Source organism: Actinomadura hibisca NBRC 15177, from assembly GCF_001552635.1.
Lineage (GTDB): Bacteria > Actinomycetota > Actinomycetes > Streptosporangiales > Streptosporangiaceae > Spirillospora > Spirillospora hibisca.
The window spans coordinates 111,557-166,992 of the sequence record NZ_BCRO01000018.1; the positions used below are offsets into that span (position 1 = coordinate 111,557).

General features: G+C 73.9%; 56 protein-coding genes (1 of these 56 cut by a window edge). 27 read left to right on the forward strand and 29 right to left on the reverse strand.

What is annotated here, in order from left to right; all coding sequences use genetic code 11:
• The 6 genes from AH6_RS08615 to AH6_RS08640 all read left to right on the forward strand — a co-directional run.
• Positions 1-679 carry the 3' portion of an acyl-CoA dehydrogenase family protein gene (locus AH6_RS08615; protein WP_067476444.1) on the forward strand. 509 nt of this gene lie to the left of the window's left edge, so the window shows 679 of its 1,188 coding nt (coding positions 510-1,188); its start codon lies beyond the left edge, outside the window; its stop codon occupies positions 677-679.
• Positions 680-726: 47 nt separating this feature from the next.
• Complete coding sequence (locus tag AH6_RS08620) at positions 727-1,506, forward strand: SDR family oxidoreductase (protein ID WP_067476446.1); 780 nt, start codon at positions 727-729, stop codon at positions 1,504-1,506.
• A 2-nt stretch (positions 1,507-1,508) separates the two neighbouring features.
• Positions 1,509-2,126 (forward strand): TetR/AcrR family transcriptional regulator, encoded by a 618-nt coding sequence (locus AH6_RS08625; RefSeq protein ID WP_067476449.1) that lies wholly within the window; start codon positions 1,509-1,511, stop codon positions 2,124-2,126.
• A 24-nt stretch (positions 2,127-2,150) separates the two neighbouring features.
• Positions 2,151-3,305: an acetyl-CoA C-acetyltransferase gene (locus tag AH6_RS08630; protein WP_067476451.1), complete on the forward strand. Its 1,155-nt coding sequence runs from the start codon at positions 2,151-2,153 to the stop codon at positions 3,303-3,305.
• An 87-nt stretch (positions 3,306-3,392) separates the two neighbouring features.
• Entirely contained in the window at positions 3,393-4,559 is a 1,167-nt protein-coding gene (locus tag AH6_RS08635; RefSeq protein WP_067476452.1) for a CoA transferase, read from the forward strand.
• Positions 4,556-5,380 (forward strand): HTD2 family dehydratase, encoded by an 825-nt coding sequence (locus AH6_RS08640; RefSeq protein ID WP_067476454.1) that lies wholly within the window; start codon positions 4,556-4,558, stop codon positions 5,378-5,380. The genes AH6_RS08635 and AH6_RS08640 overlap by 4 nt, the downstream gene beginning before the upstream one ends.
• Here AH6_RS08640 and AH6_RS08645 read toward each other — a convergent pair.
• Positions 5,334-5,750, reverse strand: coding sequence for a hypothetical protein (locus AH6_RS08645; RefSeq protein ID WP_067476456.1), 417 nt, complete (start codon positions 5,748-5,750; stop codon positions 5,334-5,336). The genes AH6_RS08640 and AH6_RS08645 overlap by 47 nt on opposite strands.
• A 40-nt stretch (positions 5,751-5,790) precedes the next feature.
• Positions 5,791-6,942 (reverse strand): acyl-CoA dehydrogenase family protein, encoded by a 1,152-nt coding sequence (locus tag AH6_RS08650; protein ID WP_174555083.1) that lies wholly within the window; start codon positions 6,940-6,942, stop codon positions 5,791-5,793.
• A gap of 80 nt (positions 6,943-7,022) precedes the next feature.
• Here AH6_RS08650 and AH6_RS08655 point away from each other — a divergent pair, with 80 nt between their 5' ends.
• From AH6_RS08655 to AH6_RS08690, 8 genes are all read left to right on the forward strand, one after another.
• Positions 7,023-7,727, forward strand: coding sequence for a GntR family transcriptional regulator (locus AH6_RS08655; RefSeq protein ID WP_067476457.1), 705 nt, complete (start codon positions 7,023-7,025; stop codon positions 7,725-7,727).
• A 67-nt stretch (positions 7,728-7,794) separates the two neighbouring features.
• Positions 7,795-8,559, forward strand: coding sequence for an enoyl-CoA hydratase/isomerase family protein (locus AH6_RS08660; RefSeq protein ID WP_067476459.1), 765 nt, complete (start codon positions 7,795-7,797; stop codon positions 8,557-8,559).
• Between the two features lie 33 nt (positions 8,560-8,592).
• Positions 8,593-9,768, forward strand: coding sequence for an acyl-CoA dehydrogenase family protein (locus AH6_RS08665; RefSeq protein ID WP_067476461.1), 1,176 nt, complete (start codon positions 8,593-8,595; stop codon positions 9,766-9,768).
• 47 nt (positions 9,769-9,815) lie between these two features.
• On the forward strand, positions 9,816-10,703 hold the full coding sequence (locus AH6_RS08670; protein WP_083982449.1) for a helix-turn-helix transcriptional regulator: 888 nt from the start codon (positions 9,816-9,818) through the stop codon (positions 10,701-10,703).
• A gap of 91 nt (positions 10,704-10,794) precedes the next feature.
• Entirely contained in the window at positions 10,795-11,550 is a 756-nt protein-coding gene (locus AH6_RS08675) for an SDR family NAD(P)-dependent oxidoreductase (RefSeq protein ID WP_067476464.1), read from the forward strand.
• A gap of 18 nt (positions 11,551-11,568) precedes the next feature.
• On the forward strand, positions 11,569-12,579 hold the full coding sequence (locus tag AH6_RS08680; RefSeq protein WP_067476466.1) for an aldo/keto reductase: 1,011 nt from the start codon (positions 11,569-11,571) through the stop codon (positions 12,577-12,579).
• Entirely contained in the window at positions 12,579-13,529 is a 951-nt protein-coding gene (locus AH6_RS08685; protein ID WP_067476469.1) for a quinone oxidoreductase family protein, read from the forward strand. Before AH6_RS08680 ends, AH6_RS08685 begins: the two co-directional genes overlap by 1 nt.
• A gap of 166 nt (positions 13,530-13,695) precedes the next feature.
• Positions 13,696-14,514, forward strand: coding sequence for an SAM-dependent methyltransferase (locus AH6_RS08690; protein WP_083982451.1), 819 nt, complete (start codon positions 13,696-13,698; stop codon positions 14,512-14,514).
• Here the strand turns inward: AH6_RS08690 and AH6_RS08695 are convergent.
• From AH6_RS08695 to AH6_RS08710, 4 genes are read right to left on the reverse strand one after another with little or no spacing between them, the layout of a single operon-like run.
• Positions 14,484-15,563: an NAD(P)H-dependent flavin oxidoreductase gene (locus AH6_RS08695; RefSeq protein ID WP_281180205.1), complete on the reverse strand. Its 1,080-nt coding sequence runs from the start codon at positions 15,561-15,563 to the stop codon at positions 14,484-14,486. The two genes, AH6_RS08690 and AH6_RS08695, sit on opposite strands and share 31 nt — an antisense overlap.
• Positions 15,560-16,306: a CoA-transferase subunit beta gene (locus tag AH6_RS08700; protein ID WP_067476470.1), complete on the reverse strand. Its 747-nt coding sequence runs from the start codon at positions 16,304-16,306 to the stop codon at positions 15,560-15,562. The genes AH6_RS08695 and AH6_RS08700 overlap by 4 nt, the downstream gene beginning before the upstream one ends.
• On the reverse strand, positions 16,303-17,151 hold the full coding sequence (locus tag AH6_RS08705; protein WP_218005757.1) for a CoA transferase subunit A: 849 nt from the start codon (positions 17,149-17,151) through the stop codon (positions 16,303-16,305). The genes AH6_RS08700 and AH6_RS08705 overlap by 4 nt, the downstream gene beginning before the upstream one ends.
• Positions 17,152-17,180: 29 nt before the next feature.
• Positions 17,181-17,930: an enoyl-CoA hydratase family protein gene (locus AH6_RS08710; protein WP_067476477.1), complete on the reverse strand. Its 750-nt coding sequence runs from the start codon at positions 17,928-17,930 to the stop codon at positions 17,181-17,183.
• Between the two features lie 66 nt (positions 17,931-17,996).
• On the opposite strand from AH6_RS08710, the gene AH6_RS08715 reads away from it, so the two are divergent.
• Positions 17,997-18,770, forward strand: coding sequence for an SDR family oxidoreductase (locus AH6_RS08715; protein WP_083982453.1), 774 nt, complete (start codon positions 17,997-17,999; stop codon positions 18,768-18,770).
• Positions 18,767-19,675, forward strand: a complete 909-nt coding sequence (locus AH6_RS08720; RefSeq protein WP_067476480.1) for an SDR family oxidoreductase — start codon at positions 18,767-18,769, stop codon at positions 19,673-19,675. The genes AH6_RS08715 and AH6_RS08720 overlap by 4 nt, the downstream gene beginning before the upstream one ends.
• A 52-nt stretch (positions 19,676-19,727) precedes the next feature.
• Here the strand turns inward: AH6_RS08720 and AH6_RS08725 are convergent, their stop codons facing one another.
• The 3 genes from AH6_RS08725 to AH6_RS08735 are packed head-to-tail and all read right to left on the reverse strand — an operon-like array spanning position 19,728 to position 23,337.
• Positions 19,728-21,539 (reverse strand): choline/carnitine O-acyltransferase, encoded by a 1,812-nt coding sequence (locus AH6_RS08725; protein WP_067476483.1) that lies wholly within the window; start codon positions 21,537-21,539, stop codon positions 19,728-19,730.
• A complete protein-coding gene (locus tag AH6_RS43565) occupies positions 21,536-22,396 on the reverse strand; it encodes a class I SAM-dependent methyltransferase (protein ID WP_067476490.1) in 861 nt (286 codons plus the stop codon). The genes AH6_RS08725 and AH6_RS43565 overlap by 4 nt, the downstream gene beginning before the upstream one ends.
• A gap of 56 nt (positions 22,397-22,452) precedes the next feature.
• On the reverse strand, positions 22,453-23,337 hold the full coding sequence (locus AH6_RS08735; protein ID WP_067476493.1) for a HalD/BesD family halogenase: 885 nt from the start codon (positions 23,335-23,337) through the stop codon (positions 22,453-22,455).
• A gap of 575 nt (positions 23,338-23,912) precedes the next feature.
• Here AH6_RS08735 and AH6_RS08740 point away from each other — a divergent pair.
• Positions 23,913-24,548, forward strand: a complete 636-nt coding sequence (locus AH6_RS08740) for a hypothetical protein (RefSeq protein ID WP_083982457.1) — start codon at positions 23,913-23,915, stop codon at positions 24,546-24,548.
• Positions 24,545-26,080: an NADH-quinone oxidoreductase subunit NuoF family protein gene (locus AH6_RS08745; protein ID WP_245679236.1), complete on the forward strand. Its 1,536-nt coding sequence runs from the start codon at positions 24,545-24,547 to the stop codon at positions 26,078-26,080. Before AH6_RS08740 ends, AH6_RS08745 begins: the two co-directional genes overlap by 4 nt.
• Here the strand turns inward: AH6_RS08745 and AH6_RS45255 are convergent.
• A complete protein-coding gene (locus AH6_RS45255) occupies positions 26,065-27,579 on the reverse strand; it encodes a serine/threonine-protein kinase (protein WP_067476496.1) in 1,515 nt (504 codons plus the stop codon). The genes AH6_RS08745 and AH6_RS45255 overlap by 16 nt on opposite strands.
• A 279-nt stretch (positions 27,580-27,858) precedes the next feature.
• Here AH6_RS45255 and hrpA point away from each other — a divergent pair, with 279 nt between their 5' ends.
• The gene (gene hrpA, locus AH6_RS08755; RefSeq protein WP_067476499.1) at positions 27,859-31,821 is read left to right on the forward strand and encodes an ATP-dependent RNA helicase HrpA; all 3,963 of its coding nucleotides are present in this window, start codon (positions 27,859-27,861) and stop codon (positions 31,819-31,821) included.
• A gap of 30 nt (positions 31,822-31,851) precedes the next feature.
• On the opposite strand, the gene AH6_RS08760 is transcribed toward hrpA, so the two are convergent.
• Both AH6_RS08760 and AH6_RS08765 read right to left on the reverse strand, forming a co-directional pair.
• Positions 31,852-33,441: an ABC transporter permease gene (locus tag AH6_RS08760; protein ID WP_067476501.1), complete on the reverse strand. Its 1,590-nt coding sequence runs from the start codon at positions 33,439-33,441 to the stop codon at positions 31,852-31,854.
• Positions 33,438-34,349, reverse strand: coding sequence for an ABC transporter ATP-binding protein (locus AH6_RS08765; RefSeq protein ID WP_067476661.1), 912 nt, complete (start codon positions 34,347-34,349; stop codon positions 33,438-33,440). Before AH6_RS08765 ends, AH6_RS08760 begins: the two co-directional genes overlap by 4 nt.
• 107 nt (positions 34,350-34,456) lie before the next feature.
• Between AH6_RS08765 and AH6_RS08770 the strand changes: the two genes are divergently transcribed.
• Both AH6_RS08770 and AH6_RS45775 read left to right on the forward strand, forming a co-directional pair.
• Entirely contained in the window at positions 34,457-35,005 is a 549-nt protein-coding gene (locus AH6_RS08770; protein WP_218005754.1) for a GbsR/MarR family transcriptional regulator, read from the forward strand.
• 139 nt (positions 35,006-35,144) lie between these two features.
• A complete protein-coding gene (locus AH6_RS45775) occupies positions 35,145-36,854 on the forward strand; it encodes a chromosome segregation ATPase (protein WP_245679240.1) in 1,710 nt (569 codons plus the stop codon).
• A 24-nt stretch (positions 36,855-36,878) separates the two neighbouring features.
• Here AH6_RS45775 and AH6_RS08780 read toward each other — a convergent pair whose 3' ends face one another.
• From AH6_RS08780 to AH6_RS08790, 3 genes are all read right to left on the reverse strand, one after another.
• Positions 36,879-37,094 (reverse strand): hypothetical protein, encoded by a 216-nt coding sequence (locus AH6_RS08780; protein WP_157431350.1) that lies wholly within the window; start codon positions 37,092-37,094, stop codon positions 36,879-36,881.
• 140 nt (positions 37,095-37,234) lie between these two features.
• The gene (locus tag AH6_RS08785) at positions 37,235-37,939 is read right to left on the reverse strand and encodes a hypothetical protein (protein ID WP_067476507.1); all 705 of its coding nucleotides are present in this window, start codon (positions 37,937-37,939) and stop codon (positions 37,235-37,237) included.
• 138 nt (positions 37,940-38,077) lie between these two features.
• Positions 38,078-38,599 (reverse strand): hypothetical protein, encoded by a 522-nt coding sequence (locus tag AH6_RS08790; RefSeq protein WP_067476509.1) that lies wholly within the window; start codon positions 38,597-38,599, stop codon positions 38,078-38,080.
• Positions 38,600-38,807: 208 nt separating this feature from the next.
• Here AH6_RS08790 and AH6_RS08795 point away from each other — a divergent pair, with 208 nt between their 5' ends.
• Complete coding sequence (locus AH6_RS08795) at positions 38,808-39,608, forward strand: ABC transporter ATP-binding protein (RefSeq protein WP_067476510.1); 801 nt, start codon at positions 38,808-38,810, stop codon at positions 39,606-39,608.
• A gap of 17 nt (positions 39,609-39,625) precedes the next feature.
• On the opposite strand, the gene AH6_RS08800 is transcribed toward AH6_RS08795, so the two are convergent.
• The 6 genes from AH6_RS08800 to AH6_RS08825 are packed head-to-tail and all read right to left on the reverse strand — an operon-like array spanning position 39,626 to position 45,527.
• On the reverse strand, positions 39,626-40,948 hold the full coding sequence (locus AH6_RS08800; protein WP_067476518.1) for an AAA domain-containing protein: 1,323 nt from the start codon (positions 40,946-40,948) through the stop codon (positions 39,626-39,628).
• Positions 40,945-42,417: a hypothetical protein gene (locus AH6_RS08805; RefSeq protein WP_067476520.1), complete on the reverse strand. Its 1,473-nt coding sequence runs from the start codon at positions 42,415-42,417 to the stop codon at positions 40,945-40,947. Before AH6_RS08805 ends, AH6_RS08800 begins: the two co-directional genes overlap by 4 nt.
• Positions 42,414-43,556 (reverse strand): hypothetical protein, encoded by a 1,143-nt coding sequence (locus AH6_RS08810; RefSeq protein ID WP_067476522.1) that lies wholly within the window; start codon positions 43,554-43,556, stop codon positions 42,414-42,416. Before AH6_RS08810 ends, AH6_RS08805 begins: the two co-directional genes overlap by 4 nt.
• Positions 43,553-44,452, reverse strand: a complete 900-nt coding sequence (locus tag AH6_RS08815; RefSeq protein WP_067476525.1) for a hypothetical protein — start codon at positions 44,450-44,452, stop codon at positions 43,553-43,555. Before AH6_RS08815 ends, AH6_RS08810 begins: the two co-directional genes overlap by 4 nt.
• 48 nt (positions 44,453-44,500) lie before the next feature.
• Positions 44,501-45,103, reverse strand: a complete 603-nt coding sequence (locus tag AH6_RS08820; protein WP_067476527.1) for a class I SAM-dependent methyltransferase — start codon at positions 45,101-45,103, stop codon at positions 44,501-44,503.
• 34 nt (positions 45,104-45,137) lie between these two features.
• Positions 45,138-45,527, reverse strand: coding sequence for a VOC family protein (locus tag AH6_RS08825; RefSeq protein WP_067476529.1), 390 nt, complete (start codon positions 45,525-45,527; stop codon positions 45,138-45,140).
• Positions 45,528-45,687: 160 nt separating this feature from the next.
• Between AH6_RS08825 and AH6_RS08830 the strand changes: the two genes are divergently transcribed.
• The gene (locus tag AH6_RS08830) at positions 45,688-46,380 is read left to right on the forward strand and encodes a histidine phosphatase family protein (protein WP_067476531.1); all 693 of its coding nucleotides are present in this window, start codon (positions 45,688-45,690) and stop codon (positions 46,378-46,380) included.
• A 4-nt stretch (positions 46,381-46,384) separates the two neighbouring features.
• Here the strand turns inward: AH6_RS08830 and AH6_RS08835 are convergent, their stop codons facing one another.
• The 4 genes from AH6_RS08835 to AH6_RS08850 form a co-directional block, all read right to left on the reverse strand.
• The gene (locus tag AH6_RS08835; protein ID WP_281180207.1) at positions 46,385-47,323 is read right to left on the reverse strand and encodes an NAD(P)-dependent oxidoreductase; all 939 of its coding nucleotides are present in this window, start codon (positions 47,321-47,323) and stop codon (positions 46,385-46,387) included.
• Positions 47,320-47,910: a TetR/AcrR family transcriptional regulator gene (locus AH6_RS08840; protein WP_067476536.1), complete on the reverse strand. Its 591-nt coding sequence runs from the start codon at positions 47,908-47,910 to the stop codon at positions 47,320-47,322. Before AH6_RS08840 ends, AH6_RS08835 begins: the two co-directional genes overlap by 4 nt.
• 42 nt (positions 47,911-47,952) lie before the next feature.
• Positions 47,953-49,023, reverse strand: coding sequence for a phosphotransferase enzyme family protein (locus AH6_RS08845; protein ID WP_067476539.1), 1,071 nt, complete (start codon positions 49,021-49,023; stop codon positions 47,953-47,955).
• A 98-nt stretch (positions 49,024-49,121) separates the two neighbouring features.
• A complete protein-coding gene (locus AH6_RS08850) occupies positions 49,122-49,523 on the reverse strand; it encodes a nitroreductase family deazaflavin-dependent oxidoreductase (protein ID WP_067476541.1) in 402 nt (133 codons plus the stop codon).
• Between the two features lie 74 nt (positions 49,524-49,597).
• Here AH6_RS08850 and paaI point away from each other — a divergent pair, with 74 nt between their 5' ends.
• Positions 49,598-50,059, forward strand: a complete 462-nt coding sequence (gene paaI, locus AH6_RS08855) for a hydroxyphenylacetyl-CoA thioesterase PaaI (protein ID WP_067476544.1) — start codon at positions 49,598-49,600, stop codon at positions 50,057-50,059.
• On the opposite strand, the gene AH6_RS08860 is transcribed toward paaI, so the two are convergent.
• Positions 50,019-50,885, reverse strand: coding sequence for a Sco1979 family transcriptional regulator (locus tag AH6_RS08860; protein ID WP_067476547.1), 867 nt, complete (start codon positions 50,883-50,885; stop codon positions 50,019-50,021). The two genes, paaI and AH6_RS08860, sit on opposite strands and share 41 nt — an antisense overlap.
• 336 nt (positions 50,886-51,221) lie before the next feature.
• Between AH6_RS08860 and AH6_RS08865 the strand changes: the two genes are divergently transcribed.
• Positions 51,222-51,536, forward strand: coding sequence for a hypothetical protein (locus AH6_RS08865; protein ID WP_067476550.1), 315 nt, complete (start codon positions 51,222-51,224; stop codon positions 51,534-51,536).
• A 123-nt stretch (positions 51,537-51,659) separates the two neighbouring features.
• Positions 51,660-52,256 carry a DUF4291 domain-containing protein gene (locus tag AH6_RS08870; RefSeq protein ID WP_067476553.1) on the forward strand — a complete coding sequence of 199 codons (597 nt, stop codon included), beginning with the start codon at positions 51,660-51,662 and terminating at the stop codon, positions 52,254-52,256.
• A gap of 28 nt (positions 52,257-52,284) precedes the next feature.
• Here AH6_RS08870 and AH6_RS08875 read toward each other — a convergent pair whose 3' ends face one another.
• Positions 52,285-52,791 (reverse strand): hypothetical protein, encoded by a 507-nt coding sequence (locus AH6_RS08875; RefSeq protein ID WP_157431351.1) that lies wholly within the window; start codon positions 52,789-52,791, stop codon positions 52,285-52,287.
• A gap of 194 nt (positions 52,792-52,985) precedes the next feature.
• On the opposite strand from AH6_RS08875, the gene AH6_RS08880 reads away from it, so the two are divergent.
• Positions 52,986-53,288 (forward strand): hypothetical protein, encoded by a 303-nt coding sequence (locus AH6_RS08880; RefSeq protein ID WP_067476559.1) that lies wholly within the window; start codon positions 52,986-52,988, stop codon positions 53,286-53,288.
• A gap of 209 nt (positions 53,289-53,497) precedes the next feature.
• Here the strand turns inward: AH6_RS08880 and AH6_RS45780 are convergent, their stop codons facing one another.
• Together AH6_RS45780 and AH6_RS08890 are read right to left on the reverse strand one after the other, a co-directional pair.
• Positions 53,498-54,151: a nucleoside triphosphate pyrophosphohydrolase gene (locus tag AH6_RS45780; RefSeq protein ID WP_245679237.1), complete on the reverse strand. Its 654-nt coding sequence runs from the start codon at positions 54,149-54,151 to the stop codon at positions 53,498-53,500.
• 329 nt (positions 54,152-54,480) lie between these two features.
• The gene (locus AH6_RS08890) at positions 54,481-55,362 is read right to left on the reverse strand and encodes a hypothetical protein (RefSeq protein ID WP_067476562.1); all 882 of its coding nucleotides are present in this window, start codon (positions 55,360-55,362) and stop codon (positions 54,481-54,483) included.
• Positions 55,363-55,436 lie beyond the last annotated feature (74 nt).

The window sequence follows — 55,436 nt, forward strand, 5'->3', positions numbered from 1 at the left end:
GGCCGACTGGTGCTTCGTCGTCTGCCGCACCGAGCCCGGCTCCGCGCGCCACCACGGCCTGTCCTACCTGCTGGTGCCGATGCGCCAGGACGGCGTGGAGATCCGCCCGATCGTGCAGCTCACCGGCACCTCGGAGTTCAACGAGGTGTTCTTCGACGGGGCCCGCGCCGAGGCCGGCCACATCGTCGGCGCGCCCGGCGAGGGCTGGAGGATCGCGATGGCCACGCTGGGCTTCGAGCGCGGCGTCGCCACCCTCGGCCAGCAGGTCGGCTTCCGCCGCGAGCTGCGCGGCGTCATCGAATTGGCCCGCCGCACCGGCGCGATCGACGACCCGCTGCTGCGCGACCGGCTCACCCGCTCCTGGTCCGGCCTGGAGATCATGCGGCTGAACGCGCTGCGCACCATGGCGGGCGTGGCCGCCGGCGCGCCCGGCCCCGAGTCCTCGATCTCCAAGCTGGTGTGGGGCACCTGGCACCGCGAGCTGGGGGAGCTGGCCATGGACGTGCTGGGCGCGGCCGGGCTGGTCGCCGACGGCGAGCCCTACGACCTGAACGACTGGCAGCGGCTGTTCCTGTTCTCCCGCTCCGACACCATCTACGCCGGGTCGAACGAGATCCAGCGCAACATCATCGCCGAGCGCGTGCTCGGTCTGCCACGCGAGCGGCGAGGGACCGAGTGAGGAACGAACGAGGGAGAGAGCGCGACCATGAACACAGAGGTACGTGGATGACGACGCCGACCTACGTTCCCGGCCACGGCCTGCTCAAGGACCGCGCCGTCGTCGTCACCGCCGCCGCCGGGGCCGGCATCGGCGGCGCGACCGCCCGCCGCTGCCTGGAGGAGGGCGCCCGCATCCTGATCTCCGACGCGCACGAGCGCCGCCTCGCCGCCTCCGCCGCCGAGCTGGAGAAGGAGTTCGGCGCCGACCGCGTCGCCGCCCTGCCCTGCGACGTCACCGACGAGGAGCAGGTGCGGGCGCTGTACGCGCTCGGCGTGGAGCGCTTCGGCCGGATCGACGTCGCCGTCAACAACGCCGGGCTCGGCGGCACCGCCGACCTGGTCGACATGGTCGACGAGCAGTGGGACCGCGTCCTGGACATCACCCTCAACGGCACCATGCGCTGCACCCGCGCCGCCCTGCGGATCATGCGGGAGCAGGGCGCGGGCGTGATCGTCAACAACGCCTCGGTCATCGGCTGGCGGGCGCAGAAGGGCCAGTCGCACTACGCCGCCGCCAAGGCCGGGGTCATGGCGCTCACCCGCTGCGCCGCGCTGGAGGCCGCCGAGTTCGGCGTGCGGGTCAACGCGGTGTCGCCGTCGCTGGCCATGCACCCGCACCTGGTGAAGGTCACCTCGGCCGAGCTGCTGGCGGAGCTGACGCGCCGGGAGGCGTTCGGCCGCTACGCCGAGCCGTGGGAGGTGGCCAACGTTATCGTCTTCCTGGCCAGCGACTATTCGTCCTACATGACGGGCGAGGTCGTCTCCGTCTCCAGCCAGAAAGCCTGAACATGAGTCCACGACGGCGCGATGCCGAGGGCACCGCGGCCGCCCGCGCGGAACGGCGGGCCGAGCTGCTCGCCACCGCCGCCGAGGTGTTCGCCTCCCAGGGGTACTCGGCCACCACCATCCGCAAGGTCGCCGACGCCGCCGGCCTGCTCGGCGGCAGCCTGTACTACCACTTCGACTCCAAGGAGTCGATGGCCGACGAGATCCTGTCGACGTTCCTCAACGACATGTGGAGCGCCTACGACCGGGTCCTCGCCGCCGGCCTGGGCGCCCGCGAGACGCTGGAGGCGCTGGTCGTGGAGTCGTTCCGCTCCATCGACCGGCACCGCCCCGCCGTCGTGATCTACCAGAACGAGTCCAAGCACCTGGCCACCAGCGAACGTTTCCACTACCTGCTCGACTCGCACCGCCGGTTCGAGGAGATGTGGACCGCGCTGCTGGCCCGGGGCGTGGCCGAGGGCGCCTTCCGCGCCGACCTCGACACGACCCTGGTCTACCGGTTCATCCGCGACACCGTCTGGGTGGCGGCCAACTGGTACCAGCACGGCGGGCGCCTGTCCGCCGACGACATCGCCAAGCAGTACCTCGCCATGGTCCTGGAAGGGATCCAGGCGAGCTGACCCCCTGGCAAGAAGGAGACCCCCATGGCCGAGGCCTACATCGTCGAGGCGGTCCGCGCGCCGGTCGGGCGGCGCGGCGGCGGGTTCGCCGCCGCGCACCCCGCCGACATGGGCGCGCACGTGCTGACCGCGCTGATGAGCCGTTCGGGCGTCGACCCGGCCGCGGTCGAGGACGTGGTGTTCGGCTGCGTGGACACGATCGGCCCGCAGGCCGGGGACATCGCCCGCACCTGCTGGCTGGCCGCCGGGCTGCCCGAGGAGGTGCCCGGCGTCACCGTCGACCGGCAGTGCGGCTCCTCCCAGCAGGCGGTGCACTTCGCCGCGCAGGCGGTGTTGTCGGGCACCAGCGACCTGGTGGTGGCGGGCGGCGTGCAGAACATGTCGCAGATCCCGATCGCCTCCGCCATGACGGCCGCCGAGCCGCTGGGCTTCGACAAGGGCCCGTTCGCCGGGTCCAAGGGGTGGACGGCGCGCTACGGCGACGCCGAGGTGTCGCAGTTCGCGGGCGCCGAGATGATCGCCCGCGACTGGGACCTGTCCCGCGAGGAGATGGAGGCGTTCGCCTACCGCTCGCACCGGCGCGCGATCCGCGCCATCGACGAGGGCCGCTTCGAGCGGGAGATCGCCCCCTACGAGGGCCTCACCACCGACGAGGGCCCGCGCCGCGACACCAGCCTGGAGAAGATGGCGGGGCTGCGGACGCTGGTCGAGGGCGGCCGCCTCACCGCCGCGGTGTCGTCGCAGATCTCCGACGGCGCGGCGGCGCTGCTGATCGCCTCCGAGCGCGCCGTCCGCGAGCACGGCCTGACGCCGCGCGCCCGCGTGCACCACCTGTCGGCGCGCGGCGAGGACCCCATCCGGATGCTCTCGGCACCGATCCCCGCCACCGCGTACGCGCTCAAGAAGGCCGGGATGACGATCGGCGACATCGACGCCGTCGAGATCAACGAGGCGTTCGCGTCGGTGGTGCTGGCCTGGCTGAAGGAGACCGGCGCCGACCCCGAGACCGTCAACCCCAACGGCGGCGCGATCGCGCTGGGCCACCCGCTCGGCGCGACCGGCGCGCGGCTCATGACCACGCTGCTGCACGAGCTGGAGCGCACCGGCGGCCGCTACGGCCTCCAGACGATGTGCGAGGGCGGCGGCCAGGCGAACGTCACCGTGATCGAACGCCTCTGATCCCCTTCCCGGGGGGCCGTGGACGCGCCGTCCGCGGCCCCCTGCGATCATGCCCGGAACGTCCGGGACGTACGAAGGAGTGGTCGCATGGCGGGCCTGCTCGACGGCTTGCGGATCGTGGAGGTCTCCAGTTTCGTGGCCGCCCCCCTCGGCGGCATGACGTTGGCCCAGCTCGGCGCCGAGGTGGTCCGCGTCGACCCGCTCGGCGGCGCGGCCGACACCGGCCGCTGGCCGCTGGCCCCGTCCGGGACCAGCCTGCTGTGGACCGGCATGAACAAGGGCAAGCGCTCGGTCACCGTGGACCTGCGCTCCCCGGTGGGCCGCGAGGTGGTGACGAGCCTGGTCGCCGACGCCGGGATCGTGCTCACCAACGCGGTCGGCCGGAGCTGGTTGTCCTACGACGCGCTGACGCGGGTCCGCCGCGACCTCATCCACCTCCAGATCGAGGGACACCACGACGGCCGGGCGGCGGTGGACTACACCGTCAACGCCGAACTCGGGTTCCCGCTGGTCACCGGCCCCGCCGACCACGCCGCCCCGGTCGGCCACGTGCTGCCCGCCTGGGACGTGGCGTGCGGCCTGTACGCGGCGGTCGGCCTGCTGGCCGCCGAGCGCCGCCGCTCCCGCACCGGCGAGGGCGCGCGCATCAGGCTGCCGCTGTACGACGTGGCGCTGGCCACCGCGGGCAACCTCGGCCTGCTCGCCGAGGCGCAGCTCGGCGCGGAGCGCCCCCGCATCGGCAACCACCTGTTCGGCGGCTTCGGCCGCGACTTCGCGCTCGCCGACGGCGGCCGCGTCATGGTCGTCGCCCTCACCACGCGCCACTTCGCCGACCTGTGCGCGGTGACCGGCCTGGACGGCACCGTCGCCGAGCTGGAACGCCTCCTGCACGCCGACTTCACCGTGGACGGCGACCGCTACCGGCACCGCGAGGCCCTGGCCGCGCTGGTCGCCCCCTGGTTCGCGGCCCGCACGCTGGCCGAGGTGGGCGACGCGCTGGCGGGCTCGTCGGTGCTCTGGGCCCCCTACCAACGTTTCTCCGAGATCGACCTGGAGGCCAGCCCGGTGATGGGCGAGATCGACCAGCCCGGCGTCGGCAAGATCAAGGCCCCGGCGTCCCCGCTGGACACCGGGCCGGACACCGGCGCGCGCACCCCCGTCCCGGCCCCCGATCTCGGCGAGCACACCGACGAGGTGCTGGCCGCGCTCGGCCTCGACGTCGCCGCGCTGCGCGCCCAGGGGGTGGTCGCGTGATCGCCCTGGACGGCTGGGAGCCCAAGCCGCTGGAGACCGCCGAACGCGTCGACGCCGCCCCTTCCGCCGCGCTCGCCGGGCTGCTCGACGTCGAACCGCCGGGGGAGGAGCTGCCGCCGCTGTGGCACTGGCTCCACTTCCTCGACCGGCCCGCGCAGCGCGAGCTGGGCCCCGACGGGCACCCGCTCGCCGGGCACTTCCTGCCGCCGATCCCCGACCGCCGCCGCATGTTCGCCGGGGGCCGCTACCTGGCGCGCGAGCCGATGCGCGTCGGCGACGTGGTCACCCGCCGGTCCGAGCTGGCGTCCACCGCCGTGAAGACGGGCCGCAGCGGCGAGATGGCGTTCGTGACCGTCCGCCACACCTTCCTGCGCGACGGCGTCGCGATCGCCGTCGAGGAGCAGGACCTGGTCTACCGCAGCGGCGACCCGGACACCCGTCCCGAGCCGCCGTCGTACAAGCCGCCGCAGGCCGACGAACCGTGGACGCTCGCGATGAACGCCGACCCGGTGCTGCTGTTCCGGTTCAGCGCGCTCACCTACAACGCCCACCGCATCCACTACGACGAGGCGTACGCGACCGGCGTCGAGGGGCACCCGGGCCTGGTCGTCCACGGGCCGCTGCTGGCCCTGCTCTGCCTGGAGCTGCCGCGCCGCGCCGGACAGGCGGTGACCGAACTGTCGTTCCGCGCCCGGCGGCCGGTCTACGCGGGACAGCCGTTCGTCGCGGCGGGCTCGCCGGACGGGGAGCTGGAGATCCGCGCGCCCGGCGGCGTCACCGCGATGACCGCGACCTGTTCCGGTCCGCCCGCCACCGGGTGACGTCCTCACGGCCCATGAGGAACCCCGACGTCATGAGGGCGGCCGCCCCGACGAGGCCCGGGACGCCGCGCCGCAGCGTCTCGCCGATCTCGTCGGGGTAGAGGGCCAGCACGCCGACCAGCGCGATCAGGATCAGGATGCCGAAGCTGATCCCGATGCGGTGGATCGCCATGATGGCGAAGGGGCCGCCGGCCCAGGCGCGGTAGAGCAGCAGCGCCAGGACCGCGTACCAGAACGCCATGCCCGCCAGGGGCCCCGGACCGTACGCGCCGGAGGCGATCGCGACCGCGGACGTGCCGAGCCAGACCGCGCCGAACAGGACGATGCCCGCCACCACCGCCGGGGGGCGGCCCGCGATCCGCAGGGTCATGGGCCCGCAGCGTAGTGGCCGCCGCCCGGGTCCGGCACCCCTAGATCCGGTTCCGGTCGATCAGCTGCTTGACGATCACGTTGCGCTGGATCTCGTTGGTGCCCTCGCCGACGATCATCAGGGGCGCGTCGCGGAAGTAGCGCTCCACGTCGAACTCGGTGGAGTAGCCCGCCGCGCCGTGCACGCGCACCGCGTTCAGCGCGATCTCCATCGCCGCCTCCGAGGCGTACAGCTTGGCCATGCCCGCCTCCATGTCGCAGCGCTCCCCGGCGTCCAGCCGCTCGGCGGCGTCCAGGGTGAGCAGCCGCGCCGCGCGCAACTTCGTCGCCATGTCGGCCAGGTAGTTGCCGACCGACTGGTGCTGCCAGATCGGCCTGCCGAACGCCTCGCGCTGCTGGGCGTAGCGCAGCGAGTCCTCCAGCGCGGCCCGGCCGACGCCGAGGGCGCGCGCGGCGACCTGGATGCGGCCGACCTCCAGCCCGCGCATCATCTGCGCGAAGCCGCGGCCCTCCGCGCCGCCCAGCACGGCGTCCAGCGGGGCCTCGTACCCCTCGAACACCAGCTCGCAGCTCTCCACGCCCTTGTAGCCGAGCTTGGGCAGGTCGCGCGAGACCGTCAGGCCCGGCCCTTTCTCCACCAGCAGGATGCTGATGCCGCGGTGCCGGGGCTCGGCGGCCGGATCGGTCTTGCACATCAGCGCGATGAGGCCGGACCGCCGCGCGTTGGTGATCCACATCTTGGCGCCGTCCACCACGTACCGGTCGCCGGACCGGCGCGCCGCCGTGCTCATCGCCTGGAGGTCCGACCCGCCGGACGGCTCGGTCAGCGCCATCGTCGCGCGCAGCTCGCCGGTCGCCATCCGGGGCAGGTAGCGGCGCTTCTGCTCCTCGGTGCCGAACACCGCGATCAGGTGCGAGACGACGGTGTGCCCGCCGAACGCGCCCGCCAGCGTCATCCAGCCGCGCGCCAGCTCCTCGGTCACCAGCGCGTAGCAGCGCTTGGACACCGCCGACTCGCCGTAGGGCGCGGGCACCGCCAGCCCGTACACGCCGAGCTGCTTCATCCGCTCGATCAGGTGCTCGGGGTAGGTCCCGGCGTGCTCCAGCTCGCGGGCCGCCGGGCGGACCTCGCGGTCCACGAACTCGGCGACGACCTCGACGATGGCGCGTTCCTCGTCGGACAGTGCGAACACGGGCGATCTCCTCCCGCCGGCGATGGCGCGAGTGTTTCATATATTTGATCGGATCGGTCTCTCGCGCGGAGGAGAGCACAGTGGCCCGTACCGGTGACGCGGCGGCCCTCGGGCGGCGCCGCCAGCTCAGCGACGAGGTGGCCGCCTACGTCCGCGACCTCATCATGTCCGGGCAGGTCAGGCACGGGGAGTTCCTGCGGCTGGAGCGCGTCGCCGAGGACCTGGGCGTCAGCGTGACGCCGGTCCGCGAGGCGCTGCTGTCGCTGCGCGGCGAGGGCTTCGTCGTGCTGGAGCCGCGCCGGGGGTTCATGCCCGCGCCGCTCAGCCGCCAGGACGTGCAGGACCTGTTCGACGCGCAGGCCCACTTCGCCGGGGAACTGGCCGCCCGCGCCGCCGAGCGCGTCACCGCCGAGCAGGTCGCCGAGCTGGAGCGCACGCAGGCCCGGCTGGAGGCCGCGGCCGGGTCCCGCGACGCCGACGCCATCGAGGAGGCCAACCACCACTTCCACCGCGTCGTCAACCTCGCCGCCGCCTCGCCCAAGACGGCCTGGCTGCTCCAGCTGGTCGCGCGGTACGCGCCGCGCCGCTTCTACTCGGCCATCCACGGCTGGCCGCAGGCGTCGGTGGACGACCACCACCTGGTGCTGGCGGCGCTGCGGACCGGTGACGCCGACGCGGCGCGGAAGGCGATGCGCAACCACATCCGGCATGCGGGGACGCTGCTGGTGGTGCACCTGGAGGCGCGGGGCTTCTGGGACGAGGCGTCCGACGACGCCGAGGGCTGAGCGCGGGCGGCCCCTTCCGCTCCCGTCCCCAGCGGTCATATCGTATAAAAAATCCGAAGGGGGCCCAGTGATAGCGGTGACCGACCACGGCACGACCCGTGTCCTGGCCTTCGACCGGCCCGAGGCCCGCAACGCGATCGACGTCCCCACCCGCGAGCGGCTGCTGACCGCGCTGCGCGAGGCCGCCTCCGCGCCGGGCGTGCGGGCGATCGTGCTGACCGGGACCGGCGGCACGTTCAGCGCGGGCGGCGACGTGCGCGAGATGCGGGGCGTCGGCCCCGAGGCGGTGGCGGCCCGGCTGGAGCCGCTGCATGAGGCGGTCCGGCTCATGATGACCTGCGCCAAGCCGGTCGTCGCGGCCGTCGAGGGGGTCGCCGCCGGGCTGGGCATGTCGTTCGCCGTCGCGTGCGACCACGTGGTGGCCGCCGAGGACGCGCGGTTCGTCGCCGCGTTCGGCAAGGTCGGCCTGGTCCCCGACGGCGGCCTGCTGTGGACGCTGCCGCAGCGCGTCGGGATCGGCCGCGCCAAGGACCTGCTGGTGTTCGGCCGCACCGTCCCCGCGCGCCGCGCCCACGAGATCGGCTTGGCCGACAGCCTCGCCCCGTCCGGCGGCGCGCTGGACGCCGCGCTGGAGCTGGCGGCCGAGGCCGCCGTCCTGGCCCCGCTGTCGGTCGCCGCGACCAAGCGGGTGCTGGCCCGCGCCGAACCCGACCTGGACCGGCTGCTGGCGGCCGAGCGCGAGGAGCAGACCGCGATCTACGCCAGCGCCGACTTCGCCGAAGGCCGCGCCGCGTTCGCCGAACGCCGTCCGCCCCGCTTCGAGGGCCGCTAAGTCCGTCAGGTCCGTCCCGCAAGGAGAGCACCGGTGAGCAGACTCCAGCAGACCCACGGGCTGAGCGACGAGCAGCGCGAGATCGTCGCGACGGTGCGGGCGTTCGTGGACAAGGAGATCCTCCCGGCCGCCGCCGACCTGGAGCGCGCCGACGAGTACCCGCAGGCGATCGTGGACCGGATGCGCGAGCTGGGCCTGTTCGGGCTGATGATCGGCACCGGGCACGGCGGGCTGGGGGAGTCGCTGCTGACGTACGCGCTGGTGGTGGAGGAGCTGTCGCGCGGCTGGATGAGCGTGTCGGGCATCGTCAACACGCACTTCATCGTCGCCTGGATGATCACCCACCACGGCACGCCGGAGCAGCGTGACCACTACCTGCCGAGGATGGCGACGGGCGAGGTCCGCGGCGCGTTCTCGATGTCGGAGCCGGGTTGCGGCTCGGACGTGTCGGCGATCCGCACCCGCGCGGTCCGCGACGGCGACCAGTACGTGATCGACGGCCAGAAGATGTGGCTGACCAACGGCGCGTCGGCCAACCTGGTCGCCACCCTCGTCAAGACCGACCCCGCCGCCGGGCACCAGGGCATGACGACGTTCCTGGTGGACAAGGAGCCCGGCTTCGGCGAGGTCGCGCCCGGCCTGACGGTCCCCGGGAAGATCTCCAAGATGGGCTACAAGGGCGTCGACACCACCGAGCTGGTCTTCGCCGGGCACCGCGTGCCCGCCGCGCAGGTCCTCGGCGGGGCCGAGGGACGCGGCTTCTACCAGATGATGGACGGCGTGGAGGTCGGCCGCGTCAACGTCGCCGCGCGCGGTTGCGGCGTCGCCCGCCGCGCCTACGAACTGGGCCTGGACTACGCCCGGCGGCGCGAGACGTTCGGCCGCCCCATCGCCGAGCACCAGGCGGTGCTGTTCCGGCTGGCGGAGATGGCGACCAAGGTGGAGGCCGCGCACCAGATGATGGTGATGGCCGCGCGCCGCAAGGACTCCGGCGAGCGCAACGACCTGGAGGCGGGCATGGCCAAGTACCTGGCCAGCGAGTACTGCAAGGAGGTCGTGGAGGACTCCTTCCGCATCCACGGCGGCTACGGGTACTCCACCGAGTACGAGATCGAGCGCCTGTACCGGGAGGCCCCGATGTTGCTGATCGGCGAGGGCACCGCCGACATCCAGAAGATGATCATCGGTCGGCGGTTGCTCGCCGAGTGAGCGGCCGCCGCCCGGAACCGGGACGGACCGCCCGATATCGTGGCGGCATGGCCGCTGCGAAGTCCCCCGCCACGTCCACCAGCACGCCCACCACCACGTCCCCCACCACCGACCGCCGCCGCGAGGAGCTGCGCGACTTCCTGCGCACCCGCCGGGCCCGCCTCGCCCCCGCCGACGTCGGGATGCCCGAGGCGGGCCGCCGCCGCACGCCGGGGTTGCGCCGCGAGGAGGTCGCCGTGCTGGCCGGGGTCGGGGTGTCCTGGTACACCTGGCTGGAGCAGGGCCGCGACATCAAGGTGTCGGGCGAGGTCCTGGACGCGATCTGCCGCGCGCTGCGGCTGGACGGGCGCGAGCGCGAACACCTGTACCTGCTGGCCGGGCTGAACCCGCCGATCGCCGAGGCGCTCCCCGCGATCCCCGTCACCCCCGAGCTGCAGCGGCTGCTGGACGCCTGGTCGCCCCGGCCCGGCTACGTCCGCGACCGCTACTGGAACTTCCTGGCCATCAACGACGCCGCCCGCGAGGTGTTCGGCTACGGCGACACCGACCACAACTGCCTGATCAGCTTCTTCACCAACGTCCACTACCGGGCGCTGCACGCCGAGTGGCAGGCGGCCGCGCCCGGCGTCGTCGGCCGGTTCCGCGCCGACGTCGCCCGCTACCCCGACGACCCCGAGTTCGACCGGCTGATCGAGGACATGCACGCCGCCAGCCCCGAGTTCGCCGAGTTGTGGGCGCGGCACGAGGTCGGTGGGGAGAGCCAGGTCCGCAAGGCGATCCACCACCCCGAGGCGGGCGACCTGGTCTTCGAGGCGACGCAACTGCCGCTGCCCGACCGGCCCGGCCACAACCTGATCCTGCACAACCCGCTGCCCGGCACCCTGGAGCGGCTGGAGCGCCACATGACGCGGATCAGGCTGGCCCGCGCGAGCTGACCGCCGTCCCACCAACGAGCAGGGTGGTGGTGGCACACCCAGGATAAACGGGCACTGCCGACCCGCCCCGGCCCTCGGCAGGATCGACGGCATGGACAACGAACGATTCGCCGGGAAGACCGCTCTGGTGACCGGCGGGAGCAGCGGCATGGGCCTGGCCACCGCCCGCCGCCTGCTGGACGAGGGCGCCGACGTCGTCATCACCGGCCGCGACGCGGGCCGCCTGGAGCGGGCGGCCAAGGAGCTGGACGCGGGCGACCGCGTCCTGGCCGTCGCGGGCGACGCCGCGAGCCCGGCCGACCTCGACGCCCTCATGGCCACGATCGCCGACCGGCACGGGCGGCTCGACGTGCTGTTCGCCAACGCGGGCGTCGGCACCTTCAAGCGCGCCGCCGACATCACCGAGGCCGACTTCGACCACACCGTGGGCGTCAACCTCAAGGGCGTGTTCTTCACCGTCCAGAAGGCCGTCCCGCTGCTGCCCCGGGGCGGCGCGGTCGTGATCAACGCCTCGTGGACCACGAACCGGGGCCTGCCGCTCGCCTCGGTCTACTCCGCGACCAAGGCCGCCGCGCACAACCTCGCCCGCACCTTCGCCGCCGAGCTGGCGGACCGAGGCGTCCGCGTCAACTCGGTCAGTCCCGGGTACATCGACACCCCCATGTACCCGGAGGCGGCGCTCCCGGCGGAGGAGGCGGCCGCGCTGCGCGCGCGGGTCGCCGCCGGGCGCTTCGGCCGGCCCGAGGAGGTCGCCGCGGCGGTCGCCTTCCTCGCCTCCGCCGACGCCTCCTACGTCAACGCACAGGACCTGGTCATCGACGGCGGCCTCGTCGCCGCCGCGGCCTGAACCCCGAAGGGAAACATCATGCGCACTCGCGACTTCCACGGCACCCCCGTCGGCGCGGTCGGCCTCGGCTGCATGGGCATGAGCTGGGCCTACAGCGCCTCCGAGCGGGACGACGACGCCTCGGTCGCCCTGATCCGCGAGGCCCTCGACCTCGGCGTGACGTTCCTGGACACCGCCCAGGTGTACGGCGACGGCCACAACGAGACCCTCGTCGGCCGCGCCCTGCGGGGCCGCCGCGACCAGGCGGTCGTCGCCACCAAGACCGGCCTGGTCGTCGACGACGCCGCCACCCACGCCATGCACCGCGACGGCTCGCCCGAGCACGTCCGGCGCTCGGCCGAGGAGAGCCTGCGCCGCCTCGGCATCGACGCCATCGACCTGTTCTACCTGCACCGCGTCGACCCCGGCGTGCCGCTCGCCGAGTCCTGGGGCGCGATGGCCGAGCTGGTCGCCGAGGGCAAGGTCCGCCGCCTGGGCCTGTCGGAGGTCACCGTCGCGCAGGCCGAGGAGGCGCACCGCGCCCACCCGGTCGCCGCGATCCAGTCGGAGCTGTCGTTGTGGACGCGCGACGCGATGGGCGCGCCCGGCGGCATCGCGGGCGGCGGCTCCGACAGCACCGCCGCCGCGACCGGGGGCGTCGGCGACGTGGTCGGCTGGTGCCGCGACAACGGCGCGGCGTTCGTGCCGTTCTCCCCGCTCGGCCGCGGCTTCCTCACCGGCGCGGTCAGCAGCGCCGACTTCGAGGAGGGCGACTTCCGCGCCGGGAACCCGCGCTTCCAGGAGGAGGCGCTGAAGGCCAACCTGCGGATCGTCGAGGTCGTCAAGACCGTCGCCGGGCGGCACGGCGCGACGCCCGCGCAGGTCGCCATCGCCTGGACGCTCGCCCAGGGCGACCACGTCATCCCGATCCCCGGCACCAAGAAGTCCCGCTACCTGCGCGACAACGCGGGCGCGGCCGCCCTGGACCTCACCGCCGCCGACCTCGCCGACCTCGACTCCGTCCCCCTCCCCACCGGAGACCGGTACTGATGCGCGCGATCACCATTCCCGAGTTCGGCGGGGCCGACGTCCTGCGCGCCGCCGACGTCAAGACCCCCGAGCCCGGCCCCGGCCAGGTGTCGATCGACGTGGCCTACGCGGGCGCGAACTTCGCCGAGATCCTCTACCGGCGGGGCGTGGTCGACGTGCCGCTGCCGTTCGTGCCCGGCATCGAGGTGTCCGGGCACGTGCGCGCCGTCGGCGACGGCGTCGAGGACCTGCGGCCCGGCCGGCCCGTCGCGGCGCTGACCATCGTGGACAGCGGCGGCTACGCGGAGGTGGCGGTCACCTCCGCCGACCTGGTCGCCCCGCTGGACGGGCTGCCGCTGGACGTCGCGGCGGCCGTGCCGTCCAACAGCACCACGGCGTTCCTGGTCCTGGACCGGGTCGCGCGGATCGAGCCGGGCGAGAGCGTGCTGGTGCACGCCGCCGCCGGGGGAGTGGGCAGCCAGCTCGGCCAGGCCGCCCGCCTGCTCGGCGCGGGCCGCGTCGTCGGCACGGTCGGCAGTTCCGCCAAGATCGAGGCGGCGCGCGCGTTCGGCTACGACGAGGTCGTGTTGCGCGACCGGCGGCCGGACGGCCCGTTCGACGTCGTCGTGGACATGGTCGGCGGCCCGGCGCGCCGCGCGGGCCTGGACCTGCTCGCGCCGATGGGCCGCCTGGTCGTGATGGGCAACGCCTCGGGCGCCGACGACGTCGGCCTGTCCGCCAACGACCTGTGGTTCGCCAACAGGACGGTGTCGGGCTTCAACCTGGCCGCGTTCTCCGCCGCGCACCCCGAGCAGGCGGGCCGGGCCCTGCGCCGCGCGGTCGCGGCCGCCGAGTCGGGCACCCTGCGCGTGCGGGTGGAGACGCTGCCGCTGGAGCGGGCCGCCGAGGCGCACCGCCGCATCGAGTCCGGCGCGACGACCGGCAAGCTCGTCCTGGCGGTCGCCCCGTGACGCCCGCGCCGGGCGCGCCGCACGCGCGCGCCCGGCACGGCCGTCGCGGACCCGGTCCGCGGCGGGTCCGGCCTGTTGCGGACGGAATCGGCGGTTCCGCTGGAGGGCGGCCCGGCGGCGCGACAGAATGATCTTCTGTTGCGGCCCCCGACGCGAGGAGCAGGCCTTGACCACCCCCGAGCAGGCGCCGCCCGGCGTGGACCCCGCCGTCCCGAGCGTCGCCCGCATGTACGACTACTACCTGGGCGGCAAGGACAACTTCGCCGCCGACCGCGAGGCCGCCGAGAAGGTCATCGCGATCAGCCGCGAGGTCGGCAACGACCTGCGCGGGGCCGCCCGCGCCAACCGGGCCTTCCTCGGCCGGGCCGTGCGGTCGCTGGCCGCGCGGGGCTGCCGCCAGTTCCTCGACGTCGGGGCCGGGCTGCCCACGCAGGAGAACGTCCACCAGGTCGTGCTGCGCGAGGTGCCCGACGCGCAGGTCGTCTACGTCGACAACGACCCGACGGTGCTCGTCCACGCCCGCGCCCTGCTCGCCGACAACCCCCAGACCAGCGTCGTCGAGGGCGACCTGCTCGACCCCGAGGCCATCCGCGCCCACCGGGTGGTGCGCGAGCGCATCGACTTCGACCGGCCCGTGACCGTGATCCTGTGCGCGATCCTCCAGTTCGTGCCCGACGACGAGGTGGCCGCCTCGATCGTGGCGCGGTTGTGCGCGGACCTCGCGCCCGGCAGCCACCTGGTGTTGTCGCACCCGTTCCCCGGCGAGGGCCAGGACGGGCCGTTGTCGCAGGTGGACGGCATCTACAAGCGCAGCGCCGCCGGGTCGTTCACGCTGCGCAGCCGCGACCGGCTCGCCACGCTGCTCGGCGACGCCGAGCCCGTGCCGCCGGGCCTCGCGCCGGTGGAGGTGTGGGAGCCGGGCGCCGACCTGACGCCCGACTTCCGCGTCCCCACCTACCTCGGGGTCGTCGCCCGCGTCAGGTAGGCGTGCTGGGCGGCGATCCGCCCGGCCGCCTGCGCGACGATCGCGTCGATCAGCTCGGCGCAACCCGGCAGGTCGTCCAGCACCGCGACGACCTGCCCGGACGCCATCACGCCGAGGTCGGGACGGCCGTCCACCATGGCCGCCTTCAGCAACATCGGCGTGTTGCCCGCCATCAGCACCTGCGACCACGACAGGTCCTTGCCGTGCTTCATCGCGCGGCCGTCGGCGAGCATCGCGCGCCAGGACATGCCGGAGATCTTCTTGAACGCGGCGGCGTTGCGCAGCGCGCGGACGGTGCCGGACACGCGGCCGGAACGTTCGAGGGCGTCCACCAGGTCGCTGCGCAACACCCGGTGCGGCATGCCGTCCACCTGGCGGGTCACCACGGTCTCGGTGGTGCCGAGGTAGACGCGCTTGACCTCCTCGGGCACCGCCGAGTCGGCGGTCAGCAGGAACCGGGTGCCCATCGCCACGCCCGCCGCGCCGTAGGCGAGGGCGGCGGCCAGGCCGCGGCCGTCGAAGAACCCGCCGGCGGCGATCACGGGGATGTCCACCGCGTCCACCACCTGCGGCAGCAGCAGCGTCGTGGCGACCGCGCCGGTGTGGCCGCCGCCCTCGCCGCCCTGCACGAGCACCGCGTCGGCGCCCCACGCGGCGACCTTCTCGGCGTGGCGGCGCGCGCCCACCGAGGGGATCACCACCACGCCCGCGTCCTTGAGCTTGGCGATCAGGTCGGGCTTGGGGGCCAGCGCGAAGGAGGCGACCTTGACCTGCTCCTTGATGAGCAGGTCGATGCGGTCGCCCGCGTCGGAGGCGTCGGCGCGCAGGTTGACGCCGAACGGCGCGTCGGTGCGCTCCTTCACCTCCCGCACGGCCGCGGTGAGCTGGTCGAGCGTCATCGTCGCCGACGCCAGGATGCCGAGGCCGCCCGCGTTCGCCACCGCCGTCACCAGGCGCGGGCCCGCCACCCAGCCCATGCCGGTCTGCACGACCGGGTGACGCACGCCCACCAGCCGGGTCAGCGGCGTCTCCAGGACCTGCCCGCTCACTGGGGCACCTCGCGTTCCCGCAGGCCCTTGGGGTCGAGGACCTCGCGCATGACGCGCAGCTCCTCGGCGCTCGGCAGGCGCGTGTCGGGCACCTCGTCCGGGACGGCCAGCTCGAAGCCGGTGTTCTCGACGACCTGCTCGACGGTGACGCCGGGGTGCACCGACCGCAGCCGCATCCGCCGGTCGGGCGTGGCGAAGTCCAGCACGGCCAGGTTGGTGACCACGCGCCGGATCTCGTGCGCGCCCCGGTCGTGGCCGACGCCGCTGACGAAGTCCACCTTTTCGGTGAACACCCGCGTGGAGTGCTTGGGCACCCAGTAGCTGGTCGTGTTGAGCAGGGTGTTGCCGGGCCCGCCCCGCACGCCCAGCAGTTGCCGCGAGGGGCGCTCCCAGTCGCCGATGCAGGAGATGTTGGTGTTGCCGAACGCGTCGATCTGGCTGGGGCCCATCACCACGTGCCGCCGCCCGTTCAGCACCAGCCACAGGTGGTCGCGGAACGGCAGCCAGCCCTCCACCTCGGCGGCCTGCGCGCCGAGCGGGACCGGCGCGGCGCTCAGCGACGGGCCGCCGTCGGTGGTCAGCAGGTCCGGCTCGAAGGTGGCGCGGGCGAGCCGCGAGCCCAGCATCGGCACGAACCCGGCGACGGCCGCGGCGACGATCTCCCCGTCGCCCCGGAACAGGTCGGCGCAGGCGGCGGCGCACACCTCGGCGCGCGTCGCGGTCTCGGTGGCGGTCGTGCTCATCGGTTCTCCTCCCGCCAGACGCGCACGGCGTCCTGGTAGGCGGCCTCGTCGCCGGACAGGAAACGTTCGCGGAACGCCGCCCACTGCCCGGGATCGGCGGCGGCCTTGGCGTAGAGCCGCTGGAACGCCTCGTCCCGGCCGTGGTCGGGGACGCAGTCGGTGAAGTGCGCGCCGTTCGGGGTCTCCACCACGCCCGTCACGTGCGCGCGACTGAGCAGCAGGGACTGGACGGGCCCCTCCTTCAGCAGGTCGGCGGTGTCCACCAGGCGCTCGCACGACACGTAGGCGCGGTCGGCGGCCTTGGCGAACAGGTCGTCCATGTAGGGGTCGGGGCCCAGGTACTGGGCGTTGCCGCGCGCGTCGGCGCGGTTCATGTGGATCAGCGCGGCGTCCATCGTCAGCGCGGGGACCGCCACCAGCTCGGTGCCGTCGTCGTAGGGCGAGCGCACCGTCTTCAGGCCCGGGTTGACGCGCATCACGTCCGAGCCGAGCCCGACGGGGGTGGGCAGGAACGGCAGCCGGTGCGCCGCCGCGTACAGCCCGAACATGAACATGCCCTCGTCGTACTCGGTCAGCTCGATCGCGCCGTCCTGGCGGGCCTGCCGGAAGTGCGGCTCCAGCGGGATCGAGTCGAGCGTGACGAACGCCGTCACCAGCCGCCGCACCTTCCCCGCCGCGCACAGCAGCCCGACGTCGGGGCCGCCGTAGGACACCACCGTCAGGTCGGTGAGGTCCGAGCGCAGGATCTCGCGGACCAGCGCCATCGGCTTGCGCCGCGACCCCCAGCCGCCGATCCCGAGCGTCATGCCGCTGTCCAGCGACGCGACGACCCCGGCGGCCGTCATGACCTTGCCGCCCATCGCCTGCCCCTCCATCACTCGGCCCCCTTCGCCACGAAGGCGTCGCGGTGCTCGTCGCCCGCGCCCATCAGGTTCAGCTCGAAGGTGAAGCCCTGCTCGAAGCGGTAGCTGCGCCGCACGTCCACCGGGTCGATGCCATTCAGCGACTCCTTGGCCCGGCGGATCACGTACCGGTCCTTGGCGGCGATGCTCCCGGCGACCTCCAGCGCGCGCTCCCGGAGGCGGTCGGCGGGCACCACGTCCAGCACCGAGCCGTGGTGGTGCAGCTCGGCGGCGGTGACGTTGCGGCAGGTGTACACCATGGCCCGCATCAGGTGCTGGGGCACCAGCCGGGCCAGGTGGGTGGCCGCGCCGAGCGCGCCCCGGTCCACCTCCGGCAGCCCGAAGTAGGCGTCCTCGGCCGCCACGACGATGTCGGCGTTCCCGGCCAGCCCGACGCCGCCGCCCAGGCAGAACCCGTGCACCGCCGCGACGACCGGCACCTCGCACTCGTAGACGGCCGCGAACGCCGCGAAGCAGCCCCGGTTGGCCCCCACCAGGGCGGTGTGCCCCGTGGTGGCCTGCATCTCCTTGATGTCCACTCCGGCGTTGAAGCCGCGGCCCTCGGCGCGCAGCACGACGGCGCCGACCTCCGGGTCGCGCCCGGCCGCCAGCACCGCCTCGGCCAGCTCGAACCACCCGGCCACGGTCAGGGCGTTGACCGGCGGCGCGGCGACGACGATCTCGGCGACCCCGTCCGGACGGGTCGTGGTGGCGATTCCCATGCGCTACCTTTCCACCAAACATTTGTTAGAACTGACCGTAGCAGTCACCGCGGAGAGGGGAGAAGCGTGCTGAGCCTGGATCTGAGCGGCCGGACCGCCGTCGTCACCGGAGGGGTGCGCGGCGTCGGCCTCGGCATCAGCCGCGCCTTCCTGGAGGCCGGGGCCGAGGTCGTCGCGGTGGCCCGGCGCGAGCCGGACGCCCTGCCCGAGGCGGGGGGACGCACCGCGCGCTTCGCCTCCCTGGACGTGCGCGACCCCAACGCCGCCCAGGCGTTCTTCGCCTCCCTGGACCGGGTGGACGTGCTGGTCAACAACGCGGGCGGCACCCCGTACCTGCCGGTCTCCGACGGCGAGGTCCGCACCCACGTCAAGCTCATCGAGCTGAACCTGACCTCGGCGCTGATCATGTCCCGCGCCGCCGCCGCCCGGATGCGCGAGCTGGACTCCGGCGGCTCGATCGTCAACATCAGCAGCGTCAGCGGGACGCGCCCCTCGCCCGGCACCGCCGCCTACGGCGCGGCCAAGGCGGGCCTGGAGAGCCTGACCGCGTCGCTGGCCGTGGAGTGGGCCCCGCGCGTCCGCGTGAACGCGGTGACGCTCGGCATGGTCCGCACCGAGCAGTCCCACCTGCACTACGGCGACGAGGCGGGCGTCGCCGCCGTCGAGCGCACCGTGCCGCTCGGCCGCCTCGCCGACCCCCACGACGTCGGCTCGGCCTGCGTGTTCCTGGCCTCCGACCTGGCCGGGTACGTCACCGGGTCCGCGCTGCTGCTGCACGGCGGGGGAGAGCGCCCCGCCTTCCTGGACGCCGCCACCGCCAACAAGGAGGACGCGAAGTGATCTGTGAGGACCGCGTGGTCGCCGTGACCGGGGCCGGGCGCGGGCTCGGCCGCGCGCACGCGCTGGAGTTCGCCCGCCAGGGGGCCGCCGTCGTGGTCAACGACCTCGGCGTGGCCCGCGACGGCACCGGCGCGGCCTCCGGCGGCCCCGCCCAGGAGGTCGTGGCCGAGATCGAGGCGCTGGGCGGCCGGGCGGTCGCCAGCGGTGACGACATCGCCACCGACGCCGGCGCGGCGGCGCTGGTCGCCACCGCCGTCGAGCACTTCGGGCGGCTGGACGTGCTGGTCAACAACGCCGGGTTCCTGCGCGACCGGATGTTGATCAACCTGTCCGAGGAGGAGTGGGACGCGGTCATGCGGGTGCACCTGAAGGGGCACTTCCTGCCGCTCAAGCACGCCGGGCGGTACTGGCGGGCCGAGAGCAAGGCGGGCCGCCCGGTGGACGGACGCGTGATCAACACCTCCTCCGGCGCGGGCCTGCTCGGCAGCGTCGGCCAGGGCAACTACTCCGCCGCCAAGGCCGGGATCGTCGGCCTGACGCTGGTCGCCTCGGCCGAGCTGGGCCGCTACGGGGTGACGGTGAACGCGATCGCGCCCGCCGCGCGCACCCGCATGACCGAGGAGGTGTTCGCGCAGACCATGGCCGCGCCCGGCGAGGGTGAGTTCGACGCGATGGCGCCCGAGAACGTGTCGCCGCTGGTGGTGTGGCTGGGGTCGGCGGACTCGCGCGGGATCACCGGGCGGGTCTTCGAGGCCGAGGGCGGCAGGATCTGCGTGATGGACGGGTTCCGGCACGGGCCCGTCGCCGACAAGGGCGCCCGCTGGGACCCCGCCGAGGTCGGCCCGGTCGTCGCCGACCTGCTCGCCAAGGCCCCCGCGCCCGAGCCCGTCTACGGGGCCGGATGATCCCCTGGTGTTCGGGAGAGGCCGGTCTTGGTCAGACCGGCCTCTCCCGGGGTTACCCGGCGGCCAGCAGCTCCCGGATCTCGGCCACGGCCCGGCGCAGCTCGTCGGCGAACGCCTCCATCGCGCCCGCCACCGTGCGCGGCGTGCTCAGGTAGACGTTGAACCGGTCGGGCAGCAGCACGTAGGCGACGCCGATGCACTTGTCGCTGGTCGCGCCGAACCCGAAGTACCGGATGTTGGCCGACGGCGCGGAGCTGGTGCTCAGGTAGTCGTCGCGCATCGTGGTCCAGCCCGGCGACCCGTACAGCGCCAGCGGTTCGACGGCGTCCAGCTCCGCGCCGCGCCGCTTCTGGACGAGCTGCAACTCCCACAGGTGCTGCTCGGGGGCCTGCCCGGCCTGGCACTCCTTGGCGCGCGCCACGTGCGCCTCGGCGGCGGACCGGAACGCCTCGCGCCGGGTCGCGGCGTCGGCCCCCCGGTCATCCATCACGGTCACGAACCGCACGATCTCGGGCGTCACCACGCGCATCGCCTCGGTGCGGCCGTTGCGGTACTGGCGCGTGGCGATCGACTCGTAGGTGGCGCCGGTCAGGCCCTTGGCGCGCCGGTGCGCGAGCTGGTACGCCATCTGCACGAACGCGTCGGGCGAGCAGCCCAGCCGCTTGGCGTCGTCGCCGCCGAAGTCGTCGAACGCCACGGTGGTGGTCGCGGTGGCCGCCGCGTACGCCGCGAACGACTCGGCGGCCCGGCGCACCGCCGCGCGCAGCGCATCGTCCAGCACGAACTCCACCGACTCGACGGCGGGCGTGCCCTGCGCGGTCGCGCCCGACGCTTGCGACTGCTGCTCGGCGGGCGCGCCGAGCAGCGCGTCCACGAAGCTGAGCACGGTCGTGCCGTCCAGGCCGCAGTGCTCGACGTTGATCCCGGCCGTGCCGTCGGCGAAGACGATCAGCGAGACCGCCTTGTCGAACCACCGGTTGCCGCTGTCGCCGTGCAGCAGGTGGTCGCAGGCGTCCAGGTCATTGCGCGGCGCGAAGTCCTCCAGACACACGCAGAACAGCGCGGTCTCCACGTCGTCCAGCGACGCGGCGTTGCCCGGGTCGAGGGCGAGCAGCGCCGCGCGCGTCCCCGCCCACTCCGCGCGCGCCATGGTGGTGAGGTGCCCCACCGACGTGTCGGCCTCGGCCGGAGCCGCCCCGGCCTTCATGACCGTGCGCAACCCTTCCCGGTACTCCTCCAGCGTGTGGGGGACGCCGCCCTCGCCCAGCACGTCCATCCGGAACATGCGGCCCCGGAAGAACACCACGATGTGCCGCGCCCGCGACGGGCCGGGCCACTCGTCGGTGTAGGGCACGCGCACGGTGTCCTGGACCTCGCCGGGGATGCGCGTGGCCGAGAACAGGTACTTGTTCTGCTCCATCGACAGCGGCCTGCCGCGCTGGAGCACCGGCTCGACGCGCTCCTCGTCCAGCAGCAGCTTGTAGGCGACCGCGCCCGCGATCAGGTCGGCGGCGCGCTCCACCTGCTCCTGGCCGGTGTCCTGGAACAGGAAGAAGAAGTTGGCGTTCAGCGCGATGCGGTCGCGGCGGCCGAGGTAGCGGTAGGGCCAGAACGTGTCGAGCCAGCTGCGCACGCCGGACTCGGCGTCGTAGCGCTCCAGCGCCGCGTGCAGCTTGCGCGCCGCGCTGTCGGGCCGCAGGAAGGCGGCCACGGCGGCCTCGGTCTCGGCCAGCTCACCGGCGGTCAGCAGCGGCGAACACCACTGGAGGAACCGTTGGCAACTGTCCTCCAACGTGGGCAGCGGCACGCGCGGCAGATGGTCCTCGTGGCCGAAGGTGGAGGTGGGGGAGGGGCTGGTGTTCAATGCGTTCCTCGTTCGGGACGGTTCCGGGGACGGGACAGGTAGAGCCGGGCGTAGAACCAGCCGTCGGTTTCCAGGCCGCCGGGGTCCACGCCGAGGTCGGACAGGGTGTCCAGGACGAGCGCCTGCTCCTCGCCGGTGGCGAAGCGGCGCTGCTTGAACAGCAGCTCGGACCGCTCGGTGCGGTATCCGGCGGCGTCCAGCAGGTCCTCGACGGGGTCGAAGGGGAACATGCGCAGCACGAAGTGCGCCATCCACGGCCGCCGCCCGGCCTCGGCGTTGGCCTCCAGGACCCGCGCGATCGTGCGGTGGGTGACGTAGCCCAGGCAGCCGGTGGAGACGACCAGGTCGGCGGCCAGCCGCCGCCGTTGCTCCTCGGTGGGGTCGGCGGACTCCAGGTCGGCGTGCACCGCGTCGTCGAGGAACCCGGCGGCCAGCGCGTAGGCCAGCGCGTCGCCGGAGGCGTCCAGGCCCACGAAGCGGACGCCGCCGCCGTCGCGCGCGGCGACCATCTCGCGGTCGTGCGCCAGCAGGGCGGCCCGGTCCCGCCGTGCGGCGTCCGGACCGGCGTAGCGCTCGTACAGCTCGTCCATGGTCGCGTCGCATCTCGCCAGGGCGGCGTTGATCCCGTAGGAGCAGCCGATGTCCAGCACGGTGGTGTCTGACACGTTGGTGTCCAGCACGGTGTGCTGGGAGACCGGCCGCGATTCACGGTACTCTCGGGCCAGCGCCGCGAAGTGCGGTTTCGCCAACTGGGGGATCTGGTACTCCAGCGGCCGCAACGTGCCGAAGTAGGAGCGCGGGTCGGGCTGAGAGTAGATGTGGTCCAGGGAGATCTTTCCGGTCGTTCCGACGTCCATGGGGCGCCTTTCTGCGGGGGAGGGCCGGGCGGGGCGGCGGGGCTCGCGCGGGCCCGTCAGTCCAGGAGCCGGTCTCCCCGCACGGCGTTGCCCTCGGCCGCCAGGTGCGCGGGCAGCACCCGCCCGAACAGCTGCCGGGTGCGCGCCACGCTGCCCACCACGCCCGGCCGCGCGCTGTAGGCGAAGATCGCCGAGTGGCGGGCGGTGCCGCCGCGCACCGTGCTCACCCGGTGCAGCGAGTAGCGGCCCTTGAACAGCTGGAGGTCGCCCGGCCGCAGCGCCAGTCGCCGGACCAGCCGGTCGCCGCGGCCTTCCAGGACGTCGCGGACGTCGCGGAGGTTCTCCGCCTCGGCGGAACGGATGTTGGGGCAGTATTCGAAGGCCCCGCCCTCGGCCGATTCCTGGGTGAGCATGCTGACGGTGAACTCGTTGGTGTCGAAGTGCCAGGGGTGTTCCATGCCGGGATTGACGACGTTCAGGCACAACCCCGACAACGGATCGGCCAGTTCGTGCACCTCGGCCAGCCCGAAGCAGGCGGCGACGAAACGCTGGAACTCCGCGCTCGAATACAGCCGCGCGATGATCGTTTCCGGTGGAATACGATCGCGCGCCACAAAGGCGTTGCCGCGCCGGATCCGGATGCGCCCCGGATGCCCTTCGGGCAGGTCGGCGTCCAGGGGGATGTTGTAGGCGTTGACGGTCTCCACGTCGTAGTGCGCCAGCGGGGCCAGCCCGGCGCCCTCGCGGCGCAGGTCGCCGTGCCGGCCGGCGGGCACGAAGCCGGGCAGGACGCTGCATCCCGTCGCGGCGAGGTCGCGCCGGGTCCGCGCGACCACCGCCGCGAGGGCGGGGCCGCCGGGGTCGGCCAGCGGGTAGCGGGCGGTGTCGATCAGGTCGATGAGGGGGCCGGTCGCCTGCGAGGTGCTCTGCGAGGTGCTCATGGGGGTCCTCTCCGCGCGCCGCAACACCCGCCGCGCCGGCGGGGCCCGGCCGGCCCGGTGATCGCGAACCTCCTCGGGTTCTAGCACAGCGCCCGCGGGCCATTCATGATCGATATTTGTCACCGGGTGCGCGCCCGTTTTCGGGCCGCACTCGTGACCTGTGGATTCGGCGATCCGTTCCCGCGACCTCGCGGCCGATAAACCGGCCCAATGTGGTCTATATCACCAGGCATTGCGCAGAGTTGCGGTGATCTTCGCCGTTTCCGGGCCGCCCATTGCGGGACGTTCGCTCGCCATAGGCGCACGGCCGTGCGAACGTGGAAGTCGCCGAACCGTCCGCCTCGCGAAGGCGTCGTAAAGGCCGAGGTATCGCGGCAGACGATTCCGAAAGGCCGGTGGAGATGGTTCCCGACCGTCGTTCCTCCTCCGGGCCCCCGCCGCCCGGCGATCATCCGGGCACCGGGCGCGGGCTCGCGCACGAGATGACGATGGGCTTCGGCGTGGGAACGGGCACGACGCCGGAACCGGCGGCCCCCGCCCGGCGACGCCGACGGACCGTCGGCCCGCGTCGGCGTGTGCCCGCTCCGCTCCTGCTCTTGGGCGGCGCGGCCCTGACGGCGCTGGGCCTGCTGCTCGGCCTCGCCGTCTCCCTCGGCTGGACCGGTCCCGCCGCCCGCGCGACCGGCCGCTTCCTCGACTTCTACGGCGGGGTGTTCAGCCTGGTCGCGCTCTCCCTGGCGGTCATGGTCGGGCTGCTGGCCACCGACCGGGCCCTGCTGTCGCCGGGCCACCGGGTGCGCGCCCAGGCCGTGCACCGCGGCTTCGCCTTCGTCGCGGTGGCGACGCTGGCGCTGCACCTGGCCACCCAGCTCGCCCGGCACCGGGTCGGGCCGCTGGAGGCGCTGGTCCCGACCGGCGGCGATCACCTGGCCGACTACGGGCTGGGCACGCTGGCCTGCCACCTGATGGTCGTCGCGATCGGCAGCGGGATCGTGCGCGGCCGGTTCGCCGCGAGCGGGCGGCCGTGGATGTGGCGCGCGCTGCACCTGACCGCCTACCTGGCCTGGCCGGTCGCCGTCGCCCACGGCCTCACCTCCGGCCGCGAGCCCGCCGCCTGGGTCACCGCCGCGTACCTGCTGTGCCTGGCCGGGGTGGCGCTGGCGCTGGTCGCCCGGCCGTTCCTGGCGCGGCACGCCGGGAGGGCCCGGTGAGCGGCGGCGGGACCGGCGGCGTGCCCGGCATCGAGGTCCGCCAGGTGGGGCCGCCGCGCCTCACCCGCGGCCTGGAGTCCGCCGACCGCCTGGACTGGTCCGCGCACCGCCGCCTGCACCCCGACCCGCGCCCGCTGAGCGCCGACCGGCTCGTCGCGCTCGCCGAGGCGGGACGGCTGCACGGGCGCGGCGGCGCGGCGTTCCCCTTCGCCCGCAAGGTGCGCGCGGTCGTCGACAGCGCGGTCCGGCGCGGCCGCCGCACCGTCGTGGTGGTCAACGGCACCGAGGGCGAGCCCGGCAGCGCCAAGGACAAGGTGCTGCTGTGCCGCGCCCCGCACCTGGTCCTGGACGGCGCGGCGCTGGCGGCCACCGCGCTGGGCGCGCGCGAGATCGTCATCGGGATCACCGACCCGGACGCGGCCCGGTCGATGGAGGCGGCGATCGGCGAGCGGCGGCTGGCGGAGCGCGCCCGCGTCGTCCGGCTCGCCGAGCGCTTCATCACCGGCGAGGGCGGCGCGCTGGTGCGCGGCATCAACGGGCGGCGGCCCGTCCCGCCCGGCCGCAAGGTCCGCGCCGCCACCCGTGGCGTGGACGGCCTGCCGACGCTGCTGTCCAACGCCGAGACCTACGCCCAGCTCGCGGTCCTGGCCGGGCTGGGCCCCGAACGCTACGCGCGGGTCGGGCTGCCCGACGAGCCCGGCACCGTCCTGCTCACCGTCACCGGCTCGGTCCGCTTCCCGGCCGTGGTGGAGACCCCGTCCGGCGCGCCGCTGGCGCACCTGCTGGACCTGTGCGGCAGCCGCGCGGGGGAGGGCGTGCTGGTGGGCGGCTACCACGGGGCCTGGCTGGACGGCGCGACCGCCACCGCCACGCAGGTGTCGCGTGCCTCGCTGAAGGAGGCGGGCGGCACCCTCGGCGCGGGCATCGTCATGCCGTTGGGGCGCGGCACCTGCCCGTTGGGGGAGTGCGCCCGCGTCGTCGCCTACCTGGCCGCCGAGTCGGCGGGGCAGTGCGGGCCCTGCCGCCTGGGCCTGCCCGACCTGGCCGGGTCGTTCGCGGCGCTGGCCGCCGGGCGGGACGCCGCCGGAGCGCGCGACGCCATCGTCCGCGCCACCCGCATGGCCGTCGGCCGGGGCGCGTGCGGCCACCCCGACGGCACCGCCCGGTTCGTGCTGTCGGCGCTGGAGGTGTTCGCCGCCGACGTCGCCGCCCACACCGCCAAGGGCGGCTGCGGACGGCCCGTCCTCGGCGTGCTGCCCGCCGAGACCGACGCGCGCCTGCGCCTGGAGGTCGACTGGAGCCGCTGCGACGGGCACGGGCTGTGCGCCGACGTGCTGCGCGGCGCGGTGCGGATGGACGAGTACAACTACCCGGTCATCCCCGCCGAGCCCGTCCCGGCCCGGCTGGAGGCCGCCGCGCGCCGCGCCGTCGCCATGTGCCCCGGGCTGGCGCTGCGGCTGGTCCCGCGCACCGCCCACGAACCCGGCGGTCAGGCGGACCAGTCGGCGGGGCGGCGTCAGTCGGCGCGGTAGTAGGCCAGGTAACGGGCGATCTTCTGTGCGTAGGGCCGTACCCGGGGCGGCACGCCCCGGGCCTTGGCGACGCTCCTGGCCGAGGTGCGGTAGGTCGCCGCCAGGTTGAGGGCGGGGTCGCCCGGCACGCCCTTGAGGTCCTTGCCCCAGTGGCACAGGAACCGGCCCACCGCCGGGATGGAGACGTCGGGGGTGATGTCGGCGGGGCGCGGCTCGGGGTTGTCGAGGCCGCCGGGCTGCCAGTGCGTCAGCACGCGGGGCGTCCAGCGGGCGATGCCGTACTCGTCCTCGGCGGGATCGGCGAGGCCGGGGTCGAAACCGCTCTCCACCTTGAGCATCGCCGCGACCAGCGCCGGGCTGAGCCCGCGCATCTGGCACCACGTCCCGGCCCGCACGATCAGCCTGCGGTACTGCGGCGGGATGTCGCGGTCCAGGCGCAGGAACCGGCCGCCGGGATCGCCGGGCCCCGATCCGTGCCCGCCGGACGGCGACGGGCGCGCCGCCCCGTCCCGGACCGGCTCCGGGCCGCCCCCGGCCAGCGCCAGCACCATGCCGCCGCTGACCAGCGCGACCGTGGCGGCGGCCCCGGCCAGCAGCAGGCCCCGGCGGGTCGGCCGCCGCCCGCCCGCACGTGCGCGCGCCCGGCGGTCCGCCTTACGGTCCGCCCTGCGGCCCGCCCGCGTCTTCCGGCCGGGCAGCGGGTCGGTGTCGATGCGGCTCATGGTCCGGCTCAGCGCCTGCTCGAACTCCGCCGCCGACCGCCAGCGGCGCTCCCGGTCGGGTTCCAGGGCGCGCAGCACCGCCGCGTCCACGGCGGGCGGCACGGCGGCCTGCGCCCGGCTGGGCGGCGGCGGGTCCTCGCCGGGCGGCTCGCCGGTCAGCAGGTGGTAGGTGAGCGCGCCGAGCCCGTACACGTCGGCGCGGTGGTCGGGCGCGCCGTCGATCAGCGCCTGCTCGGGGGCCATGTAGCCGGGCGACCCGGCGGGCAGCGTCAGGCTGGACAGCCGGTCGCCGCTGCGCGCGATCCCCAGGTCGGAGATCATGATCCGGTCGTCCCCGCCGCTCCCGCCGGAGCGGACCAGCACGTTGGACGGCTTCAGGTCGCGGTGCACGATGCCGCGCCCGTGCAGCTCCCGCAGGCCCCGCGCGACCTCGCGGGCCAGCGCCAGCGCCCGGTTCGGCGGCGGCGGCCCGGCCGCCAGCAGGTCCTCCAGGGTGCCCAGGTCGGCGTAGGTCATCACGAAGTAGGGGCGGCCGTCGGGCAGCTCGCCGATGTCGAACACCTGCACCAGCCGGTGCGAGTCCACCCGGCGCAGCAGCCGCGCCTCCTGCACGAACCGCTCGCGCACCTCGGCGTGTTGCGCCCAGTGGTCGGCCAGGATCTTGACGGCCACCGGCGAGGCCAGCTCCTCGTCGTGGCCCAGCCACACCGTGGCGAAGGCCCCGGAGCCCAGGAGCCGGTCGATCCGGTACCGCCCTGCCGTGCGCGGGGTCTCCATGGACGCCCATCATGAAGGATCTCACCGCCCGGCGGCAGGCGCTTGGCGGTGATCGCCCCCTGCCGTCACCTCCGCACCACCCCGCGGCGGGCCGGAATGCGCTCCCCACCGGGAGTGTTGGATCATTGAGGCGCCGGAAAACGGTTCGCCCCGGCCGGGGCGCGGGGACTACGGTGCCAAGGTTCGCGGGGGACGGCACGGCCGGCTCCCGCCCAGCACGCCCAGGAGCAGGCCGCGCAGCCCGAGGCCACGGCCTGGAAACTATCCTGTTCGATGGTTATGAGGACGCCTGTGACACCGCCGCTCGCCGACCTGCGCGCGCGCCTGCCCGAACTGATGACGCTGGACGGCCACCGGCTGCGCCGCCGCATGGACGGGGCGCAGAAGATGCGCGACGCCGGGCGCCGCGCGAAGGCCGCCGAGCAGATCGCCGCCGACGTGGCCGCCGCCGAGCGGCGCGTCGCCCGGCGGCGCGCGGCCGTGCCCGAGATCAGCTACCCCGCCGAGCTGCCGGTCAGCCAGAAGAAGGACGACATCGCCGCCGCGATCTCGGGCCACCAGGTCGTGATCGTCGCGGGCGAGACCGGCTCGGGCAAGACCACCCAGCTCCCCAAGATCTGCCTGGAGCTCGGCCGGGGCGTGACCGGCGCGATCGGGCACACCCAGCCGCGCCGCCTGGCCGCCCGCACCGTCGCCGACCGCATCGCCGAGGAACTCGGCACCGGGCTCGGCGAGGCGGTGGGCTACAAGGTCCGCTTCACCGACAAATCGGGCGACGACACGCTGGTCAAGCTGATGACCGACGGCATCCTGCTGGCGGAGATCCAGACCGACCGGTTGTTGCGCCGCTACGACACCCTGATCATCGACGAGGCGCACGAGCGCAGCCTCAACATCGACTTCCTGCTCGGCTACGTCCGGGAGATCCTGCCGCGCCGGCCGGACCTCAAGGTGATCATCACCTCGGCGACCATCGACCCCGAACGTTTCTCCCGGCACTTCGGCGACGCCCCGATCGTGGAGGTGTCGGGCCGCACCTACCCGGTGGAGGTGCGCTACCGGCCGGTCGCCGACCCCGACGACCCCGGCGCCGACCCCGACCGCGACCAGGTGCAGGCGATCATCGACGCGGTGGACGAGCTGGCGCTGGAGGCCCCCGGCGACGTGCTGGTGTTCCTCAGCGGCGAGCGCGAGATCCGCGACACCGCCGACGCCCTCAACAAGCACTTCCAGAACCGTCGCGGCCCCGCCACCGAGGTGCTGCCGCTCTACGCGCGGTTGTCGGCAGCCGAGCAGCACCGGGTGTTCCAGGCCCACCGGGGCCGCCGGATCGTGCTGGCCACCAACGTCGCCGAGACCTCGCTGACGGTCCCCGGCATCAAGTACGTCGTCGACCCCGGCACCGCCCGCATCTCCCGCTACAGCCACCGGCTGAAGGTGCAGCGGCTGCCCATCGAGCCGATCTCGCAGGCGTCGGCCAACCAGCGCAAGGGCCGTAGCGGCCGAACCTCCGACGGCATCTGCGTCCGGCTGTACTCGGAGGAGGACTTCGAGTCCCGGCCCGAGTTCACCGACCCCGAGATCCTGCGCACCAACCTCGCCTCGGTCATCCTCCAGATGACGGCGCTCGGCCTCGGCGACATCGCGGCGTTCCCGTTCGTGGAGCCGCCCGACCGCCGCAACGTCAAGGCGGGCGTGGACCTGCTGCACGAGCTGGGCGCGATCGACCCGGCCGAGAAGGACCCGCGCAAGCGCCTCACCCCGGCCGGCCGCCGCCTCGCGCAGCTGCCGATCGACCCGCGGCTCGCCCGCATGGTGCTGGAGGCCGACACCGGCGGCTGCGTCCGCGAGGTGCTGATCATCGCGTCGGCGCTGTCCATCCAGGACCCGCGCGAGCGCCCCGCCGAGCACCAGCAGGCCGCCGACGAGAAGCACAAACGTTTCGCCGACCCCACCTCGGACTTCCTGTCCTACCTCAACCTGTGGAACTACCTGCGCGAGAAGCAGCAGGAGTTGTCGGGCAGCCAGTTCCGCCGCATGTGCAAGAACGAGTTCCTGCACTACCTGCGCGTGCGCGAGTGGCAGGACCTGCACGGCCAGCTCAAGCAGGTCGCCAAGACCCTCGGCGTCACCGTCAACAGCGTCGACGCCGCGCCCGACCGGATCCACACCGCGCTGCTGTCGGGCCTGCTGTCGCACATCGGCCTGATGGACACCGACGCCAAGGACGACAAGAAGGACGGCAACCCGCGCCGCCGGGGCCAGGAGTACGTGGGCGCGCGCGGCGCCAAGTTCGCGATCTTCCCCGGGTCGGCGCTGTTCAAGAAGCCGCCGCGCTGGGTGATGTCGGCCGAGCTGGTGGAGACCTCCCGGCTGTGGGCCCGCGTCAACGCCAGGATCGAACCCGAGTGGGTCGAGCCGCTGGCCGGGCACCTGGTCAAGCGCAACTACAGCGAGCCGCACTGGTCCAAGAAGCAGGCCGCGGTCATGGCCTACGAGAAGGTCACCCTGTACGGGGTGCCGATCGTGGCGCAGCGCCGCGTCAACTACGGCTCGGTCGATCCCGCCCTGGCGCGCGAGCTGTTCGTCCGGCACGCCCTGGTGGAGGGCGACTGGGAGACCCACCACCGGTTCTTCCATGACAATCGCGCGCTGCTCGACGAGGTCGAGGAGCTGGAGCACCGCGCCCGCCGCCGCGACATCCTGGTGGACGACCAGACCCTGTTCGACTTCTACGACGAGCGCGTCCCCGAGGACGTGGTGTCGGGCCGCCACTTCGACGCCTGGTGGAAGAAGGCCCGCCACACCGAGCCGGACCTGCTGAACTTCGAGAAGTCGATGCTCATCAACCAGAGCGCCGACGACGTCAGCGAGACCGACTACCCCGACGTGTGGCAGCAGGGCCCGCTGCGCCTGAAGCTCACCTACCAGTTCGAGCCGGGCGCCGACGCCGACGGCGTCACCGTGCACGTCCCGGTGCAGATCCTCAACCAGGTCAAGAACGCCGGGTTCGAGTGGCAGGTGCCGGGCCTGCGCGCCGAGCTGGTCACCGAGCTGATCCGCTCGCTGCCCAAGCAGCTGCGGGTCAACTTCGTGCCCGCGCCCGACTACGCCCGCCGCGTGCTGGAACGGGTCGCGCCCCGCACCGAACCGCTGCTGGACGCCGTCGAGCGCGAGCTGACCGCCATGACCAGCGTCCCCGTCGCCCGCGAGGCGTGGGACCTGTCGCGGCTGCCCGCCCACCTGCGCGTCACCTTCCGCGTCGTGGACGACCGCAACAAGACCCTCGCCGAGGACACCGACCTCGACGCCCTCAAACGGCGGCTGGCGGGCAAGGTGCGCGGCACCCTGTCCAAGGCGGCCTCCGCCGAGGGCGTCGAACGCGCCGGGCTGCGCGAGTGGACGGTCGGCGAGCTGCCCCGCACCTACGAGCGCAGGCAGAACGGCTACGACGTCAAGGCGTACCCGGCGCTCACCGACGAGGGCGACAGCGTCGCGGTCCGCATGTACGAGACCGAGGCCGAGCAGCGCCGCGCCATGTGGAAGGGCACCCGGCGGCTGGTGCTGCTGAACGCGCCGTCCCCGGCCAAGCTCATCCAGAAGAACCTGACCAACCAGGGCAAGCTGGCGCTCAGCCACAACCCGCACGGCTCGGTCGCGGCCCTGTTCGAGGACTGCGTCACCGCCGCCGCCGACCGGCTGATCGCCGAGGCCGGGGGACCGGCCTGGGACGAGGCGGGCTTCCGCGGGCTCTACGACCGCGTGCGCGCCGACCTGTACGACGCCACCGCCGCGATCGTGGCGCAGGTCGAACGCGTCCTGGCCGCCTCCCACGAGATCGACCGGCGGCTGCGCGGCACCGCCAGCCTCACCCTCGTGCCCGCGCTGACCGACATCCGCGGCCAGCTCGGCGCGCTGGTGCACGCCGGTTTCGTCACCGAGACCGGCGCGGCGCGCCTGCCCGACCTGCTCCGCTACCTGCGCGCCCTGCTGGCGCGGCTGGACAAGCTCCCGGAGAACCCGGGCCGCGACCGCCAGCTGTCCCACCAGGTGCAGGTGCTCCAGCAGGAGTACGAGCAGGCGCTGCGCAGGCTGCCGCCGGCGCGGCGCGACGACGAGCCCGCGCGGCAGGTCCGCTGGATGCTGGAGGAGTTGCGGGTCAGCCTGTTCGCGCAGCAGCTCGGCACCCGCTTCCCGGTCTCCGACAAGCGCATCCGGAAGGCGATGGCGCAGCTGGCCTGACGGCCGCCCAGGCGGCCGTCAGGCGGCGGCTCAGGTGGTGACGTCGCGGCGGCGGAAGCCCGCCAGCCCGGCGGCGGTGAGCACCGCCACGATCACGGCCAGCACCACCAGCGGCGTCGCCGTCAGGTCGGCGGCGGGCAGCTTCGGGACGTGGCTGAACGGCGACAGGTCGATGACGGCCTGGTCGAGGTCCAGCGTCGGGCCCAGCACTCCCAGCACCACGAACAGCCCGAGCACGCCCCACGCCGCCTGGCAGTAGCGCGGCAGCAGCCCGAACAGCGCCACGGTGAGGCCGGTGAGCACCCACGCGGCCGGGAGTTGCACGAACACCGCGCCGAACGCCTCGGGGAGCTTGCCGCCCATGTCGCCGGTCGTCGCGCCGTAGGCGAGCCCGGTCGCCAGCCCCGCCGACGCGAGCAGCAGCGCGACCCCCGCCATGGCGATCAGCAGGTGGCCGCCCGCCCAGCGGACCCGGCCGAGCGAGACCGCCAGCAGCGGTTCCAGCCGCTGGGAGGTCTCCTCGCCGCGCAGCCGCAGCGTGGCCTGCACCCCGTAGACGGCCGCGACCATGCCGAGGATCCCGGCCACCGTCGACAGGAACGCGTCGGTCAGCCCGGACGCCCCGCCCAGCTTGGTGATGAGCTCGGTGGTCTCGGGGCTGTCGCCGACCAGGTCGCCCACGCCCTTGAGCACGCCGCCGAACACCAGCCCGTAGACCACGACGGCGGCGGTCCAGGCCACCAGCGAGCCGCGCTGCATCCGCCAGGCCAGCGCGAGCGCGCTGCGCAGCCCGGGACCGGCGGTCGCGGGGCCGAGCCGGGGCGCCAGCAGCCCTGCGCCCAGGTCGCGGCGGCCCGCCAGCCGGTAGGCGAGCGCGACCAGCAGCACCGCCAGCGCCAGCGGCAGCAGCAGCACCCAGAACCGGTCCCCGGCGTAGGGGCGGATCTGCTGGCTCCAGCCGATCGGCGACGCCCACAACAACCAGCCGCCGCCGTCGGTCGCGTCGCCGACCGCGCGGACGAGGAAGGCCACGCCGATGGCGGCGACGGCCAGGCCCCGCGCGAGCCGGGCGTTCTCGGTCACCTGGGCGGTCACGGCCGCGACCGCCGCGAACACCAGCCCGTTGGCGAACCAGCTCAGCCCGAACGCCAGCGCCCCGGCCGCGCCCTGCCCGGCCAGCAGCAGCCCGGCCAGGACCGCCACGACCGCGGACGCGAGCACGGCGGTGAGCAGCGCGGCCGTCAGCGGCGCGCGGCGGCCCACCGCCCCGGCCCCGACCAGCTCCAGCCGCCCGTCCTCCTCCTCGGCGCGGGTGTGCCGGATCACCAGCAGCAGGGTCATGACGCCGATCAGCGCCCCGGCCAGCGTGCCCATCCGCCAGGCCGACAGCGCGCCGACCGAGGTGCCGTGCACCTCGCCGTAGAAGGCCAGCGTGGCGGCGTTGGCGTTGACGCCCTGGGCGAACTTCACCCGCTCGGCCTCGGTGCCGTACAGGCCCGCGTAGCTGGACACCGTGCTGGCCACCAGGGACGCCAGCACCAGCGCCCAGACCGGGATCATGATCCGGTCGCGGCGCAGCGCCAGCCGCAGCAGCGTCCCGGTTCCGGTGAGGGCGGTCATCGCACGGCCCCCTCACGCTCGGCCACGTCGTCCTGGTAGTGGCGCAGGAACAACTCCTCCAGCGTGGGCGGCTGGCTGGTCAGGCCGCGCACGCCGACCTGGGTCAGTTGCTTCAGCACCGCGTCCAGCTGGGGCGTGTCCACCTCCAGCTTGATCTTGGTGCCGTCGACCTGGGCGTCGTGCACGCCGGGCAGCGAGGCGACCCCGTCCGGCGGGGCGGCCAGCTCGGCGGTGATGGAGGTGCGCGTCAGGTGGCGCAGCTCGGCGAGCGTGCCGGTCTCGACGGTGCGGCCCTTGCGGATGATGGTCACCCGGTCGCACAATGCCTCGACCTCGCTGAGGATGTGGCTGGACAGCAGGATGGTGCGGCCGACGCGCTTCTCCTCGGCCACGCACTCCTGGAAGACCTCCTCCATGAGCGGGTCCAGGCCGGAGGTCGGCTCGTCCAGGATGAGCAGCTCGGCGTCGGAGGCGAGCGCCGCGACCAGCGCGACCTTCTGCCGGTTGCCCTTGGAGTAGGCGCGGCCCTTCTTGCGGGGGTCGAGCTCGAACCGTTCCAGCAGCTCGGCGCGGCGATGGGGGTCGAGCCCGCCGCGCAGCCGCCCGAGCAGGTCGATGACCTCCCCGCCGGACAGGTTGGGCCACAGGGTGACGTCGCCGGGCACGTAGGCCAGGCGTTTGTGCAGCTCGGTGGCGTCGCGCCAGGGGTCGCCGCCGAGCAGCTCGGCGGTGCCCCCGTCGGCGCGCAGCAGGCCGAGCAGGACGCGGATGGTGGTGGACTTCCCCGAGCCGTTCGGGCCGAGGAAGCCGTGCACCTCGCCGGCGGCGACGGACAGGTCCAGCCCGTCGAGCGCGCGGGTCCGGCCGAAGGTCTTCACCAGGCCGGACACGGAGAGAGCGGTCGTCATGTCCACAGAACCTACACTCTTTTCACTAATTCGTGAAGTCTATGAATCATATGAACTGTGTATATACTGTCGGGACCGCCTGACCAGGGGAGATGATGCTCGTGACCGTGCCGGCCGCCAGTGACCGCGACCCCGGACCGGACGACGCCGGGCGGGACGAGGAGGCCCTGCGCCGGTTCATCGAGCGGTTCGCCCTCCAGATGGCCGACGCGGGCGGGCAGCGGATGCCCGCCCGCGTGTTCGCCGCCCTGCTGGCCACCGACTCCGGCGCCCTCACCGCCGCCGAGCTGGCCGAACTGCTCCAGGTGAGCCCCGCCGCCGTCTCCGGCGCGGTGCGGCACCTCACCCACCTGCGCATGGCCGTGCGCGAGCGCGACCCGGGCTCGCGGCGCGACGTCTATCGGGTGCGCAACGACGTCTGGCAGGACGCGATCCTCGGCCGCGACCGGATGCTCACCATGTGGAAGGACAGCCTCGCCGAGGGCACGCGGGCCGTCGGCCCCGGCACCCCCGCCGGGCGGCGGCTGGCCGAGTGCGCCGAGTTCTTCACCTTCATGCAGGACGAGCTGGCGGCGCTGATGGACCGCTGGCGCGAGCACCGCGACAAGCTGCGCGCGGGTGACGACAAACTGCGCGCGGGTGACAACGGCGCCTGACCGAACGTGGTGCCGGGCACACGAACCGCCCAAGTCTCTGCAGGCGAGCGCACCAGCACGTAAGGTGCATTCCATGCCTAATAGCGATCAGCGCGACATTAGCGGCCCCGGGGAGAGGGCCGCGTCCCCCGGGATCCCGGTGCCGGGTCCGGCGCCGGCGCGGGACGTCGCCACGACGGGGCCGCGGGGCGGCGCTCCGGCCGCCGAGCGCCGCGACCCGTCCGGTGATTCGACCGTGGTGGCCCGCGTGGGCGACCCGGTGACGGTCTGGCCGTGCGCCAACTGCGGCCGGCCGGTGCCGCAGCCCCGCGGGGCCGTCCGCGCTGTCCGCTACTGCCAGGACAACGACGGCGCCTGCGACCGCGAGGCCCGCGAACGCCGCGAGCGCGGCCGCGAGGCCCCCGGCCTGACCGGGCAGGTCGCCTCCACCTGGGACATGGTGGAACGGCTGGAGAAGGCCGCCGACCTGCTGGCCGACTCGCTCACCTCCGAGCTGAGCGTCGCCGGGGTCGAGCGCCGCGTCGCCGAGGTGCGCGCCGAGGCCGCCCGCGAGCTGGCCGTCGCGCAGAGCGAGCGCGACGCCTCCCAGCGGCAGGCCGAGGAGGCCCGGCAGGACGCCGCCTCGGCCCGCCAGCGCGCCGAGGCCGCCGAGGGCGACGCCGCGCGCGCCCGCGAGGACGCCAAGCTCGCCACCGCCAAGCGCGACGCCGCCCAGCAGGCGTGGGAGGAGGCGCACCAGATCGCGCAGCAGGCGGTCTCGGCCAAGATCGCCGCCGAGAGCGAGCGCGACCGCATCGCCGCCCGCGAGACCGAGCTGCTGGCCGCGCTGGAGGCCGCGCGCGCCGAGCTGGTCGGCCTGCACGGCAAGCTCGCCGAGACCGAGAGCGCGGTCGAGGCGCAGCGCGTCGAGGCGGCGGTGGCCAAGCAGGGCGCCGAGGACCTGCGCAACGCCATGCGCGACACCGAGGCGCAGCGCCAGCGCGCCATGCAGGCCGCCAGCAAGGCCGAGGCCGAGCGCGCCACCGCGCTGCGCGCCCAGTCCGAGGCCGAGGCCGAGGTCGTGCGCACCACCGTGCGCGCCGAGGAGGCCGTCAAGGACCGCGACGCGGCCCGCGCCCAGGCGCAGGCCGCCACCGCCGAGCGCGACGAGCTGGCGGCCAAGAACGGCGACCAGGCGGTGCAGCTGCGCCAGCTGTCGCAGTCGGTGGCCGAGCAGCAGGCCGCGCTCAAGGCCCTGGCCGAGGAGCGCGACGCCGCGCGCGCCGAGGCCGACCGGGCGCGCCGCCAGATCGACCACTTCACGCACAACACGCTGTCGTCCAACCTCCCGCCCTCGGCGGGGCTGCCGCCGACCACCGGCCTGCCGCCGGGCGGGCGGATGCCGGGCGCGGGGGTCCCGCCGATGGGGCAGACGCCCGCGGGCCCGCCGCCGAACGACACCGGCTCCCACGGCGTCGGCGGGACGGGCGCTGGCGGGACCGGATCCACCGGCACCGGTCCCAACGGGACCGCCTCCGCCGGCAACGGCTCCGGCGGGGCCGGTCCGGACCCTCAGCACTCCATGCCGAACCCCCTGCCGAATTCCCTGCCGAACGGCACGGGTCCGCTCGGCACGGGTCCGCTGGGCACCGGCCCGTTGAGCACCGGTTCGCTGGGCGCGTCCCCGCTGGGCACCGGCCCCCTGGGCGCGTCTCCGGGCGGTCCCGGCGCGTTCGGCTCCGGCCCGCTCATGAGCGGGCCGGGCCACAACGGCGGGCGTCCGGGCGACCGGCCCGGGGACCGGCCCGCGCAGGGCGGCGGGCCGGTGAACGGCGTGGACCGGGAGGACCCGCTGTTCACCGGACCGTGACGGGCGCCCGGCCGGGGCCGGGCGTCACCGGTTCTTCGCGATCATGAAAATGGCCAGCAGGGACACGCTGACGATCAGCAGCGCGTGGAACCGCTCCTTGGAAGCGGTGTCGCGCAGGTTGGACACGCGCCTGCGGCCCTGCCGCACGTCCAGGTTCGCGCGCCGCGCGCGCTCCCAGGACATTCCCATGTAGGCGGCGAGGACCGCGATCGCGATGATGAGGATTCCGCTGCCGCTCATCTGGCCCGACCTCCGTTGGTCGCGGATGCTCAGATTGAACGCGACCATACCTCCCCATACCGTGTCGAGTGACACATTTATTGTCGTCACCCGCCGGACAGTGTGATCAGCACGGCGGGACGGCCCCCGCTGTGCCGATCTCAGCGTCCGAAGCGGTCCGGATCGATCTCGATCCAGATCTGCTCCGCCCGTCCCAGCAGCCGCCCGTCGGCCCCGTACAGGGCGGTGGCGGCGTGCAGCTTGCGGCCCTCGCGGCTGCGCGCCAGCCCCATCACCACGCACCGCTCCCCGGCCTCGGGGATGTCGGCGACCTGCGCGGTCATGGTGCCGAGCACCGCCGGGCGGCCCGCCACGTCGAAGGTCCAGCCGCCGGGGCAGTCCAGCGCCGCCCACACGATCTCCGGCGCGGGCGCCTCCGCGGGCGTCCAGACGGCCGCGACCGTGCCCTCGGGCGCGGTGCCGTCGTCCACCCGGCCCGGCTCCAGCCGCAGCCCGTCGCCCGGCTCCCGGTCCGGGCCGCACACGAAGCAGCCGGGGAAGGGGTGGTTCTCGACCGCCCGGTACTTCTCGCCCGCCGCCAGCGCCGTGTCGTAGGGCACCGCGGGCACCGGCGGCACCACGATCGCCCCGGCCAGCGCCTCGGCCACGAGCGTCTCGCCGTCCCACAACCAGGCGCCCAGCCCCCGGTCGTCGGCGGGCGACACCCGCAGCCCGGTCTCCAGCGGCGGCGGTCGCCGCAACGACACCGTCACCGTGTCGGCGTCGAGGTGCCCGGCCAGCAGGCCCGCCACGTAGCCGCCGTTCCCCGACCCCTCGGGGCCGTGGAAACGCGTTTCGATGATCACTTCTGTCCCCCCGTTCCGAACAGTCCCAAACCGGACCGCATCCTATTGAGGTGCGCCGACGCGCGTGTCCGATGGGGCCGGTTCGGCAGGGAACAGGGTGGATCGGGGTGCTCGGCGGGACGGGCCGGTCGGCGTCGGCTAGAGGGCGCGGGACGGCTGGGGGCGGCCGGGCCGGGTGGTGAAGAACACCGACAGCGCCCCCTTCAGCCGGGCGCGCACGACCTCCTCCGCCACCGGCCCGTCGGCCGCGACCGGCGTCAGCTCCAGCGCCCGCGCGATCAGCAGGTCGATGTTGCGGTCGGCCACCAGCACCGAGCAGGTGTCGCAGGCGAACCAGGGGTAGAGCATGTTCAGCACCGCCATCGCGGTGTCGTCGTCCGACAGCTGGGTGGTGTCCAGCTCGACCTCGAAGATGTCGGTGTCCTCGGGGTCCAGCGTCGGGTAGTACAACCAGCGCGGCCCGGCGGTGCCGCAGAAGTCGCACGCCTGGTCGCCGGGGACGGGCTCGCCCACCGCCAGCTCCAGATCGTGGTCCCACGGTTCGACGCGCCGGTTGTGGCGGTAGCCGACGCCGTCCAGCGCACCCTCGCGGTTGTGCGTCACGTCGTGGACCTCGCCACCGCAGCGGGCGCACATGAAGCCGAAGTCGATGTCCTCCATGTCCCTCCCCTGATCATTGAGGCACCGGTCTCCCACCGTATCCGGCCGGACGCCCGGGTCGTACCAGGCGGGGGTGCGGGCCCGGCCAGGGATGTCACAAAGATGGGCAGGACGGACATATTGCCCGGTCAGCGCGGCGGGACGGCCCCGAACGCCCCGGCGATCCCGCGTCCGGTAGCGTGCGGCTGACCCGAACAGGAGGCTCCCCGTGTCCCACGCGTCCGTCCCGTCCGACGTCGTCCTCAACGCCGACAAGGTGGACCTGGTACGCGAACGGCGCGCGCTCCTCGACCAGGTGTCGCTGACGGTCCTCACCGGCGAGCACTGGGCCCTGATCGGCCCGAACGGCGCGGGGAAGTCCACCCTGCTCAGCCTCCTCGGCGCCTACGCCCACCCCACCCGCGGCACCGTCGAGATCCTCGGCCACCGGATGGGCCGGGTGAACGTGCAGGAGTTGCGGACGCGGATCGGCCAGGTCAACCCCCGGCACCCGCTGGAGTCGGCGCGCACCGTCCGCGAGATCGTGCTGACCGGCGCGACCGGCACCATCGAGCTGGTCCCGCGCTGGACGCCGGCCGACCACGAGCTGCGCCGCGCCGACGAGCTGGTCGCGCTGCTGGGCCTGACCGCCCGCGCCGACGCGCGCTGGCCGCACCTGTCGCAGGGCGAGCGCGGCCGGGCGCTGATCGCCCGCGCGCTGATGCCCGACCCGCCGCTGCTGCTGCTCGACGAGCCCGCCACCGGCCTCGACGTGGCCGCCCGCGAGCGGTTGCTGGCGGCCCTCGACCAGTTGCGCGGGCAGCGCCCTGACCTGACCACCGTGCTGGTCACCCACCACCTGGAGGAGCTGCCCACCAGCACCAGCCACGCGCTGCTGCTGCGCGACGGCAGGGTGCTGGCCTCCGGCGCGGCCGACCTGGTGCTCACCACCGAGCTGGTCAGCGCCTGCTTCGACCACCCGATCACCATCACCCGCGGCAACGGCCGCTGGGCGGCCACCGCCGGATGAGGCGGGGCGCCGGGCGGTCAGGCGTCGGCCCGCACCCGGTGCTTCGACAGGTGCGCCAGCACCGCCTGGTTGGCCTCCCACCCGTCGGGGAACTTCACCGGCACGCCGAGGCGCACCGGCTCGGTCGAGGGATGGGCGTCCAGCAGCTCGGGGATCCCGGCGCGCGCGACCACCAGGCACGCGTGCCGGTGCCGCGAGGTCAGCACGCACAACCGGCCCGACTCCAGGTGGAATGCGGTGGCGTCGCGGCGGCCCGACAGCGGGTGCAGCACCACCGTCACGTCGTACTCGCGGCCCTGCAACCGGTTGGCGGTGTCGACCGTGATGCCCTCGCCGTGCGGGCCGAGCGCCGCGCGGATCGCGGTGACCTGGTCGCGGTGCGCCGCGCCGATCGCGACGCGGTCCGCGCCGACGGCGTGCGAGCCCAGCTCGGAGTGCGCGGTCGGGCCGCGTTGCAGCAGCCGCACCGCGAGCGCGGCGGCGGCGCGCACGGCCTCGGCGTCGGTGCGCAGCGTGTGCCGGGCGGGCAGCTCGTACAGCGCCCAGCCCGACGCGGCCGCCTCGTCCAGCGCGCGGTCGTAGGTGGTGCCCATGCCGCGCGCGCCGTACTCCAGCCGCCGGTCGCGCGGCCCGGTGCCGGACCGGAAGCCGGTGAACGGGTAGAACGCCTCCGACACCACCGGCGCGGCCGAGGCGGGCAGCCGCCACGACACCGGCAGCCGGTGCACCGGCAGGTCGGGGTTGTGCGCCAGCAGCACCGACACCGCGCTGCGCATCGGGTCCCACGACAGGCCCGACCAGCGCTCGACCTCCACGGTGGAGAACGGGTCGAGCTGGCCGGGGTCGCCCACGAACAGCGCCCGCTCGAACCGGCCCGCGATGCGCAGCAACATGTCCGAGCGCATCTGGTACGCCTCGTCCACGATCGCCCACGGCCAGGAGCCCTCGGCCAGCGTCGCCCACTTCGCGGCGGTCGCGATCACCACGGTGTGCTGGGCGAGCTGGTCGGCCTTGGTCGCCACGGTGACCGACGGCCGCGACGACACCCGCTCGGAGGGCAGGTAGGACGACGCCGACAGGCGGCCCACGGTGATGTGCGGGTGCTTGGCGGCGATGCGGTCGATGAGGTCGTCGACCTGCTCGTTGGTCTGCGCGACGATCATCATGCGCTCGCCCGCGTCGGCCAGGTGCGCGGTCGCCCGCACCACCAGGGTCGACTTGCCCGCGCCGGGCGGGGAGTCGACGATCACGCCGCGGTGCCCCCTGTCCAGGTCGGCGAGCACGGCCGCGACGACGCCGTCGGCGGCGGCGCCGGGGGACAGGGTGTCGGGCGCGGTCATGACCAGTCCTCCGCGGCGTCCTCGTCGGTGGGCTCGTAGTCGGCGGGCGGGCCGCCGTGCGTCCAGGGCGTGTTCTCCTTGTCGGGGAACCGGCTCGGCCCGAACGACCCCGGGATCAGCGAGGTGAACACGACCCGCGCCCCGACCCCGGGCACCGAACCCGGCTCGGGGGTCAGCTTCCGGCCCAGGCCGCCGGTCAGCTCCAGCAGGACCGACGCGCCGTCCACGCTCACGACCCGTCCCTTGAGACCGGGCCGGGCGGCGCTGCACACCTCGGTGCCGGGGTCGAGCCGCACCGGGTCCTCGGTGCCGACGCGCAGGTGCGGGCGGAGCTTGGGGCGCTTGCCCGATTCATCCAGCCGCGTCGGGTCGCACTCGGTGACCGTGCCGCCGAACGCCAGGCCGTTCAGCCGGTGCTCGGCCATGACCAGCGGGTCGTCGAAGGCGCGCTGGGCGTCGTAGGCGTCCTGCGCGCGCTCCATGTCGTGCAGCCGCTTGGCGGCGCGGACGGGGGAGTCACGGCGGGCCTGCGGGTACGCCTCGCCGAACGTCTGGTGGAAGTAGGTGAACGAGTCGCGGTCGCGCTCCCAGCGGGCGGGGACGCTCGCGCCCTCGGGCAGCGCGCGCAGCACCTCCACCGCGCGCCACATCAGCTCCCAGGTGGGCGCGAGCTGGCCCTCCAGCACGCGCCGGACGCGCTCCTCGGCGCGCGGGTCGCGGCCGGAGGCGTCGAAGGCGGCGATCGCGGGGGCCAGCACCTCGTTGTCGAAACCGGGGTCGGTGACGGGCCCGGCGGGCGGGCTGAGCACCGGGTCCTCGGCGCGCGCGGCGGCGGCCGGGCCGTCCATGCCGCCGGGCGGCGCGATCCAGCCCAGCAGCGCCGCGAGGTTGCCGTCCTCCAGCGAGCTCTGCCCGGTCGCCCAGTGCAGCCGCAGCGCCTCGGTCATCGTCATCAGCAGCGCCGACCCCGGATGGTCGTGCCGGTCGGTGTACCAGGTCAGCCAGCGGCCGAGCACCGGCACCGACGGCTCCACCGCGTACGGGCCGTCGGTGCGGCGGAACCGCGTGGACCGGCCCAGCATCCGCAGAAAGCCGACGCCGCCGCGGTTGGGCACCAGCAATTGCGGCGCGTCGGTGTAGCGGATGCGCTCGGTGCCGTCCTTGGCGGGCGGCAGGTCCTCCACCGCGCCGTGGTGGGTCTCGATGTGCTTGAGCACGACTTGGGCCAGCTCGGCGGCGAACGCGAACCGGAGGTCGCGGTTGCGCGGCTGCGGGACCGCCAGCAGCGCCGGGGCGGCGGGGTCGGATCCGATCATCACCGCCAGCGGCGCGGCGGCCTCGCCCGCCAGCTTCAGCGGCACCATCACCAGCGGGTGGTCGGCCAGGTGGCAGTGCCGGACGGTGGCCAGCGGCTGGGCGATCCCGGCGGCGGCCGCCTCCAGTTGCGCCAGCGAGGTCAGCACGCTCATGCGACGCTGCCGAGCCCCGCGCCGTCCGGTGCCGTGCCCTGGCCCGCGCTCTGGAGTGCTTCCGCGCGCAGCCGGGCGGCGGTGCGGAGCTGGGCGGCGGTCTCGGCGAGGTCGGCGGCCGGTTCCAGCGTCCCGTCGGCCAGCGCCAGCGCGGTGCCGATCGAGTCGACGCCGCCGAGGTCGTCGCGCACCGAGCGGCCGAGCGCGCCGGTCGCGCCGCAGGCCCGCGCCTCGTCGCGGCAGAAGAAGGCCATCTCGCAGCTCGACATGCACTCGGGCGCGTACCGGGCCTCCACCGCCCGCACGGCCTCGTCGAGCGCGCCCGCCAGGTCGAACGACAGGTCCTCGGGCAGTTCGGCGACGATGCGGTCGACGCGCGTCAGCCGCGCGAGCTGCCGTTCCAGCACCGCGAGCTGCGGGCGCACGTCCACGGGCGTGACGGTGGGCCGGTTGGAGAAGTTCTCCGGGCACACCAGGATCACCTCGTGCGACACGCGCTCGGCGGGGTGCCCCAGCTCGGCGACCAGGCGGCGCAGCGCCAGCACGTACACCGCCGCCTGCCGCGCGGCCGCGGCGACCTGCGAGGGCTCGGCCTGCCCGTCGATCACCGCGAACGACTTGATCTCCACGATGTGGAAGCGGCCCTCGATCTGGAAGGCGATGACGTCGGGCTCCAGGTAGGCGACCTGCCCGGCGATCTCCAGCCGCAGCAGCGGGTGGTCGTACAGCGTGCCCTCGCCGCTGTCCAGCGCGCGCCGCAGCAGCCGCCGGGTGCGGGCGTGTCGCAACTCCCGGCCCTCGTTGCCCGCGACGACCTCCAGGTCGTCGTAGGACACCTCGGGCACCGCGAGGCCGAGCCGGTCGCGCAGCAGCGTCAGCAGCTCGGCGCAGCCGTCGGCCTTGACCTGCGCCTCGAACACGTTGCCGCGCGTGATCGCGAACTGCGACTGGCCGAACGGCGCGGGGAAGCCCAGCGTGCGCGAGACCGCGTCCTTGTCCACCCCCGCGGCGTCCATCACGCCGCGGCGGGCGCAGCCGGGGTTGGCGGTCAGCGCCGCGATGGTGCGGGCGTCGTGGTTGCGCGGCGGCGTGGCCCCGCGCAGCCGGTCCAGGTCCAGGGCCGGCGCGGTGTCGGTCATCGGTGGTCTCCGTCGGTGGTGCTCGCGGCGCTGCGCATCGCCCGCAGCCGGGCGCCGAACAGGCGTCCGGCGTCGTCGAGCTGGGCGCGGGCGCGTCCGGCGGCCCGCCTGCGCTGCCGCCGGTCGGTCTCTTCGTGCACGTCCAGTTCCGCCTGGGCGGCCTCGATGAGGGCCCGCGGCTCGACTGTACCGACCGCACCGGCCGCCGCACCGGGAATGTTGGCCGCGAAACGCCACAGCAGCCGCTGCACGTCCGGGGCCTGCTCCCTGCGTGCCGCGTGCTCGGCGACGCGGACGGCGGCGGCCAGGAAGTCGGTGCGGGCGCTGAGCGGCCCGACGATGCGGCGCTCCAGCGGCCAGGTGCTCACGGTGAGCAGGCCGCGCGCGGGCGCGAGCAGGTCGGCGGTGAGCGCGGCGCCCAGGTAGTAGGGGCGCGCGTAGGGCGCGGTGCGGAACGAACGTTCCTCGTCGCGGCGCAGGCTGGTCAGCCGGGTCCCGGGGATCTGGCCGGGGAAGAACGTGGCGTACACCGAGCCGATGAGCTTGGGCGCGGCGGGCGCGCCGATCAGCGTGAGGGCCTGGTGGACCTGCTCGCGCACCGGGACGAGCCCGCGCGGTGCGGCGGACGGGCGGTTTGGTGCGCGGACGGACGCGGATGGTTCGTCGTGATCGGCGTCCGGGGCGGTGTCAGGAGCGGCGGGGCCGTCGCCGAGGACGGCGTCGTCCCACGCCTGCTCGGCGGCGCGCAGCTCGGCCCGGTGGACGCGCGCGGCCTGCCGGTCTCCGGCGGCCATCGCGCGCCGGACCGCGGCCCGCAGTTCGGTGATGCGCGCCTCAAGCACGTCCGGCGACGCCGCGCCTGGGGCGTCGGGGGACGGTGCGTCGGGCGTGGACATGGCGGCGAGCGTAGCGCAGGTTCCAGACAGTTCCAGGGTTTTCCAGTTTCAACGCGGTTTGCGCCAGATGAGGGAGTAACGCCAGAGGGTGTGCCGGCGGAACCGCGCCCCCGGCAGCAGGCGCAGCGCCTCCGCGCGCACCTCGGCCCACGTCATGTCGGGGTTGGCGACGGGATGGGCGGGCTGACCTGCGATGGCGCGGTTGCGGAGGCGGTGCGCGTGGTGGGCGGGCAGTCCGGTGGCGCTGCGCATCAGGTCGCGGAGACCGGCGTTGTTGGCCAGGCCGACCACCGCGAGGCCGCCGCCGGGGCGCAGCCCGTCGCGCATGGCGGTGAGGGCGTCGGCGAAGTCCATGTGGTGGAGGGTCGCGACGCAGCAGACGAAGTCGAGGCTCTCGGGCGGAAGGTCGTAGGAGAGGAAGTCGGCCACCACGAAGTCCACGTTGCCGAGGTCGCGGTTCGCCGCGCGCGCCTGCTCGACCATCTCGGGCGAGCGGTCGATGCCGGTGACGTGCGCGGCGCGCAGCGCCAGCCGTCGCACCAGCAGGCCGTCCCCGCACCCGACGTCCAGGGCCTCCCGGCAGCCGCGCGGCATCGCGCCGAGCACGACCGGGTGGTAGTGGGTGTTGTGGTTCCAGTAGGGGGCGGTCATCGGGGCCTTCCGTGCCGGGTCGGGAGCGCCGGGGTCAGGTGCGCCGGTCGCGGCGCAGCGGGTGGTCGGCGGGGATCTCCACGATAACGATCTTGACGTTCTCGGGGTCGGCGATCCACATCTCCACCAGCCCCCACGGTTCCGCGCGCGGCTCGCGGTCGATCGTGACCCCGGCGGCGGCCAGCCGCTCGTGCTCGGCCCGCACGTCGCGGACCTGGAGCCAGATCATGGGGGAGGAGCCGGTCGTGCCCGCGCCGTGGCCGGAGACCTCCAGGAAGCCCGAGCCGAGGAAGAAGACCATGCCCGGGTCGTCGGGCGGCCCGAACTCGCGGTAGACGGGCAGGCCCAGGACGTCGCGGTAGAAGCGGCGGCTGCGGTCGAGATCGGCCGGTCGGAGCAGGATGCGGCTGCTCAGTACCTCCATGGGAGCCCCCTCAGGATCGTTTTCCCCACTCTCCATCCTCGCCCGCTGGGTGGGCGGCCACACGTGCGGGGGCGGTCGGGTGGAGCCGTCCGGCGGGCGTGTCCGATTCGCGGCGTTCGACGGGCGCGTCCGCTCATGCCAGCCTGAACGGGTGATCGAAATGACGGGGGCGCGGGCCTGGCTGATCCGGCACGGCCAGAGCGAGTCCAACGCCGGCCTGCCCACCCATGGCCCCGGCGCGGCGCCGCTCACCGAACGGGGTCGCGCCGAGGCGGCGGGCGTGGCGGCGGCCTTCGGCGGACCGCCCGCCCTGATCGTCTCCTCGGACTTCGTGCGGGCCAGGGAGACCGCGCTCCCGGCGCGGCGGCGGTTCCCGGAGGTCCCCTACGAGGAATGGCCGGTCCAGGAGTTCACCTACCTGGGGCAACTGCACGGGCCGGGCACGACCAACGCGCAGCGTCGCCCCTACGCCGAGGCGTACTGGGACCGGTCCGACCCGCACCACGTCGCGGGCGAGGACGGCGAGTCGTTCCAGAACCTGATCGACCGGGCCCGGGATCTGCTGGCCCGCCTGACGGTCGTGATGGAGCGGGGATCGGTCGCGGTCTTCACCCACGGCCTGTTCATGCGGGCCGTGGCATGGACGCTGGCGACCGGGATCACCGAGCCGGGGCCGGACGACATGCGGGCGTTCCGGCGCTTCATGGACGTGTTCCGCACGCCCAACGGCTCGGTGATCGAGCTGCGCCCGCAGGGGCCGGACCTCTTCCAGGTGCTCCTGGGGTCGGCCGGGCACCTGGTGGGCGGGGACGAGGTCCCCGTCCCCGGCGGGCGTCCCAGCTACGCGGACTGACCGGTTACGCGGGCTGACCGGGGAAGCTGGCGAAGTAGCCCGCCGCCATGTCCTCGCCGCCGTGCCCCTGCTCCTCGGCGCGCCGCAGCCGCTGGTGCGCGGCCTCGGCGAGGTCCACGCGCACGCCCGCCGCCTCGGCCGCCTCGGCGATCAGGCGGGTGTCCTTGGCGGCGTTGGCCACCGTGAAGCTCGGCGCGTAGTCACCGGCGGTGATCGCCTTCAGCTTGGCCTGGAAGTAGCCGCTGTCCATGGGGCCGCCGGTGACGACCTCGCCGAACAGCGCCGGGTCCACGCCGAGGCCCTCGGCCAGCCCGACCGCCTCGCCGATGATCCCGGTCAGGGAGATGGCGTAGCTGATGGCGGCGAGCTTCAGCCGGGACGCCGTGCCGCCCGCGCCGTCGGAGTCGAGCCACAGGGTCTTCTTGCCGACCGCGCCGAACACCGGCTCCAGCGCGCCGCGCACGCTCTCCGGCCCGGCCGCGAGGATGACGAGCTGGCCCTGCTCGGCGGGCTGCCTGGTGCCCTGGACGGGCGCGTCCACGAACGTGACGCCGTGCTCGGCGGCGAGCTTGGCCAGCGGCTCGACGGCCGCGACACCGACCGTGCTCATCTGCGCCCAGATCTGGCCGTCCCGGAGGGCGGGCGCGGCGTCGTTCATCGTGGCGAGCACGGTGTCGCCGTCGTTCAGCATCGTGATGACGACGTCTGCGCCCGCGACGGCCTCGGCGGGGGAGTCGGCGATCGCGATGCCGTCCTGGGCCAGCGGCTCGGCGCGGGACCGGGTGCGGTTCCAGACCGTGACCCCAAGGCCCGCCTTGCGCAGGTTGCGGGCCATGGCGGCCCCCATGATGCCGGTGCCGAGCAGTGCGACGGTGGTCATCGTCGTGTTCCTTCCAATTTGACTGAACGTTACAGATTTGGGGTGTGCTGATCGGGCGGTCAGGCGGGAGCGGGCAGGGCGTGCAGCGCGGTGTCCACCACCGACGCCAGGCGGCGGCGGTCGGCGCCCGTCTTGCCCTGTACTCGCAGGCCCTGGATCGTGGTGACGACGAAGTCGGCCAGGGCCGTCACGTCGGCGTCGGACGGCAGCTCGCCCCGGGCGCGGGCGCGCCGCAGCGCGGCGGTCACCGATTCGGCGATCCGGTCGAAGGCGTCGCCGACGATGCGGCCTGCCGTCGGGTCGTGGGGCAGCCGCTCCACGGCGGTGTTGGTCATCAGGCAGCCGCGCTTCGCCGGATCGGTGGCGGTGTCGTCCACCAGCGACAGCAGCAGGTCGCGCAGCACGGTGCGGACCGGCTCGTCGCGGTCGAGGCGGTCGGCCATCCGCGCGGTCGAGGCGGCGGCGTAGCGGGCGAGGGCCGCCTCGTACAGGCCGTCCTTGCTGCCGAACGCCGCGTACAACGAGCCGCGCCCGATGCCGGTGGCCTCCACCAGGTGCTGGATCGAGGTCGCCTCGTAGCCGCGGCTCCAGAAGACCTCCATCGCCGCGTCCACCACCGCCTCGGTGTCGAACTCGCGGGTGCGCGCCATGCCCCGACCGTAGCCCTATCTGTAACGGTCGGTCAAGATCGCTCAGCCGTAGGCCGGGCTCTCCTCGGGCTCGGCGCTGTAGGGCGCGGGGAACGCCTCCAGCGTGCGGTCGAGGTCGGCCGACCACCAGACCACCAGCGCCGCCGCGTTCGCCGCGCCGCGACCGCCCGTCCCGGCGTCGGCCTCGCCGCTCCCGTCGCCCAGGTAGCGGTGGCGCAGCGGCGCGACGTCGCACAACCGCTCCCACCACTCGCGGTGCACCGCCGCCTGGATCTGCCCGGCGTCCAACGGGAACTCAGTGCGGTGGCCGCGCACGAACGCCTGGACCCGTTCCAGGTCGAGGCCGCGCTCGTCCTCGCAGGCGAACAGCAGCGCCGCGGCCCGCACCAGTTCCCCGGCGACCGGGCCGGTGGTCAGCGCGTCCCAGCCCAGCACGGCGGTGACGTTGCCCGACCCGCCGTAGCGCAGGTGCTCGGGGCGGAACGCGCCGTGCAGGTGGGCGACCGTGCTGACCTCCAGCTCCGGCGGCCGGAAGTCGGCGTACTCGACCAGCAGCGCGCGGCGCTCGCGCAACCGGCGCTCGGTGAGCGCGGCGAAGTCGGTGCCGTCGGCGGGCACCGCCTCCAGCAGCGCGTCGATCTCGGTGACCGCGTCGGCGGCGCGCGGCGTCGGCACCAGGATGCTCTGCTGCACCGGCGGCGTCCGCGCGTCGAGCTCGGCGTGCAGCCGCCCGAGCAGGCCGCCCAGCGACTCGCACTGGCCGTAGGTCAGCTCCAGCCCGCCGCGCCGCCGCCCCGACACCCACGGGTACAGCACGTATCCGCGGCCGCCGGAGGTGACCAGCGTGCGGTCGCCGCGCGCCGGGACCGGGGCCAGCACCGGCAGGCCCGCCCCGTCGAGCGCGGCGGTCAGCCGGTGCTGGAACAGCAGGGCGCGGCGGTCGGGCTCGGCGTACTCCACCAGCAGGAACGGGCCCGACGCGGAGTCGATCCGCCAGGAGCGGCGGCCGGGACCCGCCGGGACCGGTTCGGGCGTGCCCGCGTCGTCGATCCCCCAGCGCCGCGGCAGCCGGGGCGGCGGGGCGGTGTCGCACGTGCTCTGGGACGTCGGCACCTCAGCACCTCGGGGCCTCGGACGGACAGCGGTCGAACGAATGTTCCCGCACGACGCTACACGTCCCGGCCCTTTCCGCGAAAGTGAACCGCCCGGCGTCAGACCCGTTCCAGGACGACGACCGGAATGTCACGGTCGGTCTTCTGCTGGTACTCGTCGTACTGCGGCCAGGTCGCGACCATCTTCTCCCAGAGCGCGGGCTTCTCCTCCGCCGACGCGGTCCGGGCGCGGGCGGTGAACTTGTCGCCGCGCACCTGCACCTGGACCTCCGGGTCGTCCTTGAGGTTCAGGTACCAGTGCGGGTCGTTGTCGTCGCCGCCCTTGGAGGCGACGATGACGTGGTCGTCGCCGTCCTCCTGGTAGATCAGCGGCGTGGTGTACGGCTTGCCGCTGCGCCGCCCCGTGGTGGTGAGCAGCAGGACGGTGGTGCCGTTCCAGTCGTGCCCCTCGGCGCCGTCGGTCTCCTGGTAGCGCTGGACGTGCTCCTGCCCGAACAACATGGCCTGGCCCCTTCTCCGTGGTCGGTGTGCGAACAGGATCTTCCCCGCGGGCCGGGGATCAATACCCTGGGCGCATGGACGAAGCGGCGGAGGCGGCGCGGCGGTGCGCCGAGACGATGTACGGGCGCGACCACGCGGCGCACCACCTCGGCATCGAGATCACCGGCGTCGCGCCGGGCCGCGCGACGGCCCGCATGGCCGTCACCGGCACGATGGTCAACGGGTTCGGCATCGCGCACGGCGGCTACGTGTTCCTGCTGGCCGACACCGCGTTCGCCTACGCGTGCAACACCCACGACGCGGTGACGGTGGCGGCCGCCGCCGACGTGGTGTTCGTGGCGCCCGCGCACGAGGGCGACGTGCTGGAGGCGACGGCGGCCGAACGCACCCGCTACGGGCGCAACGGCGTGTGCGACGTGACGGTGCGGCGCGCGGCGGACGGCGCGGTCGTCGCCGAGTTCCGCGGGGGCAGCCGCAGCCGCTCCGAGCGGGTGCTCAGCCCTCCTGGAGGATCTCCCGCAGGAGGCGCACCGTGAGGTCGGGGCGCGCGGCGGTGATGCACAGGTTGTTCATCGTGCGCATGTAGGTGTCGATGTCGGTGGGCTTGTCCAGGTAGAGCGCGCTGGTGAGCTGCTCCAGGTAGACCACGTCCGACAGGCCCGGCTCGGCGAAGCGCAGGATGGTGAACGGGCCCCCGGCGGCGGCCTGGCCCCCGGCGCCGAACGGCACCACCTGCAACGTCACGTTGGGCAGCTCGGCCATCTCGATCAGGTGCTCGATCTGGCCGCGCATCACCTCGCGGCCGCCGAGCGGGCGGCGCAGCACGCCCTCGTCCAGCACCGCCCACAGCGTCGGGGCGCCCGGCGCGGTGAACCGCTCATGCCGGGTGGTGCGCACCCGCACCCGCCGCTCGACCTCCTCGTCGGTGGCGTCGGGGTGGCCCAGCCGCACGACCGCGCGGGCGTAGTCCTCGGTCTGCAGCAGCCCCGGCACGAACTGCACCTCGTAGCAGCGCAGCAGCGAGGCGGCCTCCTCCAGGCCGAGGTAGGTCTCGAACCAGGCGGGCAGCACGTCGCCGTACCGGTGCCACCAGCCGGGCGTGTTGGCCTCGCGGGCGAGCTCCAGCAGCGGCGCGCGCTCGGCGGCGTCGTGCACCCCGTACAACGTGAGCAGGTCGGCGACGTCGCGCTCCTTGAAGCCGACGCGGCCCAGCTCCATGCGGCTGATCTTCGAGTGCGAGCCCCGGATCTCGTACCCCGCCTGCTCGGTGGAGATCCCGCTGGCCTCGCGCAACCGGCGCAACTGCGAGCCGAGCAGGATGCGGAGCACGGTCGGCCCGCCGCGGCGCGGATAGTCGATCAACCGGGCCGGACCTTCGTCGTCGGCCGGGGGCGTCGGGGCAGTTGCATCTCGGGGCAAGTGGTCACCAGCCAGTTGACGGGTCCGCGGGGCGGAACGGCACCGCCTCATGTTAGAGGATCACCCAGGAAATTTGGGAAGAGTGAAAAAACCGATCTCGGCGACCGTTGCGCGTTCGTGGTAATGGCGTCCGCCGCCCAGGCCGCGGTGACGAAGCTCTCGTCTTCGCGTGCAAACGATGGGGAGGCCGTGACTGTCCTTATATACAGGGCCCGGTGCGCCGCACGGTGACGGCGCGCCGGAGCATGACCGATCACCCGTCGCATTGGGGGAAAGACCATGCACTCGACCGATCGTGAATTGCCGGACGTCCACTTCCTGACCTCGGGCCGCGTCACCGAGGCCGAGCGGGACGCCGCCGCACGCGCGCTGCACGAGGCCCTGGCCGACGTGCGGGGCGAGGTGGCCTCGATCCAGGTGACGCTGAGCGTGATCGCCGACGAGGCGCTGCCGCGCCCGGCGCTGGCCCAGGCCGTCGTGGTCCTGGACGGCCGCCGGGTGCGGGCGCAGGCGGCGGCGCCCGGACTGGCCGAGGCCATCGGCCTGCTGCGCGAACGCCTGGCGGTGCGCACCGCGTACCTGCGGGCGAGCTGACGGAAGGGCGGCGGCGCGTCCCTGTACGGGGCGCGCCGCCGTCGTGTCGGACGGGCCGGAGACGGCCATCGTGGGAGAAAACGGGTTGAGCGGCCGGACGACGCTTCGGCACTGTGGTCGGCGATGAACCTGCACCAGATCCGCGCCCTCCACGACCGCGACTCCATCACCGTCTACCAGGCGTACCGCCCGGAGATCGCCGACGCCGCCCTCGCGGGCGGGCGCTTCGTCGACCCCTTCTCCCGCACCAGGATGACCTGGATCAAGCCGTCCTTCCTCTGGATGATGGAGCGCTGCGGCTGGGCGACCAAGCCGGGCCAGGAGCGGGTCCTCGCGATCCGCATCACCCGGGCCGGATGGGAGGAGGCGCTGTCGCACGCCGTGCTGACGCACCCGGACAGGCGGGTCTTCCGCGACAGCGAGGAGTGGCGGAAGCGGTTCGCCACGTCGCTCGTCCGCGTCCAGTGGGATCCCGAGCGCACGATCCGGGGCGGCAAGCTGGAGGAGCGCAGCGTCCAGGTCGGCCTGGGCAGCCGCATCGTCGGCCGCTACGTCGACGAGTGGACCCTGTCCATCGAGGACCGGACCCCCTTGGCGCACAAGATGCATCGTCTCCTCAAGGACGGCCGAACCACCGAGGCGAGGCAGTTGCTCCCCAGGGAACGTCCCTACCCCCTGCCTGAGGAACTGGCCCACCGCATCGGCGCGGACCTCCCCTGACGAGCAGCGCTCTGCTCAAGCCGGACGGCTAGACGCCACCGGGCTTGAGCAGACCGTTCGTCGTGTCCCGAATCTGCCGGGCGAAGACGTTGCTGTAGGCGCTGCCGACGACGCGGTGGCCCTGGTAGGTGTAGTACGAGTCGGCCGAGGCGTCGACGAGCACCGTGGACGTCATGCCGGCGAAGCGCTTGAGCGGCGTCGTCTCGGCGACGGCCGCGCGGCTGGCCTGGTCGGTTGTGGGAACGACCAGGAAGGCCGTCGCCAGGACACCGGTCTGGAGGCCGCGCGGCAGTCCCGGCTTGTTGGCGCAGGCGTGGTCCAGCACGGCCTTGGTGTACTGCTGCGCCGTGACGGCGTAGGAGTCCTCGACGCGTCCGACGGCGACGAACAGGTGCATGGAGGTCAGCGTCGGCCAGTGGGTGACGCGCTTGTGGGCGATGTCCGTGGGCACGCCACCGATCGTCACGGCCTGGACCGTGTACCCCGACTCCGCGAGGCGGCTGCGGAGACGTTCTGCGGTTGCTTCCGGACTCATAGGGGCTCCTCGCCTTTCGGTGGTCGAGGCGACTGTGACATAAGCGATCAATGGTGGCGACGGTTTACGTGGGAAGCGCCCCGGATTGGCCACCAAAGGCCGCCGGATTGCTCCGAACCGCCCGCCCTCGACCGCGACGGCCACGCACAACACCGGACGGCGCGAGCGGCGACACGAACGCCTAGAATCCGCGCATGAACCTCCGAGACGCGGTGCGCATGGTCCTTGCGGAGTCGGCCGCCTTTCCCGAACTGCTGAGGGTGACCCGGCACGCCTACGAAGAACTCGACGCCGGACGCCCGGTGCCGCACACGTCGCTGAGCTGGCTGCTCAGGGAGGCCGCGCGCAAGGGGGTCTACTCCGCCCTCGTGCGCAAGCACGGCACGCCGGCCTTCAACGAGATGGTCACGGTGCTGGGCAAGGAGATCGACCGACAGGCTCCGGCCCCCATCCGCCGCCCGTCGCCGAGCCTGGGTCTCTCAGCAGCAGGAGCCTGAGAACCAGGACACGAGCGACACCCCGGAGAGCCTCCCGCGGCCACCAGGTCGACGAAGACAACGGACGGCGGACAGGGGACGGGCAAGGGATGGGGAAGACCCCGCAAAGCTGATCAAGCCCCCTCTCCCAAGCAACAAGAACGGTCCCCGAACCCCACTGCCCTTCCTTCCCGGCAAGCCGTCCAATCAGCTTCCCGACAAGTCGGCGATCACTGGGGGAGCGCGAGAACGATCCTGTCCGTGAAACCGCCGCGCGCTGCCGCCTTGGCGGCGCGCTGCTCTTCGAGGTCGTCGGGGCTGAGGCCGTGCAGGGCGGCCAGCGCGTGGACGACTTCGAGGACGTCGGCGAGTTCGGCGGGATCGCCGGTCGCGGTGTATTCGCCTGCCTCTTCGTAGAGCTTCGCCCGCAGCAGTGCCGCGTATTCGCCGCTCGGAGCCACGCGGGTGTCAGGTGTGCGGCCTCCCGCACGGATGATGTCGGGGATGCGGTCGCGGACCAGCTTCTCGGTGCGGCCTCCGTTCTCTTTGGGGGAGTGGGGCGAGACGCCGTGGCGCCGGTCCAGGGACTGCACCCACTTGACCGCCACGGCCGCGGTCTGGATCAGCTCGTTGCGCAGCCGGACGGGATCGTCCTCGGCGAGTGCCTCGTAGAACTCCTCGGTGAGGATGTGCCGCCAGGTCAGCTCCCCCTCCCGCCAGGCGACCGCGCAGTCGCGCTTGGCCTCCTCGGCATGGTCCGAGTAAGCGGGACCGCTGCCGTCGGGGAATTCCTGGACGCCCCACAGCCGGTCCTGCGCGGCGCGTTCCGCAGCGACGTCGGCGAGTACTTCAGAAAGACCATCAGGTACTCCAAGGTTTTCCATGGCGAACGACGTTAGCCAGCCGCACCGGCCGACGTGGCTTGTTACGCCTGCCGCACGACCGGAACGCCAGAACCACCACAAGCCGAGAGCAGGGAAACTGACACCCCGAGCCGGCCAGGAGTTCGGCGCCCATCCACACCCTCACCGCCTCACCGCCCACCGGCTTCGGGAGTTCATAACGCACCCGAACGTGAAGCCCGAGGATCGGAAGGGCAGGAGACGCGCTGGTCAGACCGAGGACGGAAGAACGACAGGCAAGCCGATCAGGTCGGAGGCGAAGAGCGAAAACATGCGGGCCGGGCAAAGATGAGAAAGCGAGGATGTGCTGGTCAGGCGGCTTCCTGATCGGAGTCGCAGTGCAGTAGCTCGTACATCACCGAGGGCAGCTCGTCCCACAACCACTCGTTGAGGGTGCCGGAGTATCGGGCGGGCGGGTCGACGCGCAGGAGTCGCGGCCGGAGTTCGGTGAGGCGCACGGTCACCGGGCCGTTGTCCCACATGGGGCCGTGCGTCCCCCAGTAGGAGGCGAAGTCGCCGCTCGTCAGGGAGATCTCCCGTGGAACGGTGTGCGTGCCGGGGCGCGTGCCCAGCGGCAGCAGGCGCTGGGCGGTGGTGCGCAGCACGTTGAGGGCCGCCAGGTCGTGCGGGCAGGACACCCCCGAGACCCGTAGCTCGGGGAGCCCGAATCTTCGCAGGCCACGGCTGGTGAGCTGCACGCAGGCGCAGCCGTCTATCTCGTCGTCGGGGGCGGTGCACCTGCCGCTGTCGCGATACGGCGGCAGCCACGCGCCGAGCCAGTCGTCGGCCAGGGTGAAGTGCGGGTTCTCGGTCGGGCGCCCCAGCACCTGACCGGTGTCGGTGTCCACGGCGACACCCTGCACCTCCTGCGCGATCGCGCGGGCCATGGCGCGGGCCAGCCGGCCACCGAACGGCTGGTCGGAGACCGGGAGCACGGCGGTGACGCCGATGTGCCGGGTCGCCTCGCACACGCGCAGCGCCGTCCGGCCGTCCTCGTCGTAGGGTCGCAGGTCCCACGGCGAGTCGGCCGCCCGGTACGTGGTGATCATCAGGGCGGGCCCGCCGAGGCGGCGTGCCGCCTCGGCCGCGAAGGGCGCCGCTGGCGACGGGAGCGCGGCGGGCTCCCGATCGGCGGCGACCACGAAACAGGCCGTGGTCTTGTCCGGGATCACGCAGGTGATGTGGTCGTTCATGACGCCTCCTTCAGCCGGTTGCACGATCCAGAGTGCGGGCCGGGACAGGAGTGGCGAAAGACAGAACCGCGTTC

What these genes read in the sequence shown, in the direction of transcription:
- AH6_RS08850 (WP_067476541.1), bottom strand. Translation starts at nt 49,523, where the DNA reads ATGTTGTTCGGGCAGGAGCACGTCCAGCGCTACCAGGAGACCGACGGC.
- AH6_RS08875 (WP_157431351.1), bottom strand. Translation starts at nt 52,791, where the DNA reads ATGAGTCCGGAAGCAACCGCAGAACGTCTCCGCAGCCGCCTCGCGGAG.
- AH6_RS08790 (WP_067476509.1), bottom strand. Translation starts at nt 38,599, where the DNA reads ATGGAGGACATCGACTTCGGCTTCATGTGCGCCCGCTGCGGTGGCGAG.
- AH6_RS08825 (WP_067476529.1), bottom strand. Translation starts at nt 45,527, where the DNA reads ATGGAGGTACTGAGCAGCCGCATCCTGCTCCGACCGGCCGATCTCGAC.
- AH6_RS08840 (WP_067476536.1), bottom strand. Translation starts at nt 47,910, where the DNA reads ATGGCGCGCACCCGCGAGTTCGACACCGAGGCGGTGGTGGACGCGGCG.
- AH6_RS08625 (WP_067476449.1), top strand. Translation starts at nt 1,509, where the DNA reads ATGAGTCCACGACGGCGCGATGCCGAGGGCACCGCGGCCGCCCGCGCG.
- AH6_RS45780 (WP_245679237.1), bottom strand. Translation starts at nt 54,151, where the DNA reads ATGGAAAACCTTGGAGTACCTGATGGTCTTTCTGAAGTACTCGCCGAC.
- AH6_RS08645 (WP_067476456.1), bottom strand. Translation starts at nt 5,750, where the DNA reads ATGACCCTGCGGATCGCGGGCCGCCCCCCGGCGGTGGTGGCGGGCATC.
- AH6_RS08765 (WP_067476661.1), bottom strand. Translation starts at nt 34,349, where the DNA reads ATGACGACCGCTCTCTCCGTGTCCGGCCTGGTGAAGACCTTCGGCCGG.
- AH6_RS08620 (WP_067476446.1), top strand. Translation starts at nt 727, where the DNA reads ATGACGACGCCGACCTACGTTCCCGGCCACGGCCTGCTCAAGGACCGC.
- AH6_RS08675 (WP_067476464.1), top strand. Translation starts at nt 10,795, where the DNA reads ATGGACAACGAACGATTCGCCGGGAAGACCGCTCTGGTGACCGGCGGG.
- AH6_RS08815 (WP_067476525.1), bottom strand. Translation starts at nt 44,452, where the DNA reads ATGTCCACGCCCGACGCACCGTCCCCCGACGCCCCAGGCGCGGCGTCG.
- AH6_RS08780 (WP_157431350.1), bottom strand. Translation starts at nt 37,094, where the DNA reads ATGAGCGGCAGCGGAATCCTCATCATCGCGATCGCGGTCCTCGCCGCC.
- AH6_RS08685 (WP_067476469.1), top strand. Translation starts at nt 12,579, where the DNA reads ATGCGCGCGATCACCATTCCCGAGTTCGGCGGGGCCGACGTCCTGCGC.
- hrpA (WP_067476499.1), top strand. Translation starts at nt 27,859, where the DNA reads ATGAGGACGCCTGTGACACCGCCGCTCGCCGACCTGCGCGCGCGCCTG.
- paaI (WP_067476544.1), top strand. Translation starts at nt 49,598, where the DNA reads ATGGACGAAGCGGCGGAGGCGGCGCGGCGGTGCGCCGAGACGATGTAC.
- AH6_RS08805 (WP_067476520.1), bottom strand. Translation starts at nt 42,417, where the DNA reads ATGAGCGTGCTGACCTCGCTGGCGCAACTGGAGGCGGCCGCCGCCGGG.
- AH6_RS08870 (WP_067476553.1), top strand. Translation starts at nt 51,660, where the DNA reads ATGAACCTGCACCAGATCCGCGCCCTCCACGACCGCGACTCCATCACC.
- AH6_RS08735 (WP_067476493.1), bottom strand. Translation starts at nt 23,337, where the DNA reads ATGAGCACCTCGCAGAGCACCTCGCAGGCGACCGGCCCCCTCATCGAC.
- AH6_RS45255 (WP_067476496.1), bottom strand. Translation starts at nt 27,579, where the DNA reads ATGGAGACCCCGCGCACGGCAGGGCGGTACCGGATCGACCGGCTCCTG.
- AH6_RS08635 (WP_067476452.1), top strand. Translation starts at nt 3,393, where the DNA reads ATGGCGGGCCTGCTCGACGGCTTGCGGATCGTGGAGGTCTCCAGTTTC.
- AH6_RS08830 (WP_067476531.1), top strand. Translation starts at nt 45,688, where the DNA reads ATGACGGGGGCGCGGGCCTGGCTGATCCGGCACGGCCAGAGCGAGTCC.
- AH6_RS08760 (WP_067476501.1), bottom strand. Translation starts at nt 33,441, where the DNA reads ATGACCGCCCTCACCGGAACCGGGACGCTGCTGCGGCTGGCGCTGCGC.
- AH6_RS08820 (WP_067476527.1), bottom strand. Translation starts at nt 45,103, where the DNA reads ATGACCGCCCCCTACTGGAACCACAACACCCACTACCACCCGGTCGTG.
- AH6_RS08890 (WP_067476562.1), bottom strand. Translation starts at nt 55,362, where the DNA reads ATGAACGACCACATCACCTGCGTGATCCCGGACAAGACCACGGCCTGT.
- AH6_RS08800 (WP_067476518.1), bottom strand. Translation starts at nt 40,948, where the DNA reads ATGACCGCGCCCGACACCCTGTCCCCCGGCGCCGCCGCCGACGGCGTC.
- AH6_RS08700 (WP_067476470.1), bottom strand. Translation starts at nt 16,306, where the DNA reads ATGAGCACGACCGCCACCGAGACCGCGACGCGCGCCGAGGTGTGCGCC.
- AH6_RS08705 (WP_218005757.1), bottom strand. Translation starts at nt 17,151, where the DNA reads ATGACGGCCGCCGGGGTCGTCGCGTCGCTGGACAGCGGCATGACGCTC.
- AH6_RS08680 (WP_067476466.1), top strand. Translation starts at nt 11,569, where the DNA reads ATGCGCACTCGCGACTTCCACGGCACCCCCGTCGGCGCGGTCGGCCTC.
- AH6_RS08865 (WP_067476550.1), top strand. Translation starts at nt 51,222, where the DNA reads ATGCACTCGACCGATCGTGAATTGCCGGACGTCCACTTCCTGACCTCG.
- AH6_RS43565 (WP_067476490.1), bottom strand. Translation starts at nt 22,396, where the DNA reads ATGGACGTCGGAACGACCGGAAAGATCTCCCTGGACCACATCTACTCT.
- AH6_RS08670 (WP_083982449.1), top strand. Translation starts at nt 9,816, where the DNA reads ATGGCCGCTGCGAAGTCCCCCGCCACGTCCACCAGCACGCCCACCACC.
- AH6_RS08630 (WP_067476451.1), top strand. Translation starts at nt 2,151, where the DNA reads ATGGCCGAGGCCTACATCGTCGAGGCGGTCCGCGCGCCGGTCGGGCGG.
- AH6_RS08710 (WP_067476477.1), bottom strand. Translation starts at nt 17,930, where the DNA reads ATGGGAATCGCCACCACGACCCGTCCGGACGGGGTCGCCGAGATCGTC.
- AH6_RS08810 (WP_067476522.1), bottom strand. Translation starts at nt 43,556, where the DNA reads ATGACCGACACCGCGCCGGCCCTGGACCTGGACCGGCTGCGCGGGGCC.
- AH6_RS08880 (WP_067476559.1), top strand. Translation starts at nt 52,986, where the DNA reads ATGAACCTCCGAGACGCGGTGCGCATGGTCCTTGCGGAGTCGGCCGCC.